53 protein-coding genes, 2 pseudogenes and 1 riboswitch (1 of these 56 running past the window's edge) are annotated in these 55,603 nt (G+C 72.0%); of the genes and pseudogenes, 22 read left to right on the top strand and 33 right to left on the bottom strand.

What is annotated here, in order from left to right; genetic code table 11:
- From RM445_RS10670 to RM445_RS32360, 3 genes and pseudogenes are all read right to left on the bottom strand, one after another.
- Positions 1 to 539: the 5' portion of a GAF and ANTAR domain-containing protein gene (locus RM445_RS10670; RefSeq protein WP_311556013.1), read on the bottom strand. The gene continues 211 nt to the left of window position 1, outside the view; the window shows 539 of its 750 coding nt (coding positions 1-539); it begins with the start codon at positions 537 to 539; its stop codon lies off the left edge, out of view.
- A gap of 59 nt (positions 540 to 598) precedes the next feature.
- The gene (locus RM445_RS10665; RefSeq protein ID WP_311556012.1) at positions 599 to 826 is read right to left on the bottom strand and encodes an ANTAR domain-containing protein; all 228 of its coding nucleotides are present in this window, start codon (positions 824 to 826) and stop codon (positions 599 to 601) included.
- Between the two features lie 217 nt (positions 827 to 1,043).
- Positions 1,044 to 1,388 (bottom strand): annotated as a pseudogene (locus RM445_RS32360) (GAF domain-containing protein); the annotation flags it as partial.
- 764 nt (positions 1,389 to 2,152) lie between these two features.
- Here RM445_RS32360 and RM445_RS10660 point away from each other — a divergent pair.
- The 4 genes from RM445_RS10660 (at position 2,153) to RM445_RS10645 (ending at position 7,196) form a co-directional block, all read left to right on the top strand.
- Positions 2,153 to 3,118: a zinc-binding dehydrogenase gene (locus RM445_RS10660; RefSeq protein WP_311556011.1), complete on the top strand. Its 966-nt coding sequence runs from the start codon at positions 2,153 to 2,155 to the stop codon at positions 3,116 to 3,118.
- A gap of 246 nt (positions 3,119 to 3,364) precedes the next feature.
- A complete protein-coding gene (locus tag RM445_RS10655) occupies positions 3,365 to 4,513 on the top strand; it encodes a zinc-binding dehydrogenase (RefSeq protein ID WP_311556010.1) in 1,149 nt (382 codons plus the stop codon).
- The gene (locus RM445_RS10650) at positions 4,510 to 6,435 is read left to right on the top strand and encodes an acyl CoA:acetate/3-ketoacid CoA transferase (protein WP_311556009.1); all 1,926 of its coding nucleotides are present in this window, start codon (positions 4,510 to 4,512) and stop codon (positions 6,433 to 6,435) included. The genes RM445_RS10655 and RM445_RS10650 overlap by 4 nt, the downstream gene beginning before the upstream one ends.
- On the top strand, positions 6,432 to 7,196 hold the full coding sequence (locus tag RM445_RS10645; RefSeq protein ID WP_311556008.1) for an HpcH/HpaI aldolase family protein: 765 nt from the start codon (positions 6,432 to 6,434) through the stop codon (positions 7,194 to 7,196). The genes RM445_RS10650 and RM445_RS10645 overlap by 4 nt, the downstream gene beginning before the upstream one ends.
- Positions 7,197 to 7,282: 86 nt before the next feature.
- Here the strand turns inward: RM445_RS10645 and RM445_RS10640 are convergent, their stop codons facing one another.
- From RM445_RS10640 to RM445_RS10615, 6 genes are all read right to left on the bottom strand, one after another.
- Positions 7,283 to 7,768, bottom strand: a complete 486-nt coding sequence (locus RM445_RS10640) for an acyl-CoA thioesterase (RefSeq protein ID WP_311556007.1) — start codon at positions 7,766 to 7,768, stop codon at positions 7,283 to 7,285.
- A gap of 181 nt (positions 7,769 to 7,949) precedes the next feature.
- Positions 7,950 to 9,212 carry a cytochrome P450 family protein gene (locus RM445_RS10635; RefSeq protein WP_311556006.1) on the bottom strand — a complete coding sequence of 421 codons (1,263 nt, stop codon included), beginning with the start codon at positions 9,210 to 9,212 and terminating at the stop codon, positions 7,950 to 7,952.
- Complete coding sequence (locus RM445_RS10630; RefSeq protein ID WP_311556005.1) at positions 9,169 to 9,579, bottom strand: hypothetical protein; 411 nt, start codon at positions 9,577 to 9,579, stop codon at positions 9,169 to 9,171. Before RM445_RS10630 ends, RM445_RS10635 begins: the two co-directional genes overlap by 44 nt.
- An 11-nt stretch (positions 9,580 to 9,590) precedes the next feature.
- Positions 9,591 to 10,832 (bottom strand): NAD(P)-binding domain-containing protein, encoded by a 1,242-nt coding sequence (locus tag RM445_RS10625; protein ID WP_311556004.1) that lies wholly within the window; start codon positions 10,830 to 10,832, stop codon positions 9,591 to 9,593.
- An 8-nt stretch (positions 10,833 to 10,840) separates the two neighbouring features.
- Positions 10,841 to 11,395: an OsmC family protein gene (locus tag RM445_RS10620; protein WP_311556003.1), complete on the bottom strand. Its 555-nt coding sequence runs from the start codon at positions 11,393 to 11,395 to the stop codon at positions 10,841 to 10,843.
- 27 nt (positions 11,396 to 11,422) lie between these two features.
- Entirely contained in the window at positions 11,423 to 11,545 is a 123-nt protein-coding gene (locus tag RM445_RS10615) for a hypothetical protein (protein WP_311556002.1), read from the bottom strand.
- A 384-nt stretch (positions 11,546 to 11,929) separates the two neighbouring features.
- On the opposite strand from RM445_RS10615, the gene RM445_RS10610 reads away from it, so the two are divergent.
- The 3 genes from RM445_RS10610 to dgoD are packed head-to-tail and all read left to right on the top strand — an operon-like array spanning position 11,930 to position 14,697.
- A complete protein-coding gene (locus RM445_RS10610; RefSeq protein ID WP_311556001.1) occupies positions 11,930 to 12,556 on the top strand; it encodes a bifunctional 4-hydroxy-2-oxoglutarate aldolase/2-dehydro-3-deoxy-phosphogluconate aldolase in 627 nt (208 codons plus the stop codon).
- Positions 12,553 to 13,512 carry a sugar kinase gene (locus RM445_RS10605; RefSeq protein WP_311556000.1) on the top strand — a complete coding sequence of 320 codons (960 nt, stop codon included), beginning with the start codon at positions 12,553 to 12,555 and terminating at the stop codon, positions 13,510 to 13,512. Before RM445_RS10610 ends, RM445_RS10605 begins: the two co-directional genes overlap by 4 nt.
- Positions 13,513 to 13,548: 36 nt before the next feature.
- Positions 13,549 to 14,697: a galactonate dehydratase gene (dgoD, locus tag RM445_RS10600; protein WP_311555999.1), complete on the top strand. Its 1,149-nt coding sequence runs from the start codon at positions 13,549 to 13,551 to the stop codon at positions 14,695 to 14,697.
- A gap of 47 nt (positions 14,698 to 14,744) precedes the next feature.
- Here dgoD and RM445_RS10595 read toward each other — a convergent pair whose 3' ends face one another.
- Positions 14,745 to 15,263: a TraR/DksA family transcriptional regulator gene (locus RM445_RS10595; RefSeq protein ID WP_311555998.1), complete on the bottom strand. Its 519-nt coding sequence runs from the start codon at positions 15,261 to 15,263 to the stop codon at positions 14,745 to 14,747.
- 285 nt (positions 15,264 to 15,548) lie between these two features.
- On the opposite strand from RM445_RS10595, the gene RM445_RS10590 reads away from it, so the two are divergent.
- A complete protein-coding gene (locus RM445_RS10590) occupies positions 15,549 to 16,673 on the top strand; it encodes a PucR family transcriptional regulator (protein WP_311555997.1) in 1,125 nt (374 codons plus the stop codon).
- A gap of 21 nt (positions 16,674 to 16,694) precedes the next feature.
- Here RM445_RS10590 and uxuA read toward each other — a convergent pair whose 3' ends face one another.
- Genes uxuA through RM445_RS10575 form a run of 3 tightly spaced genes read right to left on the bottom strand, consistent with a single transcriptional unit; the run spans position 16,695 to position 18,926 of the window.
- Positions 16,695 to 17,816 carry a mannonate dehydratase gene (gene uxuA, locus RM445_RS10585; protein ID WP_311555996.1) on the bottom strand — a complete coding sequence of 374 codons (1,122 nt, stop codon included), beginning with the start codon at positions 17,814 to 17,816 and terminating at the stop codon, positions 16,695 to 16,697.
- Between the two features lie 19 nt (positions 17,817 to 17,835).
- Positions 17,836 to 18,726 carry a CbtA family protein gene (locus RM445_RS10580; RefSeq protein WP_311555995.1) on the bottom strand — a complete coding sequence of 297 codons (891 nt, stop codon included), beginning with the start codon at positions 18,724 to 18,726 and terminating at the stop codon, positions 17,836 to 17,838.
- Positions 18,717 to 18,926 carry a CbtB domain-containing protein gene (locus RM445_RS10575; RefSeq protein WP_311555994.1) on the bottom strand — a complete coding sequence of 70 codons (210 nt, stop codon included), beginning with the start codon at positions 18,924 to 18,926 and terminating at the stop codon, positions 18,717 to 18,719. Before RM445_RS10575 ends, RM445_RS10580 begins: the two co-directional genes overlap by 10 nt.
- A 147-nt stretch (positions 18,927 to 19,073) precedes the next feature.
- Positions 19,074 to 19,294: riboswitch (cobalamin riboswitch) on the bottom strand.
- A gap of 97 nt (positions 19,295 to 19,391) precedes the next feature.
- Between RM445_RS10575 and RM445_RS10570 the strand changes: the two genes are divergently transcribed.
- The gene (locus RM445_RS10570) at positions 19,392 to 20,378 is read left to right on the top strand and encodes a hypothetical protein (protein WP_311555993.1); all 987 of its coding nucleotides are present in this window, start codon (positions 19,392 to 19,394) and stop codon (positions 20,376 to 20,378) included.
- Here the strand turns inward: RM445_RS10570 and RM445_RS10565 are convergent.
- Together RM445_RS10565 and RM445_RS10560 are read right to left on the bottom strand one after the other, a co-directional pair.
- Complete coding sequence (locus tag RM445_RS10565) at positions 20,337 to 20,948, bottom strand: histidine phosphatase family protein (RefSeq protein WP_311555992.1); 612 nt, start codon at positions 20,946 to 20,948, stop codon at positions 20,337 to 20,339. The two genes, RM445_RS10570 and RM445_RS10565, sit on opposite strands and share 42 nt — an antisense overlap.
- Positions 20,949 to 20,977: 29 nt before the next feature.
- Positions 20,978 to 22,204, bottom strand: coding sequence for a cytochrome P450 (locus RM445_RS10560; RefSeq protein WP_311555991.1), 1,227 nt, complete (start codon positions 22,202 to 22,204; stop codon positions 20,978 to 20,980).
- Between the two features lie 156 nt (positions 22,205 to 22,360).
- Here RM445_RS10560 and RM445_RS10555 point away from each other — a divergent pair, with 156 nt between their 5' ends.
- Positions 22,361 to 22,939, top strand: a complete 579-nt coding sequence (locus RM445_RS10555; protein ID WP_311555990.1) for a copper resistance CopC family protein — start codon at positions 22,361 to 22,363, stop codon at positions 22,937 to 22,939.
- Between the two features lie 11 nt (positions 22,940 to 22,950).
- Here RM445_RS10555 and RM445_RS10550 read toward each other — a convergent pair whose 3' ends face one another.
- The 4 genes from RM445_RS10550 to RM445_RS10535 all read right to left on the bottom strand — a co-directional run bounded on the left by RM445_RS10550 (position 22,951) and on the right by RM445_RS10535 (position 27,095).
- Entirely contained in the window at positions 22,951 to 23,412 is a 462-nt protein-coding gene (locus tag RM445_RS10550; protein ID WP_311555989.1) for a hypothetical protein, read from the bottom strand.
- A 79-nt stretch (positions 23,413 to 23,491) separates the two neighbouring features.
- Complete coding sequence (locus RM445_RS10545) at positions 23,492 to 24,253, bottom strand: hypothetical protein (RefSeq protein ID WP_311555988.1); 762 nt, start codon at positions 24,251 to 24,253, stop codon at positions 23,492 to 23,494.
- Positions 24,253 to 26,355, bottom strand: a complete 2,103-nt coding sequence (locus RM445_RS10540; RefSeq protein WP_311555987.1) for a hypothetical protein — start codon at positions 26,353 to 26,355, stop codon at positions 24,253 to 24,255. The genes RM445_RS10545 and RM445_RS10540 overlap by 1 nt, the downstream gene beginning before the upstream one ends.
- A 158-nt stretch (positions 26,356 to 26,513) precedes the next feature.
- Entirely contained in the window at positions 26,514 to 27,095 is a 582-nt protein-coding gene (locus RM445_RS10535; protein ID WP_311555986.1) for a helix-turn-helix domain-containing protein, read from the bottom strand.
- An 80-nt stretch (positions 27,096 to 27,175) separates the two neighbouring features.
- On the opposite strand from RM445_RS10535, the gene RM445_RS10530 reads away from it, so the two are divergent.
- The 3 genes from RM445_RS10530 to RM445_RS10520 all read left to right on the top strand — a co-directional run bounded on the left by RM445_RS10530 (position 27,176) and on the right by RM445_RS10520 (position 29,886).
- Positions 27,176 to 28,189 carry an NAD(P)/FAD-dependent oxidoreductase gene (locus tag RM445_RS10530; RefSeq protein WP_311555985.1) on the top strand — a complete coding sequence of 338 codons (1,014 nt, stop codon included), beginning with the start codon at positions 27,176 to 27,178 and terminating at the stop codon, positions 28,187 to 28,189.
- Positions 28,190 to 28,251: 62 nt separating this feature from the next.
- Positions 28,252 to 28,599, top strand: a complete 348-nt coding sequence (locus tag RM445_RS10525; protein WP_311555984.1) for a hypothetical protein — start codon at positions 28,252 to 28,254, stop codon at positions 28,597 to 28,599.
- Between the two features lie 141 nt (positions 28,600 to 28,740).
- On the top strand, positions 28,741 to 29,886 hold the full coding sequence (locus tag RM445_RS10520) for a glycerol dehydrogenase (RefSeq protein WP_311555983.1): 1,146 nt from the start codon (positions 28,741 to 28,743) through the stop codon (positions 29,884 to 29,886).
- A 49-nt stretch (positions 29,887 to 29,935) separates the two neighbouring features.
- On the opposite strand, the gene RM445_RS10515 is transcribed toward RM445_RS10520, so the two are convergent.
- The 5 genes from RM445_RS10515 to RM445_RS10495 all read right to left on the bottom strand — a co-directional run bounded on the left by RM445_RS10515 (position 29,936) and on the right by RM445_RS10495 (position 36,094).
- Positions 29,936 to 31,402, bottom strand: a complete 1,467-nt coding sequence (locus tag RM445_RS10515; protein WP_311555982.1) for a benzaldehyde dehydrogenase — start codon at positions 31,400 to 31,402, stop codon at positions 29,936 to 29,938.
- On the bottom strand, positions 31,399 to 32,235 hold the full coding sequence (locus RM445_RS10510; protein ID WP_311555981.1) for an IclR family transcriptional regulator: 837 nt from the start codon (positions 32,233 to 32,235) through the stop codon (positions 31,399 to 31,401). The genes RM445_RS10515 and RM445_RS10510 overlap by 4 nt, the downstream gene beginning before the upstream one ends.
- The gene (gene mdlC / locus RM445_RS10505) at positions 32,232 to 33,833 is read right to left on the bottom strand and encodes a benzoylformate decarboxylase (RefSeq protein ID WP_311555980.1); all 1,602 of its coding nucleotides are present in this window, start codon (positions 33,831 to 33,833) and stop codon (positions 32,232 to 32,234) included. Before mdlC ends, RM445_RS10510 begins: the two co-directional genes overlap by 4 nt.
- A 2-nt stretch (positions 33,834 to 33,835) precedes the next feature.
- A complete protein-coding gene (locus RM445_RS10500; RefSeq protein WP_311555979.1) occupies positions 33,836 to 35,146 on the bottom strand; it encodes an MFS transporter in 1,311 nt (436 codons plus the stop codon).
- Positions 35,147 to 35,257: 111 nt separating this feature from the next.
- Positions 35,258 to 36,094, bottom strand: a complete 837-nt coding sequence (locus RM445_RS10495) for a metallophosphoesterase family protein (RefSeq protein ID WP_311555978.1) — start codon at positions 36,092 to 36,094, stop codon at positions 35,258 to 35,260.
- Positions 36,095 to 36,142: 48 nt separating this feature from the next.
- Between RM445_RS10495 and RM445_RS10490 the strand changes: the two genes are divergently transcribed.
- Positions 36,143 to 37,462: a cytochrome P450 gene (locus RM445_RS10490; RefSeq protein WP_311555977.1), complete on the top strand. Its 1,320-nt coding sequence runs from the start codon at positions 36,143 to 36,145 to the stop codon at positions 37,460 to 37,462.
- A 49-nt stretch (positions 37,463 to 37,511) separates the two neighbouring features.
- Here the strand turns inward: RM445_RS10490 and RM445_RS10485 are convergent, their stop codons facing one another.
- From RM445_RS10485 to RM445_RS10470, 4 genes are all read right to left on the bottom strand, one after another.
- Positions 37,512 to 37,916, bottom strand: coding sequence for a DUF3037 domain-containing protein (locus RM445_RS10485; protein ID WP_311555976.1), 405 nt, complete (start codon positions 37,914 to 37,916; stop codon positions 37,512 to 37,514).
- Positions 37,913 to 38,779, bottom strand: a complete 867-nt coding sequence (locus RM445_RS10480) for a HipA family kinase (protein ID WP_311555975.1) — start codon at positions 38,777 to 38,779, stop codon at positions 37,913 to 37,915. The genes RM445_RS10485 and RM445_RS10480 overlap by 4 nt, the downstream gene beginning before the upstream one ends.
- Before the next feature lie 37 nt (positions 38,780 to 38,816).
- Complete coding sequence (locus tag RM445_RS10475) at positions 38,817 to 39,383, bottom strand: DoxX family protein (RefSeq protein ID WP_311555974.1); 567 nt, start codon at positions 39,381 to 39,383, stop codon at positions 38,817 to 38,819.
- 91 nt (positions 39,384 to 39,474) lie between these two features.
- On the bottom strand, positions 39,475 to 40,107 hold the full coding sequence (locus tag RM445_RS10470; RefSeq protein WP_311555973.1) for a DoxX family protein: 633 nt from the start codon (positions 40,105 to 40,107) through the stop codon (positions 39,475 to 39,477).
- Positions 40,108 to 40,304: 197 nt separating this feature from the next.
- Here RM445_RS10470 and RM445_RS10465 point away from each other — a divergent pair, with 197 nt between their 5' ends.
- Together RM445_RS10465 and pgi are read left to right on the top strand one after the other, a co-directional pair.
- Entirely contained in the window at positions 40,305 to 41,096 is a 792-nt protein-coding gene (locus RM445_RS10465) for an ROK family protein (RefSeq protein WP_311555972.1), read from the top strand.
- Positions 41,097 to 41,142: 46 nt separating this feature from the next.
- The gene (pgi, locus tag RM445_RS10460) at positions 41,143 to 42,819 is read left to right on the top strand and encodes a glucose-6-phosphate isomerase (protein ID WP_311555971.1); all 1,677 of its coding nucleotides are present in this window, start codon (positions 41,143 to 41,145) and stop codon (positions 42,817 to 42,819) included.
- On the opposite strand, the gene RM445_RS10455 is transcribed toward pgi, so the two are convergent.
- Together RM445_RS10455 and RM445_RS10450 are read right to left on the bottom strand one after the other, a co-directional pair.
- The gene (locus RM445_RS10455) at positions 42,816 to 43,589 is read right to left on the bottom strand and encodes an MBL fold metallo-hydrolase (protein ID WP_311555970.1); all 774 of its coding nucleotides are present in this window, start codon (positions 43,587 to 43,589) and stop codon (positions 42,816 to 42,818) included. The genes pgi and RM445_RS10455 overlap by 4 nt on opposite strands.
- The gene (locus RM445_RS10450) at positions 43,586 to 44,389 is read right to left on the bottom strand and encodes an alpha/beta hydrolase (protein ID WP_311555969.1); all 804 of its coding nucleotides are present in this window, start codon (positions 44,387 to 44,389) and stop codon (positions 43,586 to 43,588) included. Before RM445_RS10450 ends, RM445_RS10455 begins: the two co-directional genes overlap by 4 nt.
- Positions 44,390 to 44,588: 199 nt before the next feature.
- Between RM445_RS10450 and RM445_RS10445 the strand changes: the two genes are divergently transcribed.
- The 5 genes from RM445_RS10445 to RM445_RS10425 all read left to right on the top strand — a co-directional run bounded on the left by RM445_RS10445 (position 44,589) and on the right by RM445_RS10425 (position 50,446).
- On the top strand, positions 44,589 to 45,659 hold the full coding sequence (locus RM445_RS10445; protein WP_311555968.1) for an ABC transporter substrate-binding protein: 1,071 nt from the start codon (positions 44,589 to 44,591) through the stop codon (positions 45,657 to 45,659).
- Positions 45,660 to 45,679: 20 nt separating this feature from the next.
- The gene (locus RM445_RS10440) at positions 45,680 to 46,504 is read left to right on the top strand and encodes an ABC transporter ATP-binding protein (protein ID WP_311555967.1); all 825 of its coding nucleotides are present in this window, start codon (positions 45,680 to 45,682) and stop codon (positions 46,502 to 46,504) included.
- The gene (locus RM445_RS10435; protein WP_311555966.1) at positions 46,504 to 47,322 is read left to right on the top strand and encodes an ABC transporter permease; all 819 of its coding nucleotides are present in this window, start codon (positions 46,504 to 46,506) and stop codon (positions 47,320 to 47,322) included. The genes RM445_RS10440 and RM445_RS10435 overlap by 1 nt, the downstream gene beginning before the upstream one ends.
- Positions 47,319 to 48,152 carry an ABC transporter permease gene (locus RM445_RS10430; protein WP_311555965.1) on the top strand — a complete coding sequence of 278 codons (834 nt, stop codon included), beginning with the start codon at positions 47,319 to 47,321 and terminating at the stop codon, positions 48,150 to 48,152. The genes RM445_RS10435 and RM445_RS10430 overlap by 4 nt, the downstream gene beginning before the upstream one ends.
- Before the next feature lie 434 nt (positions 48,153 to 48,586).
- On the top strand, positions 48,587 to 50,446 hold the full coding sequence (locus tag RM445_RS10425; protein WP_311555964.1) for a thioredoxin-like domain-containing protein: 1,860 nt from the start codon (positions 48,587 to 48,589) through the stop codon (positions 50,444 to 50,446).
- Positions 50,447 to 51,286: 840 nt separating this feature from the next.
- Here RM445_RS10425 and RM445_RS32735 read toward each other — a convergent pair.
- A pseudogene (locus RM445_RS32735) lies at positions 51,287 to 51,670 on the bottom strand (C40 family peptidase); the annotation flags it as partial.
- A 650-nt stretch (positions 51,671 to 52,320) separates the two neighbouring features.
- Between RM445_RS32735 and RM445_RS10415 the strand changes: the two are divergent.
- Complete coding sequence (locus tag RM445_RS10415) at positions 52,321 to 53,985, top strand: glycoside hydrolase family 16 protein (RefSeq protein ID WP_311555962.1); 1,665 nt, start codon at positions 52,321 to 52,323, stop codon at positions 53,983 to 53,985.
- Between the two features lie 110 nt (positions 53,986 to 54,095).
- Here RM445_RS10415 and RM445_RS10410 read toward each other — a convergent pair whose 3' ends face one another.
- Positions 54,096 to 54,497: a cytochrome c oxidase subunit 4 gene (locus tag RM445_RS10410; RefSeq protein ID WP_311555961.1), complete on the bottom strand. Its 402-nt coding sequence runs from the start codon at positions 54,495 to 54,497 to the stop codon at positions 54,096 to 54,098.
- Positions 54,498 to 54,515: 18 nt separating this feature from the next.
- The gene (gene ctaC, locus RM445_RS10405) at positions 54,516 to 55,466 is read right to left on the bottom strand and encodes an aa3-type cytochrome oxidase subunit II (protein ID WP_311555960.1); all 951 of its coding nucleotides are present in this window, start codon (positions 55,464 to 55,466) and stop codon (positions 54,516 to 54,518) included.
- Positions 55,467 to 55,603: the final 137 nt, after the last annotated feature.

Genomic DNA, 55,603 nt, shown 5'->3' with positions numbered 1-55,603 from the left:
GTGACTATTTCGCCGTGGCGGATGGCGCGTTCCTGCAGGATCCCGATGGTGGCGATGTCGGCCAGGGCCTGCCCGAGGCGCAGGTCGGCCTCGGGCAGCGGGCCGGGGCGGGTATGGAACAGGTTCAACCCGCCGATCGCCTGTCCGCGCAGCCGTAGCGGCAGTGCGTGCACCGAACGGTAGGAGCCCTTCCCGGCCAGCGCGGTGGTCAGCTTCGGCCAGCGGCCGGCGGCGGCATCGAGGTCGGTCACGGTCACCGGCTGCCCGGTGCGTATGCAGTCCACGCACGGGCCCTGGTCGGCCTGGATCTGCATCAGCTCGGTCCAGTCGGACTCCTCGCTGGAGGAGGCCACGGTGCGCAGTTGCCCGCGGGGGTCGAGGAGCATGATCGCGGCGGCGGCGGCGGAGAGCAGCGTCACGCTGTGCCCGACGAGCCGGTCGAGTGCGTCGATGACGTCGTAGTCGTCGACGAGGGTGTCGGCCAACTCGATGAACGCCCTCATCAACAGTGCTTCGCGGTCGTTCTGAACGTGGCTCACGCTCGACTCCCTTCCGGGGCGTCCAAGAGTATGCCCGGATGGCGGGTTCGCATCCTGGCTCAGTCCATGTCCTGGGTGAACACCAACCGGCGGGCGACGACGTCGCGGGCGACGTCGGCCAGCGGCCGGCGGGCGGCGAAGGCGTGCGCGCGCAGCCGGACGAACGCATCCTGAACGGGAACGTCGAGCTGAGCCAGGATCATCCCGGTGGCCTGGTGGACCTCGGCGCGGTCGTTCCACAACCCGTCCCACCACGGCCCGTCCCATCCCGGCTCCTGTAACCACAACCCGTCTGCGCCGGTGAACTGCGGGCCCCCCTGCTGGCACTCGCTGTCCTCGTCCCCATGCCACCGGTCGGTAAGCCGGCCGTCGCGGTGCCCGTCGGTTCCGGGGCGGCCCTCGGAGTGGCGTCACCGGTGTGGGCGGGCACCGCGAGCAGCATGAGGGTGGCGGTGTCGGCCGCGGCGAGGGCGTCGCGCAACTCGTGCCTGCGAAGGGGGCCGGTGTGGTGCGGTAGAGGTCGAGTACCCCGAGGTTGATCGTGCCCAGCTGTAGCGGCAGTGCGAACAGCGCGCGCACATCGGTCTGTTCGGCGACCGCGCCGGCGAACATCGGCCACCGGGCGGTCGAGACGTGGTCGTCGATGTCGGGGACCAGCACCGGTCGGCCGGACACTGCGGCCTCCATGCACGCGCCCTCGCCCAGGGTGAACTGCAGGTCGTCCAGCGTGGCCGCGGTCGGGTCGGTGGCCGACAGTGTCTCCCGTGACGTGGTGGCGGTCAGCAGTGAGATCGCGGCGCCGTGCACGTCGAGACACGCCACGTAGGCCCGGCAGATCTCGGCGGCCATGTGGCGGTCGTCGTCACCATGACCGGCGAGGCGGATCAGTGCCCGGGTCAGTGGGCCCAGCTCAGGAGCCACAGCGGCGCCTCCCAGCGCGCCGGCGTGTCCCCCGGGCCCAGGACGGATCGCTCGCCGGGTGCTTCATCAGGCTGGGTACTTCATGGGTTGGTGCACGATCCCGTCCGAGGCCGATGAACACCGTCGTGCGGGCAGCGTAGCCACCGGCCCAGCGATGGCGGTCCCGCTCATGCACCTGGTCAGGTCGTGGTAGCGCGGGCACGACGGCTCACGCCGCGGGGTTCGCGGCCGCCGGACGCCTCCGGCGACCGCGCCCGGTCGCCCGGGCGCGTTTCACCGCGTCCCGGTGGCGACGCCGCACCTCGGTCTCGTCGTACGGTGTCCGGCACCGGCACGGGGTGTCGCCGACGGTGACGTCCCCACAGCGGTCGCAGATCACCACAACCCCACACACTTTCTCCGAAGGCTGCTGAGGTCTCCCGGCCACACGCGGCGCCGGGACGTGGGATCGATCCGCAAGCGAAATCCGAATGGAAGTCCTGGACCTCATGTGGCACCGCCGCAACATCGACAGGGCCGCCAGGGTCTCGAGCGGATCCGGACAAGCATGCCACGGAGGCCAGACATCTGCACGACACCCGAGCAGAACCTCCCGGGTTGCACCACCGCTCCGGGTCAGCAGTCGATCACCCGCCGATGGCAGCAGCGTGCTCCGCACCATCGACGCCCGATATCGGGCTAGGTTTGCCGTCATGTTCGCCGTCTACGCATCCGAGCCCAACCCCACTGAGCCGCTGAAGTCGCTGACCGTCGGGGAGCGTCCCGAGCCGGAGGTCGCGGACGGGTGGGTCTCTGTCGACGTGGCTGCGGCGAGCCTGAACATGCACGATCTGTGGACGCTGCGCGGTGTCGGCATCAAGCCCGATCAGTTCCCCATGATCCTCGGTTGTGACGGCGCCGGCCGGCTCGCCGACGGCTCCGAGGTCGTGCTGTATCCGGTGATCGGCGACGCCGCTGTCGCCGGAGACGAGACCCTCGACCCGAAACGCTCGCTGCTCACCGAGAAATACCAGGGGACGTTCGCTGACACGGTGGTGGTGCCGGCACGTAACGCCGTGCCCAAGCCTGCCGGACTGTCGATGGCGCAGGCGGCCGTGATGGGTACGGCGTGGTTGACGGCCTACCGCATGCTGTTCGTGAAGTCCGGTCTCCGCCCCGGGCAGACCATGCTGGTCCAGGGCGCCTCCGGTGGCGTCGCGACGGCGTTGGTCCAGCTCGGGCGCGCGGCCGGCATGCAAGTGTGGGCGACCGGACGCACCGACGCCAAGCGGGCCGTGGCCGAGCGGCTGGGGGCGGACGCGACGTTCCCGTCGGGGGCGCGGCTCCCGGCTCGGGTGGACGCGGTCTTCGAGACCGTCGGCGAGGCGACCTGGGCCCACTCCATGAAGTCGCTGAAGCCGGGCGGCGCGATCGTCGTCTCCGGTTCGACCAGCGGCCCGAACCCCGGGGCGGACCTGCAGCGACTGTTCTTCCTCCAGCTGCGGGTGATCGGCGCGACGATGGGCACCCGCGGCGAGCTCGCGGACCTGCTTGCCTTCGTCGCGCAGGCCGGGATCACCCCGGAGATCGGCCTTGAACTGCCGATGGAACAGGCCGAGGAGGGGTTCAGCGCGATGCTGGGCGGCGACACCACCGGGAAGATCGTCTTCACGCGCTGACCGGCCCGGGTGCTCGGGTAGGCCAGGCGTTGCACCGGCCGTGACGGCAACCTACCCTCAGTACAGATTTCAGGCTCGGCTTTACGCCTCGGACCCCGGTGTATCGCCTCGACGGCTTCCTCCGGCGGTAGGACGATCTCCCAGTTGGTCCTCCTGCCTCGGCGAAGCTTCCTCGCCCGTCACCCGTAGCGATGCGGGGCGGGGCCGGAACCCGCATTTCCGTGCGGGTTCGTCGCGCGATCACTGGTGGCGCTGGGTACAGCGGTCGCCGAGGAGGACATCATTTCGCAGCCGACGATGCGTGCCGCTGTGCTCGACGAGCCGGGAACGGCACTGCGTGTGGAGACCATCGGTAAGCCCGAGCCGCGGGTCGGCGAGGTGCTGCTGCAGGTCACGGCGTGCGGGGTCTGCGCAACGGACCTGCATGTGATCAAGGGCGAGGTGGGTTTCCCCACGCCCTGCGTACTGGGGCACGAGGTGTCCGGCGTCGTCGAGGCCGTCGGCGCCGGCGTGGTCACGTGCGCGCCCGGCGACCCTGTGGTGGCCGCGTTCCTGATGCCGTGCGGGTTCTGCCGCTCGTGCGCCCGCGGGCGTGACGACCTGTGCGAGACGTTCTTCGGGCTCAACCGGGTGCGAGGCACGCTCTACGACGGCACGACCAGGCTGTACCGCACCGACGGCTCCCCGTTGGCCATGTACTCCATGGGCGGGCTCGCCGAGTACGCGGTGGTACCGGCGACGGCGGTCTTCCCGGTGCCGATCGACCTGAATCTGGAGGCGGCGGCGGTGCTCGGCTGTGCGGTGCTGACCGCCTACGGGGCGGTCGCGCACGGGGCTCCCGTCCGACCCGGTGATCGTGTGGCCGTCGTCGCCGTCGGAGGCATCGGGCAGAACATCGTGCAGATGGCCCGGGCCTTCGGCGCGGTGCAGATCATCGCCGTGGGACGCGGCCAGGCCAAGCTGGACGTCGCCAAGCGGATGGGCGCCACCGACACCGTGGACAGCAGGGCCACCGATCCGGTCGAACGGGTGCGCGAGCTCACCGGGGGTGACGGGGTCGACGTCGCGTTCGAGGCTCTTGGCCGCCCCGAGACCTTTCAGCAGTCGCTCGCGATGGTGCGCGAGGGCGGGACCATGGTCGCGGTGGGCATCGCCGACGGCGCCGCCACCGCTGCGGTCGGAATCACCCACGTCGTACGCCGCTCGATCCGCCTGGTCGGGTCCTACGGCGGCCGCACCCGCACCGACATGCCGGCGCTGATCAGACTCATCGAGGCCGGCGCCGTCACCGTCGACGCCCAGATCAGCACCCGTGTGCCACTGGACGACGCCGGGCGGGTCTATGAAGCCCTCGACCGCGGCGAGGTCGTCGGCCGCGCCCTGGTCGTGCCGTGAGCCGGAACAAGGTCATCACTGCCGAGGCGGCGGCCGGGCTGGTGCTCGCCGGCGACACGATCGCCACCACCGGCTTCGTCGGGACCGGCTTCGCCGAGGAACTCGCCCTCGCCCTGGAACGGCGTTTCCTGGACACCGGGGAACCCCGCGACCTCACGTTGGTCTTCGCCGCGGGCCAGGGCGACGGCGGCAAGCGCGGCGTGAACCACTTTGCCCACGAGGGCATGGTCAAGCGGGTCATCGGCGGGCACTGGGCCCTGGTACCGGCGCTGGGAGCACTCGCGCTGGGCAACCGGATCGAGGCCTACTGCTTCCCACAGGGCGTGATCTCGGTCCTCTATCGGGAGATCGCCGCCGGGCGGCCCGGCCTGATCACCACCGTCGGCATCGACACGTTCATCGACCCCCGCCTCGAGGGCGGCCGCATGAACGCGATGACCACCGAGAACCTCGTCGAGGTGCTCACGGTCAGGGGCCGCGAGCACCTCCTCTTCCCGTCCTTCCCGATCAACGTCGCGTTCCTTCGGGGAACGACCGCGGACCCCGAGGGCAACGTCACCATGGAGCGCGAGGCCCTCACCATCGAGGTGCTGTCCATCGCCCAGGCCGTGAAGAACTCCGGCGGCATCGTGCTGGTCCAGGTCGAACGGGTCACCACCGCGCACATGCTCAACCCGCGCGAGGTGCGCATCCCCGGCATCCTCGTCGACGGCGTCGTGGTCGCCCGGCCCGAAAACCATCCGCAGACCTTCGCCGAGGTCTACAACCCGGCCTACACCGGCGAGATCCGGACCCCGCTCGACCGGCTGCCCGTGCTCCCCACCGGCCCGCGTAAGGCCATCGCCCGTCGGGGCACTCTCGCGCTCAAGCCCAACGCGATCGTCAACCTCGGCATCGGCATGCCCGAGGGCATGGCATCGGTCGCCCACGAGGAGCACGTGCTCGATCTCATCACTCTCACCGTGGAGGCCGGCGGGATCGGCGGTCTCCCCGCAGGCGGTCTGAGCTTCGGCGCGGTCACCAACCCCCAAGCCATCATCGACCAGCCGTACATGTTCGACTTCTACGACGGCGGCGGGCTGGACCAGGCCTTCCTCGGCATGGCCGAGGTGGACGCCGAGGGCAACGTCAACGTCAGCCGTTTCACACCCAAGCTGGCAGGCCCCGGCGGGTTCATCAACATCAGCCAGAGCGCCAAGGCGCTGTGGTTCATGTCCACCTTCACGGCCGGGGCGAAGGTCGCGATCGGCGACGGGCGCCTGAAGGTCGTGGCCGACGGCGCGATACGGCGCTTCGTCGATCGCCTGCAGCAACGCACCTTCAGCGGGGCCTACGCCCGCAGCCGGGGCCAGCAGGTGCACTTCATCACCGAGCGGGCGGTGTTCCGGCTCACCGACGACGGGCTGCTGCTCACCGAGATCGCCCCGGGCGTCGACCTGGACCGCGACGTGCTCGCCCACATGGAGTTCACCCCTGCCATCGCCAAGGACTTGCGGGAGATGGATTCCCGAATCTTCTACGACGAGCCGATGGGGCTGTCCCGCGACGCCTTGGTGGACCTCGACGACCGCTTCGTCCACCACCCTGAGGACAACGCGCTGTACGTGAACCTCGAAGGCCTGCACCTCGACTCCGCCGAGCAAGCGAGCGAGTTGGCGGCCTACCTGGACCGGCGGCTGACGGCCCTCGGCCACCGGGTCCACGCCGTCGTCAACTACGACAACCTCGAACTCGGCCCGACAGCGGAAGACGCCTTCTTCACCATGATCCGCGACAGCACCGAGAAGCACTTCCTCAGCGCGACGCACTACTCCACGAATGCCTTCTTCCGTCACCAGCTCGGCGGCCGCTTCACCGAGGCGCAGCTCGGCCAGACCATCTACCCCACATTCGCAGCGGCCCGGGAAGGAACCCGTGAATGACCGACCTGTCCAGCCGCCTGGCCTCCGGTGACACCCTGTACGGCACGTTCCTCGGCCTCGGCTCCGCGCTGGCCGCCGAGGCCTGCGCCCTCGCCGGGTTCGACTGGCTCCTCACCGACCTGGAGCACGGCGGCGGCGACGAGAGCGAGCTGCTGCCCCAGCAGCTCGCCGCCGACGCGCATGCTGTCCCGATGCTCGTCCGGGTCGAGTCCACTCACCGCATCCGCGCAGGACACGCCCTCGACCTCGGCGCAGCCGGGGTCATGTTCCCCGGGATCGAATCGGTGGACCAGGCCACCCAGGCCATGCGGCACCTCCGGTATCCCCCGGACGGAGACCGCGGCGTCGCCACCTACAACCGCGCCTACGGATTCGGCCTGCACCCCGAACGGCTTGCGACGGCGAACGATCGCGTGCTGGGCGTCGTCCAGATCGAGAGCAAACAGGCTGTGGAGCGGGTCGAGGAGATCACGAAGGTGCCCGGGATCCATGTCCTGTTCATCGGCCCGCGCGACCTCTCCCACGATCTCGGCGTGCCCGGCAATACGAGCGCACCGATATTTCAGGACGCATTGAAGCGCATTCTGGCCGCTGCCGAGGACGCCGGCCTCGCCGCCGGCATCCTCGCTCCCGACGCCGAGACCGCCCGCCGATACGCAGACCAAGGCCTGCGCTTCATCGGCATCGGCTCCGACGCCACCCTGCTCGCCCTCGCCGGCAGACACGCCGTCGAGTGCGTCCGCCGCGCCGCACGTACCTGACTCACCACTCGTGCGTCGATACCGCAGGCCTGCTCCACCCGCAGCCGAGGTCAGGGGCCTTCAGGCTTCCTGGCACCTCGCCGGGATCACCGCTCATCCACCGCGCTGCGATGAAGGCGGGTCAGCGCGACGCGCACCTCGTCGGGCACGCGCAAGGGCCGCCGGGCCGTCCGGTGAACGTAGACGTGGACGAACCGGCCGGTCGCGGCCGGCAACGCCGGCTCCCCGAAGAGAGCAAGCCGATAGACGACGCTTGAGGTACCGAGCCGTTCGAGCGCGAGCCCCGCAGTGACGGTGCCCGGGAACTCGAGCTCGGCGTGATAACGGCACGACGTCTCGACCACCAGCCCGATGGCGTCCAGCCTGCGGATGTCGACGCCACTGGCCTCTATGAGCCAGCCGTTCACTGCGGTGTCGAAGATGCTGTAGTGCACGACGTTGTTCACGTGGCCGTAGACGTCGACGTCTGCCCATCGGATGGGAACGTCGCGCAACACCGGGAAGTCGCTGCGGCGCAGGTTGCGGTGGTCCCAGACGTCCCGCGTGGCGGTGTCAGGGGGTGGGTCCGGCATGTCATCGAGCCTGCAATCCTCGGCGCCACGCCGTCGCCCCCAGCGACAGCAACGGACGGTCTGCCGCTTCCGTCGAGTGATCGGCCGCTGGCATCGCGGCCGTCACGTTCGCCGACCCGGACCTCGCCGCCAGCCGCCGATCTGGTCGAGCTGCCCACCGCCGCTGAAGGCTTCCCCAGGCTCAGTGGCGACGCCTCGTGGGACCGAGCACGACGGGAAGCTCCGACAACCCCCGCAGGACCAGTCCGTCCCCGTGCCCCCAGCGCAGCCGCTCGGGTTCGACGGCCAGTCGCATGGCGGGAAACCGGCTGTGCAGCGCGGACAGTGCGATCCGCGCCTCCATTCTGGCCAACGGCGCCCCCAGGCAGTGGTGGATGCCGTGGCCGAGGGCAAGGTGCCCGCGGTCGGTGCGGTGGATGTCGAACGACTCGGCGTCGCGATACCGCTCAGGATCCCGGTTGGCGGCCGCCAGCGAGACGATGACTTGCGCGAAAGCAGGGACGACGATCCCGCCGACCGGGATCTCCTCGGTCGCGTAGCGGAAGGTCGAATGCGGGACCGGCGCGTCCCACCGCATGCATTCCTCGACCACGCGAGGCACCAGGCCCGGGTCGGCCACGAGTGCGTCGCGCTGCTCGGGATGCCGCAGCAGGGCCACGGTCCCGTTGCCGATCAGGCTGGTGGTGGTGTCGTGCCCGGCCACGACCAGCTGGAAGATCGTGGAGAGCATCTCCTGCTCGGTCAGCGCGCCGTCGCGGTCGGCGGCGACGACGAGGTCGGTCACCAGGTCCACACCGGGCGCGGCGCGTTTGCGGTCCAGCAACGCGGTGAGGTAGCCGACGATGCCATCGGAGGCCGCCACCGCAGCGGCCGGGGGCTGCGGCCCGGCGAACGGGGCGAGCAGGTCGGCGAACCAGCGGCCGAGGTCGGCCCGGTCCTCCTCGGGGATCCCGAGCAACTCGCAGATCACGGTGAACGGCAGCGGGAACGCGAAACGGGCCACGAGGTCGACCCGTTCGTCCGCTCCGCAGTCCTGCAGATCGGCGAGCAGGTCGTCCACGATCGACCGGATCCGTGGCTCCAACGCCGCTACCCGTCCCTTCGTGAACGCGGGCATCGCCAGCCGCCGCAGGCGCGTGTGGTCAGGCGCGTCGACGGCCAGCATGTGCCGGGCCAGTGCGGGCCCGGGCAGACCCTCGGCGACGACCTCACCGCTGTGAGCCAGCGCGGCGTGCATGTCCTTGGACAGCCGCGGGTCGTTCAGCGCGGCCCTCGCCTCGTCGTGGCCGACCACCAGCCAGGCCGGGTGCCCGTCGGCGAGGCGCACCTCGTGCACCGGTGCGGCCGCACGCACCTGGGCGAACAGCGGGAACGGATTGTTCCGGTCGTAGTTGTCGTGGTCACCCCACGAGTGGAGCGCCGGATGGCGCGGGCATGTCAACATTGGTCTCGATCTCCCGAAAGCCGGAGCACAGTAGGTCGATCACGGCCAGACGGCCGTCGACGAGATTGCAGATCGCGGTCTGGGTGCAGACCCAGCGCTGCGCCGCCCGGATCACGTCCAGCCGGTAATGGATCAGCAGTTTGTCGGCGACGGACTCGCCGGCCGACTCGACGACGTGGACGGCGTCGAAGTCTTCGAAGAGTGCACAGAGACAGGCGGCGACGTTCTCCCGCCCGTGGGCCTGTATCGGACCGCCGGGCAGCAGGGCGCGCAGCCGCGCCGTCTCGGTCAGCGCCGCCGAAAGTCGCTGCGGGTCGCGCCGGGCGACGTCCGCGGCGATCTGGGCGGCGACGGGGTGGTGTTCCACGGCGGGTCCTCTCAGCTCGCCCGCCGGCAGGCGAGCGTGTCCAGGTGGGTGATGAGGTGCGCGACCAGCTCGCGGGCGTCCGCCGCCGCCCCGTCGATCAGCGTCGACTTGCGGCGCCGCAGGAAGGGCAGGCCGATCAGGTAGAGGCCGGGGGATGCGGTGACGCCACCGTCGTGCACGGGCCGGCCCTTCCGGTCCAGCACGCCCGCATCGACGAACGACAGGTCCGGGCGGTAGCCGGTGGCCCAGACGATCGTCTCGATCCCGCCCTCGCCGGCGCGCATGGACAGGTCAGCCGACGCCGGGAGTTCGGTCGGGGCGAACCGCTGCGGTGCCTCGACGTCGATCCCGGGCCGGTCGGCCCACGCGTCGAGCGTGTTCAGGAGCCGACCGAGCTTGAGGTCGGCCAGGGCGCAGACGTTGGGCAGTGAGCCGGAGAACTGCGCCACGCCGTCGCGGACGCCGGCAAACCGCCCGACCAGCCGCACCCCGCGCCGCCGCAACGTGGTGAGGTCGACCGTCGCCCGCTGCGGCGAGCCGACCAGCTGCATCGACGGCAGATTGCGCGCCCGCACCAGGTCGGGCTGCGCGTCGTAGCGCTCGTCGAGCACGCCGGCGGCGTCGAGCCACCAGAGGATGTCGCGCCCCCGGTAGGTCCGCGGCATCCGCACGTGCTCGCCGACGGCGAGGGTCACCGGCCGCCCCGAACACCGCAGCTCGTCGGCGATCTGGACGCCACTCGCCGAGGCGCCCACGACCAGCACCCCACCGGGCGGCAGCGTGTCGGGGTTGCGGTAATCCGCGGCGGAAACCGTGGCGATCGCCGCGGGCACCGGCACCGCCGGCACGGCCGGCACCGCGGCTGCACCGGTCGCGACCACCACCGTGGCCGCAGTCCAGGTCCCCCGGTCGGTCCGCACCAGATAGCCGTCGCCGCCCGGGCGGATCGAGGTCACCGTGACGCCGGACCGGACGGGCGCGGCCGACGCCACGGCGTAGTCCTCGAGGAAGCGCACCACCTCGGGCGTACCGAGATAGCCGTCCGGGTCGGCCCCGGAGTAGGCGAAGCCCGGCAGCCGCGTCATCCAGTTGGGTGTCAGAAGGCGCAGGGAGTCCCACCGCTGGGTTCGCCACGACGCGGCCACCTCGCCGCGTTCGAGGACGACGTGGTCGACGGAACGTGCGGCGAGGCAGCGGCTGACGGCGAGCCCGCAGTGCCCGGCCCCGACGACGACGGCAGTGGTGTGGTGCATGGCAGGCCCTACGAGACGTCGACCGTGACGGCGGTCGGGTTGGTGAGGATGTCGTAGACGGCCGAGCGCTTCTGCGACTGCGCGACCAGGGCCTCGATCTCCTCCGACGTCGCGTCGGCCTCGATCCGGTAGTCGACGCGCACTCCGCTGAAGCCGTTGCGGATGTCCGGGTCGGCCCCGAGGATGCCGTGCAGGTCCATCTCCGCGGTGACCGACGCCTGGATCGCCCGCAGCTGGATCTGCCGCTGCTGCGCGACCGCGGCGATGCCTGCCGTCAGGCAGCCCCCCAGCGCGACCAGCACGTACTCCACAGGCGTGATCCCGTTGTCCTGCGCGGCGAACTGCAGCGGGTGGTCGATGTCGAAGGCGAACACCTTCCGGTGCGTCTGCTGCTCACCGAAGCCGAAGAAAGTCTGGACGTCCGCCCGACTGTGCGTGCCGTTGACCCACGACACCGTGGAACGCCACTGGAACTGGGCGATCTGCGGTGCGTCGGCGAACGCCTCACGGGCTCCGAGCAGAGCCTCGACGTTCACCCCGTTGTCGACTAGTGACGTGGTCATGATGCAGTCCCTTCTCGTGACAGCGGGTCAGGAGTTCGCGGTCTCGGGACCGAACTCGGCCGCCACGGACGTGGCTGCGATGTCGCGCAGCTGCTCGGGCGTCAGGTCCGATGCCCCGGGAAGGTTGCGCTCGATCAGGAAGGTAGCCATTACTCTGCTCCGTTCTCGTGGGGTCGATGCTTTCGACCTGGAGAACGCTAGGGGCGCTGATGGCCGCGCCGCGTCGGAAGATCTTCCTATGTCGGCCTCGCGGACTACCCATTCCTACGGCCGAAGAGGCAATGGCCCACGACCGGCAAGAGACCAACGAGCGTCATGGAGAAAGACCTCGTGGCCGGCCCGCTCGGCCTGGCTCGGCGCGGAGTACGGCTGGACGCAAGCACCCGGCCCCTGTGATGCACGCCACTCTTCCGTTTCGGGTCGGTAACCCGGGTCACACCGTGGGGTCGTGACGACGGCGTGGCAACAGACCCGGAGGGACGCCTTGCAGTGAGTGCAGCAGAGATTCCCACGCCCGCGCCCGCCCGAGTGCCGATGAGTCAAGCCCTGGTGACGACCCGGGTCGTCGCGATCCTGCGCGCGGAGAACGCCTCTCGAGCCGAGGAGGTGGTGGACGTGCTCCTGGAGAACGGCATCCGCAGCCTCGAGCTCACTCTGACGACGAAGGGCGCGCTGGAAGTCGTCGAGCGCCTGGCAGCGAAGGTGCCCGACGGCACCGACATCGGGGTTGGCACCGTCCTCACCGCGGACGAGGTGGACCGGGCGGTCGACGCCGGGGCACGCTTCGTGGTGTCGCCCTCCGTCGTGCCCGCGGTGATCGAGGCGGCCATCCGGCACGGCATCGCGAGCTATCCCGGCGCGTTCACCCCTACGGAGATCCACGCTGCGTGGAGCGCAGGCGCGAGTGCGGTCAAGCTGTTCCCCGGCGGGGCGCTCGGGCCGGGGTACCTCAAGGCCGTGCGTGCTCCGCTGCCGGACGTCCCGCTGATCCCGACCGGCGGTGTCGACGTCGAGGCGGCCGGGGCCTGGCTGGACGCGGGGGCGGTCGCGCTCGGCCTGGGAAGTCCACTGATCGGCGACGCGCTCGATCCCGGTGGCGATCTGGACGCGCTGGCCGAGCGGGCGCGGGCGGTGACCGCAGTGGTGGACGCGCGGAGATGAGCGACGCCGACGGCGGGCTGGTCACTCTCGGCGAGACGCTCGGGCTGCTCGTCGCCGACGACGTCGGCCCACTCTCGCTCGCCCGGGGGATGCGCCTGAGCATGGGCGGCGCCGAGTCGAACGTGGCGATCGGGGCGGCGCGCCTCGGTGTGCAGGCGACGTGGATCGGGCGGCTCGGCAACGACCCGATCGGTGACCTGATCGAGCGCCAGCTGCTGGCCGAGCGGGTCCGCTGCCTGGTGCAGCGCGACCCGTCGCCGACCGCGATCATGCTGCGCGAACGCCGTACGGGCACGTCCACGCGCGTGTCCTACTACCGGCACGGCAGTGCCGGCTCGCACCTGCGACCTGCGGACATTCCGGACGGTGTCGTGGAGAAGGCCGGCGTGCTGCACCTGTCGGGGATCACCCCCGCGCTCGGGGCGGAGCCGGCGGCGGCGGTCCGGGAGGCGGTGCGGCGGGCCCGGCAGGCAGGGGTCCTGGTCTCGGTCGACCTCAACTTCCGGTCGCGGTTGTGGGACGCGGGCACGGCCGCCCCGGTTTTCCGGGAGCTGGCGGCCGGTGCGGACATCCTTTTCGCGGGCGACGACGAGGCCCGTATCGCGCTCGAGAAGGACGATTCAGTGGGACCGGAGGCGCTCGCGGACGCGCTCGCCGCGCTCGGGCCGTCCGAGGTCGTGGTCAAGCTCGGGCGGCACGGTGCGACGGCCCGGATCGACGGGGAGCTGATCGAGGTTCCCGCCGTGCCGGTGCACGCCGTCGACACGGTGGGTGCGGGCGACGCCTTCGTCGCCGGCTACCTCGCGTCCCGCCTCCTCGGCCGCGGGGTCCGGGACCGGCTGTCCACCGCCGCCGTCACCGGTGCGTTCGCGGTCACCGTCCCCGGTGACTGGGAGGCGTTCCCCCGGCCGCACGAGCTGGCGTTGCTCACGGCGGAGGAGGACGTGCAGCGCTGACCCCGGGCCGCGGCCCGGACAGGAGGAGGACCCACGATGAAGATCACGTCGGTCACGACCTACACCGTGCCGCCGCGGTGGTTGTTCCTGCGCGTCGAGACGGACGACGGCCTCGTCGGCTGGGGCGAGCCCGTCGTCGAGGGCCGGGCGGCCACCGTCGCCGCGGCCGTGGACGAGCTCGCGGACTACCTGGTCGGGCAGGATCCCCGCAACGTCGAGGACATCTGGACCGTGCTGTACCGCGGCGGCTTCTACCGCGGTGGGCCGATCCACATGAGTGCGCTCGCCGGCATCGACCAGGCCCTCTGGGACATCAAGGGCAAGCACCTTGGCGTGCCCGTCCACGACCTGCTCGGCGGCGCGGTCCGCGACCGCATCAAGGTCTACTCCTGGATCGGCGGCGACCGGCCCGCCGAGACCGCGGCCGCCGCCCGCGGCGCGGTCGACCGCGGATTCACCGCGGTCAAGATGAACGGCACCGCCGAGATGCAGTTCATCGACTCCTGGGACAAGGTCGACCGCTGCGTGCAGAGCGTCGCCACCGTCCGCGACGCCGTCGGGCCGAAAATCGGTGTCGGCGTCGACTTCCACGGGCGGGTGCACAAGCCCATGGCGAAGGTCCTCATCAAGGAGCTCGAGCCCTACAAGCTGATGTTCATCGAGGAGCCGGTGCTCAGCGAGCACGTCGACGCCGTGCTCGACGTCCTGCGCGCGGCCTCGACCCCGATCGCGCTCGGGGAGCGGCTGTATTCGCGGTGGGACTTCAAGCACGTCGTCGCCAGTGGGGCGGTCGACATCATCCAGCCGGACCCCTCACACGCCGGCGGCATCACCGAGACCCGCAAGATCGCCACCATGGCCGAGGCCTACGACGTGGCGGTCGCCCTGCACTGCCCCCTCGGCCCCATCGCCCTCGCCACGTGCCTGCAGATCGATGCGGCGACCTACAACGCGTTCATCCAGGAACAGAGCCTCGGCATCCACTACAACACCAGCAACGACCTGCTGGACTACCTCGCCGACCCGTCCGTCTTCGCCTACGACGAAGGCATGGTCGCCATCCCGCGGGGTCCTGGTCTCGGGATCGAGGTCAACGAGGACTACGTGCGCGACCGCGCGAAGGAAGGACACCGCTGGCGCAACCCGATCTGGCGGCACGCCGACGGCTCCTTCGCGGAGTGGTAGCAGCTGCTCGACACCGGTTGATGTGGACCCGGGTGGGGACACAGTCGTCACCTCTGCCGGGCTGGGCCGACCGGGTCGTTCGACTGGCGGCGACGACGACCGGTCGTCGGCTTCCGGCGTAGCGCCTGGTGGCCGGCCCGTTCGTCGCGGTGCTGGCACGCCAGGCACAGGGTCGTCTTGGGAATCGCCTCGAGCAGAGTCAGTGGAATGGCGTTGCCACAGGAGCGACAGTCGCCGTAGCGACCGGTGTGCATCCGCACGAGAGCCAGCTCGATGTCGGTGAGGGCCCGTCGTGCACCGGCCGCCAACAGTTCATCGACTTCGCGGAGAGCGAGTACCGCCTCCTGAGCTCCGGAATCAGACGGGACCTGCTGCCGGCTGCACGCCTCGAGGCGAGCGAGCTGCTCGCTGCGAAAGAGATGCTGCTCCTCGAGGGTTGCCCGCAACGAGGGAAGTCGGGAGACGAGCGCATCGCCGGCTTGGGTCTGCACCTCATCCGGCTCCGGGCCGTGAGCGGCGGCCGAACGTGAACGAGCCATGGACAACTCCTCGAGGATGGCGAGCACCGGATCCGGCCGCGAGGCAGGCGGCGAACCATGTCCACTGTGCTGCCGGACCCGGCGCGACACATGGCGGTATCTCGGTCGACAACCACGACGTAGGTTGCCGATGACCGGCAATATCGGAGAATCGCCGCTCCACGGCACGTGGAGTCCCGCACGTGGACGAAGGGAACGACCGTGGCTGAGAGGAGCGCACCACAACGCGGGCGTGACCGGGACGAGGCGCGCCCGGACGACGGGGCATGGCTTGCAGACGTGGCGCGCGATGCGTGCCGAGACGTCGGCGACGTGCCGATCGAGCTTCTCGGCGACTACCTCCGGCTCCTCGCCGACGCCGCGACCTCGGGCCGCAAGCCCGACGCCGCCGAGCTCAACGCGGTCGATCTTCTCGGGCGCCGAGCGGCGGAGCTGGGGGTGTCGGCGGGCAGTGCCGTGCAGCTGTACCTCTCGGCGGCACGCCGGTTGTGGCAGCAGCTGCCGGCGGTCGTGCGGTCACGGGACAGCGAGGTCGTCCGGGCAGCGGCGGCTGCGGTGCTGCACGTGGTCGACGAAGCCGTCGCACGCCTGGCCGAGGGGTACAACGACGCGCGGCGGCAGATGGTCAGGTGGGAGGAGACGCTGCGGCGCGACTTCGTCGAAGACCTCCTGCGCGGCGATGCCGACGTCGGCAGACTGGTGGAGCGGGCCGAGCCGTTCGGCCTCGACATGGCGCGACCCCACCAGGTCGCGTTGGCCGCCCCCTCGGGTCGGTTGAACGAGACCGAGGCGGCGATCAGCTCCCTCGAACGCGCCGTCGTGCGCTGGGCCGGTGACCGCGACGTCCTCGTCGCCACGAAGGACGGCTGGATCGTGGTGCTCACCCCGGCCGACACCGACGTCCCGGGCCCACGCACGGGTGCGAAGACTCTGGGCGACCTCATGCTGGCCGAGTTGGCGCGGCTCCCGCGCGGCAGGCCCTGGCGGGTCACCGTCGGCCGCCCCTACCCGGGTTCGTACGGGATCGCCCGGTCGTACGAGGAGGCACGCGAGGGTCTCACCATGGCCGTGCGGCTGCGGCTGGACAGTTCACTGGTCCAGGCCGAGCAGTTGTTGATATACCGGGTGCTGCTGCGCGACCAGCCCGCCATCGCCGATCTCGTGCAGTCGGTCCTGGGCGAGTTGGTGCACGCCCGCGGTGGCGCCGAGCCGCTCCTCGAGACCCTCGACGCCTACTTCGTCACCGGCGGCGTCGCCACGACGGCGGCGCGGCGACTGCACCTGTCGGTGCGCGCCGTCACCTACCGGCTCGACCGGATCAAGACCCTCACCGGATACGACGCCGCCGACCCCGCCCAGCGCTTCACCGTCCACACCGCCGTGCTCGGCGCGAAACTGCTGGGCTGGCCGCACCGCGACCTCGCCGTCGACCGGTAACCGCTGCTTGCCGGGCGCAGGTCAGCCCTGGTACCGGACGGTGTCCCACACCCCGAGCAGGTACTGGATGCCCAACGCCCGGTCGTAGAGCCCGTAGCCCGGGCGCGGTCTGCGGGTGGTGTTCTCGTCCCACAGGTGCCGGCCGTGGTCGGGCCGGATGTAGCCGGTGTACCCGGCTTCCGCGTAGGCCTTCATGATGCCGACGGTGTCGACGTCGCCCTCCCGGGCCCGGTGCGCGACCTCGGTGAAGTCGCCGTTCGGGAAGTGCTTGATGTTGCGCACGTGCGAGAAGTGGATGCGGTCCATGAAGGTCGTGACGGCGTCGACGGCGTCCTGCTCGGGGTTGGCCGAGAACGAGCCCAGGCACAGCGTCAGACCGTTGTAGGGGCTGCTGTTGAGCGACAGGACGGTGGCCAGGTCCTGCTTCGTCGACACCACTCGGGGCCAACCGAAGAGGTCGAACGGGGGGTCGTCGGGGTGCACGCCCATCTTCACGTCGTACGCCTCGCACGTCGGGATCATCGCGTCGAGGAAGTACCTGTAGTTGGCGTACATGTGCTCGTGGGTCACGCCCTCGTACGCCGCGTTCACTTCACCGAAACCGGCGAGGCGTTCGGGCTCCCAGCCCGGCAACGTCAGCCCGCCGGAGTTGGCCTCCATGTCGGCGATCAGCTTCTCCGGCGACATCTGGTCGACGACGGCCTTCTCGTAGAACAGCGCCGTCGAACCGTCGGGGAGCGGGTGCCACAGATCCGTACGAAGCCAGTCGAAGACGGGCATGAAGTTGTAGCAGACCACCTTCACGCCGGCGCGGCCCAGCCGTTCGATCGTGGTGATGTAGTTGTCGATCGCCTCGTCCCGGCCGAGGCCGAGCACGGTCTTGCCGAGTTTGATCGACTCGTGCACGTTGACCGACTCGACCACCTCGGCGTCGAGGGTCTTGGTGACGCCCCGGGCGGCCGCCTCGGTGGAGATCGAGGTGATCCTGGCGATCTCCGCGTCGATCTCGTCGGTCTCCCACACCTGGCCGGCCTGCTTGTCGTGCAGGCTCCACACCACGGTCTCGACCCCGGGGATCTGCCGGATGTCGTCGAGGGAGATCGTGTCGTTCCCCTCGCCGTACCAGCGGAAGCCCATCTTCATGTCGTTCTCCTGGCATCGATCAGACCGCGGGGGTCCCCTGCCTGTCGTCGACGCCCGACCGGGCGAGCAGCCGCTCGGCCAGTGGTGCGAACGCCACTCCGATGACGCCCCAGAGCAGGGCCTGAGCCATCACCGAGTAGAGCCGGAAGTAGTACAGCAGGTCCGGGTCGAAGCCCGGGAACACGATGGCGCCCGACGGGTCGCGCAGCGGCTGTGGTGTCTCGGTGAGCGCCGGGCCCACCTCGCCCGCGTTCGCGGACAGCGAGCCCAGCGGTGGGAGCAGGACCATGACCAGGCCGATCACGACGACGAACGCGAGGCCGGCGAGCAGCGTCGCGTTCCAGGTCCCGAACCGCGGTGCCAGCCGCTGCCCCAGCCAGAGCGCGGCCGCGCCGAACACCAGGCAGGCCACGACCATGACCCCGTACAGCCCGGCCCGTTGCGCGATCGTCGCGTCGTTGCCGACCGCCGGCGGGTTCGCCGGGTACTTGAGGAACGGCACGAGGAAGAGCACCAGGAAGCCGCCGCCCGCGACCAGCAGCGACAGCTGCCGGGCCGATACCCGGCCCACCCGGCCGTACGCCAGGCAGTAGGCCACACCGAAGAAGCAGCCCACGGCGAGCCCGAAGAGGATGATGCCGACCCCGATGCCGACATTGCCCTGGACGGCCCGGCTGAAGAGCTCGGACCCCTCCGCGCCGACGGGCTCGCCCGCCGCCGCGGCCAGCGCCGCCTCGGCCTCGCCCCGGCCGCCCTCGTAGTCGATCGCCTGCTGGATCAGCGGCTCGGCGAAGATCCGCGCGAACACGAACGCGACCAGCCCGCCGAGCAGTCCGACGCCCGCGGCCCGCAGGACCAGGCCGCTGACCAGGGCACCGGCCCCAGCCGGTGCCGGCCCGCTCAGTGGCACGGGAATCCCAGGAAGTGCCGGGCGTCGTGGACGAACTCGTGGACGACCATGGTGTTGCCGAACACCGAGGTCGCGCCCTCGTCGATGCCGATGAAGTAGTAGATCAGCAAGCCGAGGACGAGCGAGCCGAACAGCCACGGGAGCGTGGTGGAGACGGGGATCGCCACGGGGCGCGTGCCCGCTGCGTAGGCACCAGTCATCTGGGCTTCCTGCCTTTCCGGCTCTGTCGAGCCGTCCGCGTCGAAGGACCTGCGTACGACGCGAGGGCTGAGGCAGGAGGCCGGGGGCGCACCGCGCCACCGTCCGCTCCGGCCCACCCACGAGGCACACGGATCCGCGCACACCGGCAGGTGCGCGCACCGGCGGCAGGTCTTCGGACTCGTGGGCACCCACCGGAGGATCCCGGTGGACCTACTGACCGTCGCTTCCCGGGCTCCCACCCAGTGCTTCGTTGACGGCTGTCGTTCCCACTCACCGCTGCGGGACAGTCCCGGATTCTCACCGGGTTCCCTCTTGCCCCGGATCCTGTGCGAAACACCGGACCCGGACCGTCGGCAGCAGCACTCTAACCCCGCCTGCGACCTGCGCACATCCCACTATGTGATGTGTCTTGTGATATCCACTTCGCCTTGACGCCGGTCTCCGGCACCGTCGACGCTGTGCGGATGTCCCGGGCTCCCGCCGTCGCCGGCCGCCGCTTCGGGGCCGGTGTCCTCCTCCGGATCGCCGTGGGTGCGCTGCTCGCGGTCGTCCTGCTGCCGCTCGGCGCCACGTCCGCAGCGGCCCACGGTGGCACCGAGTCCCCCGTCGTCGTCAGCAGCATGCCGCGGGTCCTGTCCCTCGAGCCCGCCGTCCCGGGCCTGGACGTCGTGGTGATCGACGGCGGGGCGCGCCTCCGGCTCGACAACGACACGGCACAGCCGGTGACCGTGCCGGGTACGGAGGCCGGCCGACCTCGTGTCGTACCGCCCGGCGGGTCGGCCGCCTGGACCGACGCCCGGCTCGGCGACCCCGCGGCGCCCCCTGCCGGCGTCGGGGCGTGGGCGGTGCCGCTCGCCGTCGGCGATCTCCCGGTGACGGTGCGCGGCGACCGGGTGTGGCCGCCCGCTCCGCATCCCTTCCCGTGGTGGGCGCTCACCGTCGCCGCGCTGCTCGGCACGTACACCGTCGGCGGGCTGGCGGTGGAACGTGGCCGTCCCGGTGGGGCGAGGACGGCACTGGCCGGAGTCGTCCTCGTCGTGACGGCGGCCTACGTCGTCCACGTGATCGGCTCGTCGCTCGTGGTCGCCGAACCTCCCGGCCTGGTGGCGCTGCTCGGCGCCGCAGGGATCGGCATGGCGACCTGGCTGCTCGGTCCCCTGGCCGCCGCGCTGACGCTGCGCGGACACCTGCTCGGGGCCGCGCTCTACGGCTCGGTCGGCGTCCTCACGGCGCTGCTCACGCTGTCCGACACCCTCACGTTCCACCGCGCCGTTCTCGCCTTCGGCGGGCCGTTCGACCTGGACCGGATCGCCACGGTGATCACGTTCGGCGGCGGTCTGGGACTGTTCCTCGTCGCGATCACGGCGTTCCGCCGGGTCGAACCGGCAGTCGAACCGGCACCCGATAGGTCACTCGCCACTCCCACGACCGCGTCGGCTCCCGCGGCCTGACGCGGCCGCGCTGCGGACGGTCCACCGGCTCGGTCCGCCGCGCAGGTCCGTCCACGTCATCGGCGCGACGTCGAGCCGCCAGAACGCCGACGGCGGCGCCCCGAGCACGGCGACGACGACCGCGCGGACGACCGCAGGCGCGCACACGGCGAGCGTGTGCCCGGTCGGCAACCCGGCCAGCCAGTGCCCTGTCCTTTCGATCAGTGCGGCGAGCGGTTCGCCGCCGTGCGGTGCCGCCGCCGGGTCGGCCAGCCATCCCGCGACCTCCGCCGGCTCCTCGGCGGCGACGTCGTCGAGCGTCCGGCCGGCCCAACGGCCCATGTCCCATCCCGCGAGGCCCGGATCGGGATCGGGCGTGCACCGCAGGCAGGCGCTCGTCTCGAGGCACGCCCGCTCCGGTGCGCACCGCACCCGGTCGGCCCGCGGCAGGTCTGCGGCCCCTGCCTCGGCCCACGCCCGCCCGCGGGCGTCGAGCGGCTCGTCGGCGGGGAACGCGGCCGAGGCCGTCACCGAGGTCGGGGCGTGTGCGAGCAGCGTGACCCGGCCGCCGGGCTCCGGACGGGCGTCCATACGGCGGACCGTAGCGCTCCGCGGCGGCGTCACCACGTCACGGGGAGGGCCCGGATCCCGTGCACGAGGGAGTATTCACGGAACGCGATCCGGTCGGGCGCAACCGCCGGCGCCAGGCCGGGGAACGCGCCGAGCAGGGCCGGGAGCGCGATCCGGAGCTCGAGCCGGCCGAGCTCCGCGCCGAGACAGCGGTGCAGGCCGTGTCCGAAGGCGAGGTGCGGGACGGGAACGCGGTCCGGGTCGATGTCGTCGGGATGTGCGCCGAACACGCCGTCACGGTCGGCCCCCGACAGCGAGCACAGCACGATGTCCCCGACCTCGATCGCGACGCCTCCCACCGACGTCGGCGACGTGGCGAACCTCGGGAACGCGACCTGGACGACGGAGAGGTGTCGGAGCAGTTCGTCGACGAGCCGCCCGACCGGGATCCGACCGGTGCGTAAACCGTCCGCCAGTGACGGCTGCTCGAGGAGCGCGAGCGTTCCGAGCGCGAGCATGGACGCGGTGGTCTCGTGGCCTCCGCTCAGCAGACCGTCGGCGAGCTCGGCCAGCTCACGGTCCGACAGGTCGTCGCCGTGGCGGGCGATCAGGTTCGCGAGCAGGCCCGGCCGGGGATCGACCCGGTGCCGGGCGACCAGCTCCCCGAGGAGGTCCAGCGAGGCGTTGACCGCGGTGAGCGAGTCCTCCATCGATCCGAACGTGTCGAAGCGCGCGATGCTGCACTTCTCCAGCTCGTCGCGGTCCTCCTCCGGGACGCCGAGCAGCTCACCGATCACCTGCGACGGCACGGGCACCGCGAAGTCGGCCACGAGATCGGCCGGCGGCCCCTGCGCGGCGAGGGCGTCGATCCGGGAACGGACGACCGTCTCGATCCGCGGGACGAGGGCCTGCAGGCGCCGTCCGGTGAACTCGGGGGTCAGCAGGCGCCGCAGCCGGGTGTGGTCGGGCGGATCGGTGAAGCCCAGGCCGCCGGGGTTCTGCGCGGCGAGGGTCTCCAGCCCGGTCCCGGCGAGATGGCGCAGGTCGTTGCTGAACGAGCTGCTGTCGCCCAGTACCCGGCGGACCTCGTCGTAGCCGGTGACCAGCCACACCGGGGGTACGCCGTCGTCGGCGTCGAGCCGGGCGACCGGGCGTGTGCGCCGCACCTCGCCCAGGTCCGCGTCGGGGTCGAACCGGTTCCGCAGCAGCGGCAGGAGGAGCGGGACCGGATCGACGCTGCCGGACGCGGGGGACGCGGCAGCGGGGCACGAGGTCATGCTCCTGATACGTGTACCGACGCCGTCGGGGTTCCCGACTCCACCCGCCATTTCTCATGACCCCGCACACAGCCACCGGAAACCGGCGCGGAACAATTCCGCGGGCCCGGCCGACAGGCCGGTCGAGCTGCAGACATCGACAGGAGAGGGGCTTTCGTGACGATTCTGCGCGGCGCTCTGTCCGTGCTCTTGGCCGTTTTCGCCGTTTTCCTCACGGCCGGGCCGGCCATGGCACGCACCACCTTGAAGGGCAGCGATCCCGTGGAGGGCGCGTCGCTGTCGTCGGCGCCGGAGAAGGTGACGCTGACGTTCGAGGGAGCGGTGTCGCTCCCCGCCGACCCGATCAACGTCACCGGCCCGGACGGGTCGTCGTGGATCGTCGGTACGACGACCGTCACCGGTGCCTCCGTCACCGCACCGGTCCAGGCCGTGGGCCCGTCGGGCCCGTGCACCCTGAACTACACGGTGATCGCGGACGACGGGGACGAGGTCAAGGGCTCCGTGCGCTTCACTCTCGCCGCCGCGGCCACCGCGACGACCAGCGAAGCCGCTCCTGACACGGTCTCCGCCGCGACCGCCATCGCGACCGCGGCCGCCGAGCCGGCTCCCGCGGCCGCCGGCGGCGCGAGCAGCGGGACGTCCGGGTGGGTCTGGGTGGCGATCGTCGTGATCGTCGTCGGCGTTCTCGCCGGCCTCGGGGTGATCCGGACGCGCCGCGGCGCGGGCCGCGAGTGACCGCTGCGAGGTCAGGTGGCGCGGGCGGGTGATCGGAAGAAGGCGTTGACGCGCGGGTGGAACATGGCCGCCATCGCGACGATCACCGCGAGCAGGTGGGCCGCGCGGAGCCCGACGATCAGCAGGGTGGCCCCGTCGGCCGCCGCCAGGAACGTGCCCGGCGAGCCGCCGACGGCCCACCACGCCACCGGCTCGGCGATCAGCGACAGCGTGCCGATCCCGCCGACCACCACGGCCACCGCGATCCGGACAGCGGGGCGTCCGGAGGCGAGCGCGAGCACCGCCGCGGCGACGACGGCGTAGACCCCCGACCGGGCCGCGAGCTCGCCGGCCGTCGGCGGATCGGGAAGAACGAGACGCACGGCGGTCTCGGCGACACCGAAGGCGACGGCCGCGAGCCACGCAGTGATCGACCAGCGCAGCGGGTCGGGAAGCGGGGCGAGCCGGCGGGCCGGGCGGAGGCGATCGGTCATGGATCGAGCGTGGCGCCCGCCGGGGCGGCGCGGATCAGGTGGATCCCGGAGGCGGGTCCGGGATGCGGGGAGGCCGACCTCAGGGGCGCTGGGCCGGCGGGCTCGTCACCCGGAACCGGCGCAGCGGTGGGGCCGCCGAGCCGAACAGGTCGTCGTCGTCCGGCTCCACGTCCGCCCCGTCGGCCGGTTCGATCAGCCCCTCGACCACCACCCGCAGCCGGTCGGCCTGCTCCCCCACCGCCAGCAGGCCGCGTGCCGTGCGGCCGGGAGCCAGCGAGGCCGGGGCGAGAACGGCCGGAAAGATCCCGTCGGGCGGGGCCACGAGCGAGAACCGCGACGGCGGGGCGGACCGGCCGTCGCGCCACTGCCCGTCGACCTGCACCCGCACCCGCAGCGACGCCGGCTCGACCTGGAAGGTCACCGGCTCGGTACCGACACTCGCGAAGGCCACCCGCACATCTCCACCGTCGAGCACCTCGGCGGCCAGCTGCACCACGGCCACCGGATCCTGCCGGGCGCGGTCGACGAGGTCGGAGAGCAGCTCGGCCGCGGTGCCGTGCGGGCCGCCGAGCGGGTGCGTGGCACTGCGGCCGTCGACGTACGCCGTGACCACGGGCTCGGTCCGGCCGCGCGTCCGGGGGTCGGCGTCGATCAGGTCGCGGGCGAGGGCCTCGGTGACGCGCAGCTCCGGCGGGTCGAGCGTGGCGCGGAACGTCCCGGCGCGGTCGGCCCACGCCGGGTGGGCGGCCACGAGCACCTCGTAGCTCACGGTCCCGTCGGTGTCGACGACCAGCCGTTCGTGGCCGGGTTCCGCGAGCTCGAAGGTCAAGAGTGCGGCCACTACGTCGTCTCCGTCTTGAAGGCGTCTTCTTCGGGCTTCTTGAACTGGGTGTTGAACTGATCGAGGATCTTGGCCAGGTAGTCGATCCGCAGACCGCCCTCGTTGCCTGCGCCCATCATCGACATCACCGTGAACGACGTGTGCTGGGTGGTGGGGGCGGCCGTCTCGCCGGTCATCTTGGCCCCGGGCACCGCCGTGCCCGGGGCGGCCTGCAGGGCCCGCATCTTGGCGCTGACCTTCGCGACGGCCGCGGCCACCCGCGGGTCCGGCGCGGCGACCGGCGCGGCGCTGGTGCCCGTCGGTGTCGCGGTGCGGTGGGAGTCGATCTCGGTCTGGACGGCCGCGGTGATCGCGTCGATCTGGCCCTGCATCATCGTGGCGAAGGTCGAGTTCAGGAACGTGTTGATCGCTTCGCCGCCGAGCGACAACGAGAGCGACTCGGCGACGCCGCCCAGGAACTTCGCGAGCTGCGTCTCGTCGGCGGCGGACGTCGCATCGAGGGCCCAGGTGCGGTAGTCGTCGCCCGCCTTGCCCTTGATCGCGGCAGCCTGTGCGCCGAGTGTGTCCGCCCCGGCGGTCCAGGTCGCGGTCAGCGCCTGCAGCTCGGAGACGAAGCTCCCCGACGGGCGCAGCGACGGCGGTGCCTTGCCACCCTTGCCTGCGGGAGCGTCCATCGTGGCTCCCGCGACCTTCTCCGCCGCCTGGTTCAACGCGCCGCCCGATGCCGCCTTGTTCACCGTCTGCGAGGTGCCGATCTCCACGTTCATCGTCGACGCCTGGCCCGAGGCGTTCGTGATCGGGATGGCCACGCGCTGCGCGCTGAAGATCGCCTTCCGCAGCGCGCTGAGCACCAGTGTCTCGATGCTCTTCGCGCCGATCTGCTGCTTGACGATGGTGCGGGCGATCCTGCCGGTGTCGACGCCCGCGCCCTGGTGACGCAGCAGCGCGTCGACACGTCCCACGAGCGCGGGGTGGCCCCCGGCGGTGAGCTGCGGCCCGACCTCCGCCTTGACGGCGTCGATCACGCCCGCGTCCGACCACAGACCGGCGATCGCCGCGCGCACCTCCTGCTCGAGGTGCGCGCGCTTCGCGCCGATCGCCTTGGTGGCCCGGGCCGCGCCGGCGCGGGCGTGCTGCGCCAAGGAGGGCGCCATGGCCCGCAGGACCATGTACTTCGTCGCCGCGTCGTCGAGCCTCTGGTCCTCCCCCGCGGCGAGCGTCGGCGACGCCTGGTGCATGAGCTTGTGCATCTGGGTGTTGCTCTGCGAGTACTCGTCGGGGATGCCCAGCAGGTGGCCGTACTCGTGGGCGGCGGTCTTCACCGCCTCGTTCGGGTCGCCGGTGTCGTAGTCGCCCATGTTCATGAACCAGTTGCCCGAGTCGATCCGCTTTCCGGGCCGGGACGAGTCGGCCGCCTCGGTCTGCGGGTGCACGTGGACGATGGGCATCGTGCCGTCGTCGGTCGGGCTGTACTCCGGCGTGGCCTTGAACTTCACCGGCAGCCGCACGTCCACGGCAGCCGGCGGCGCGGCGGTGCCCGGCTCGGGTGGGGCGGTCGTCCCGGAAGCCGGGACAGGGGTGGGCGCCGCGGCGCCTGGCGCCGGTGTGGTGCCCGTGCCGGTCGCGGGCGGCGGCGGGTGGGCCTTGGTGACGAACACGTACTTGCTGCCCCACGCCGCCTCCACGCCGGCGCACATGTTCGCGATGTAGGTGCGGCGCGCGGTGTCGGCGGCCGGGATCTGCCGGTCGTCGGGCGTGACGAAGCGGATCTTGACGACGAGGTCGACCTGGGTGGCGCCACGGGTGAGGTCGTAGTGCACGTCCTGGCTGTACACGTGCGGGGTCAGGGCACGGGTGGAGCGGTTGCGCGCGTCGTAGGGCTGCAAGAGGTTCTCGTCGAACGCCCCGTCGACGTGCACCCGCTGCACGACCGGCGCCGCCGGTCGTCGCCCGCGTTCGAGCGACACCGCGACGGCGCGGTTCCCTGCCGCGCGCTGCAGCCCGATCACCGCGTCGTGCGCAGACGTGGGAGGAACGGCGGCCGGACGCGGCGCCGGATGCTCCCGCGCGTGCTCGCGCCGACGGGCGTGCTCCTGCCCCACGCGATCAGCCTAAGGACGCCGCCGCGGAACGCACTGCCCCAACGTGCAGACGATCGTGCAGCGCCGTTCCCGCCCTCTTCGCAGACGTGGCGCACTCGTCGCAGAGGCGACCGCGTCGGCGAGGAGGCCGGGCTCTCTGCGAGGACGCCGGGAGCGCCTCAGCCCTTCGGCCGAGCGCGCAGATGCGCGCGCTCGCCCTGCTTGCCGAACAGGCTGAGGAACTCGACCGCCGCTCCCCCGACCGGGCCGAACCAGTGGGGTGTCCGGGTGTCGAACTCCGCCGCCTCGCCGGAGGTGAGGACCAGGTCGTGGTCGCCGAGCACCAGCCGCAGCCGCCCGTTGAGAACGTAGATCCACTCGTATCCCTCGTGGGTCCGCGGATCGGGCTCCTCGGGCCGGCCGCCGGGCGACATGATGATCTTGAAGGCTTGGATCCCTCCCGCGCGACGGGTCAGCGGGAGCATCGTCATGCCGTTGCGGGTCACCGGGCGGAGGTGGACGCGGGGATCGCCGGTCGGTGGGGCGCCGACGAGCTCGTCGAGGGTGACGCCGTAGACCCGGGCCAGCGGGAGGAGCAGCTCCAGCGTGGGGCGGCGGCTGCCGGACTCCAGACGCGACAGCGTGCTCTTGGAGATGCCGGTCTGGGACGACAGTTCGTCGAGCGTGATGTCGCGTTGCTTGCGCAGCGCGCGCAGCCGTGGGCCGGCTGCGGTGATGGCGTCGTCCAGGTCGTCGTCCACTCCTGCATGTTGCCACATCAGCAACGAAAGTTGCCGATGTCTGCCGAATCGGCGCATGGTCTGTCGTGGAGGTGGTCGTGATGGACGAGTGGATGGACGACGCAGAGGTCGTGGTGGTCGGTGGCGGCGCAGCGGGGTTGAGCGGGGCGCTGATGCTGGCCCGGTCGCGGCGGGCTGTGATGGTGATCGACGCAGGAGCTCCGCGCAATGCGCCGGCCGAGGGAGTGCACGGCCTGCTGGCCCGCGACGGCACGTCTCCGGGCGAGTTGCTGGCACAGGGCCGGGCGGAGGTCCGGCGGTACGGCGGCGTCGTCGTGGACGGGGAGGTCACTGGAGCCACGCGGGACGGCGACGGGTTCATCGTGGCCCTGGCCGACGGTCGATCGGTCCGGGCGCGGCGGCTGCTGGTGACCACCGGCCTGGTCGACGAGCTGCCCGACGTGGCCGGCCTGCGCGAGCGGTGGGGCCGCGACGTGCTGCACTGCCCGTACTGCCACGGCTGGGAGGTCCGCGACCAGGCCGTGGGCGTGCTCGCGAGCGGGCCGATGTCGGTGCACCAGGCGTTGCTGTTCCGGCAGTTGACCGCCGACGTCACCTTCTTCTCCCACACGCTTCCCCCGACCGCGGAACAGGCCGAGCAGCTCGCGGCCCGCGGGATCAGGGTTGTCCACGGGGAGGTGACCGCGGTCGAGGTCGCCGACGACCGGCTGACGGGTGTCCGGCTGCGCGACGGCCGAGTGGTCCGCCGCGACGCCGTCGTGGTCGCGACGCGGATGGTCGCCCGGGCGGATCTCCTGGCAGGTCTCGGGCTGCGGGCCGTCGAGCACCCGAGCGGGGTCGGTGAGTACGTCCCCGCCGACCCGACGGGCCGGACGGACGTGCCCGGGGTGTGGGTCGCCGGCAACGTCACGGACCTGACCGCGCAGGTGGGCGCCGCGGCGGCGGCCGCCGCGATGGCGGGAGCGCAGATCAACGCCGACCTGGTCATGGACGAGACGCAGGCGGCGGTCGCCGCGTACCGCGAGCCCTTCTCGGCGGAGTCCGAGGCACGGCTGTGCGCGGCGGTGGCGGGCGACCGGCGCCACGGTTTCTGACGCGGTTCCGAGCCCGCCCGGTGCGGGTAGCGTCGGTCGCGGGCGCGCGAAGGGAGACCGCCATGTCGGGGATCGTGCTGCGGGTGGCGCAGGTCGTCGGAGTGCTCGTGCTGGCAGGCATCGCGATCAGCATCGTGGTCGGGTTCGTGCAGAGCCTGCTCGGTCTCGCGCTGATCGTCTCGATCCCGCTCGGCGCCTGGTGGCTCTACCGCCAGGTCAAGGCCCGCGACGCGCGCCCCGCCGTCGCCGGTCGTCCGGCGGGCCGTCGGGCCGAGCTCGAGAGTCGCGCCGTGATCGACGCGGCGGGACGGTGCGGGTGGTGCGGGTCGGCGAGCCTGCACAAGGACGATTTCGGCTTCCCGGTCACCCCGCTCGCGTACCACCGGGCCGAGATCGACGCGATGCTCTGACGCCGCACGACCCGTGTCAAAGTGAGACAACCGGCACCGGTGGCGGTGTGCCGTGCCTAGGGTCGTTGTCCACAGTGTGCTGTCGCCGGTCGACACAGGTCCGGTGCGGCACGGACATCGTCGTCAGGTCTGGAGTCCGCCGTGGCCGCACCCGTCCGCACCGTGATCAGCCCGAGCCGCTACGTCCAGGGCAAGGGGGCAATCCACCAGCTCGGCGACTACCTCAAGACGATCGGGTCGACGCCGCTGCTCGTCGCCGACGACCTGGTCTGGGGTCTGGTGGGGCACGACGTCGAGGCGTCGCTGAAGAACGCCGGCCTGCCGGTGCAGCGCGAGACGTTCCGCGGCGTGCCGAGCGCGAAGGAGGTCGACCGGCTCGTCGGCGCGATCAAGAGCTCGGGGGCGGACGTCGCGGTCGCGATCGGTGGCGGGAGCACGATCGACGCGGTCAAGGCGGCGGGCTTCCTGGCCGACATCCGCTGGGCCAACTGCCCGACGGTCGCCTCCACCGATGCGCCGTGCAGCGCGCTGTCGGTGATCTACACCGAGGACGGGGAGTTCGAGGAGTACCGCTTCTTCCCCCGGAACCCGGACCTCGTGCTCGTCGACTCGCAAGTCGTCGCCAACGCGCCGGTCGACCTGCTCGTCGCGGGCGTCGGTGACGCGCTGGCCACCTGGTTGGAGGCCCGGGCGACGGCCCAGTCGAACTCCAACACGATGGCGGGCGGGCTGCCGACGCTGACGGGGACGGCGCTGGCGAAGCTCAGCTGGGACGTCCTGTGGGACAACGCGCTGCAGGCCGTCGACGCGGTGCGCGACCACCAGGTCACGCCCGCGCTCGACAAGGTGATCGAGGCGAACACGCTGCTCTCCGGGCTCGGCTTCGAGTCGGGCGGGCTCGCCGCCGCGCACGCGATCCACAACGGGCTCACCGCCGTCGGCGCCACGCACGGGCTCGCGCACGGGCAGAAGGTGAACATCGGCTCGGTGACCCAGCTGGTCCTGGAGGGTGCCCCGGCGAGCGAGATCCGCGACTTCGTCGAGTTCACCACGCGGGTCGGGCTGCCGAACACGCTGACGGAGGTCGGCCTGAGCGCGGACGACCTCGACTCGCTCAAGACGGTCGCCGACGCCGCGACGGTCGAGGGCGAGACCATCCACGCGATGCCCTTCGAGGTGCGCAGCGCGGACGTGGTGAGCGCGCTGGCGTCCATCGAGCGGTTCTCGACGCGCGTGCGACAGGAGGCGCGTCTCCCGGAGCCGGTGCGCTACGTCGCGCACCACTGAGCAGGCGGGCCCGCCCCCACCCGGCGCGGGGCGGGGCGGGCCCGATCGCTCAGAACGGGTAGGCGGGCAGGTCGCCGCGCACCGTCACCCACTGGGTCTCGGTGAACGCCTCGAGGTTGGCCGCCGCACCGCCGTGTCGCGAGCCGGTGCCCGACTCACCGACCCCGCCGAACGGGATCAGCGCCTCGTCGTTGACGGTCTGGTCGTTGATGTGCACCAGCCCGGACGGGATGCGCTCGGCCAGCTCCAGCCCCTTCATCACGTCGCGGGTGAGGATGCCCAGCGACAGCCCGTACTCCGTGCCCCCGGCCAGCGACACGGCCTCGTCGAGGCTCGAGAAGGCGACGACGGGGGCGACCGGCCCGAAGATCTCCTGCGCGTAGGCGGGCGCGGTCAGAGGGACGTCGGAGAGCACCGTCGGACGGTAGAACAACCCCTCGTAGGTGCCGCCCGCGCGGAGCGTCGCGCCCGCGTCCACCGAGGTGGTGACGACGTCATGGACCCGGTCGCGCTGGGCGGCGTCGATGATCGGGCCCATGCCGACGTCGCCGCCGGACGGGTCGCCGACGGGGATCCGGTCGGCGTGCTCGGCGAGCACCGTCGCGTAATCCGCCGCGATCGAGTCGGCAACGAGGTGGCGGCTGGTGGCCATGCAGATCTGCCCGGAGTGGTTGAACGACCCGAACGCCCCGACCGACACCGCCTTCTCCAGGTCGACGTCGTCGAGCACGATCAGCGCGGAGTTGCCGCCCAGCTCCAGGTGCACCCGCTTGAGCCGCTTCGCCGCCTGCTCGGCGATGATCTTCCCGGCGCGCGTGGACCCGGTGAACGCGATGACCCGGATCACGGGGTCGTCCACCACCGCCGCACCGACGTCCGCGCCACCGGGCAGCACGTGGAACAGCCCGGGCGGCAGCCCGGCCTCCTCGAAGATCCGGGCGAACACCACACCGCCGCACACCGCGGTGCGGGGATCGGGCTTGAGCACCACCGCGTTGCCCAGCGCGAGCGCCGGGGCGATGGCCCGAATGGCCAGGATGATCGGGGCGTTGAACGGCGCGATCACCCCGACCACGCCGACCGGCAGCCGCCGCGCCATCGACAGCCGCGGCTGGTTCGACCGCAGGATCTCGCCGTAGGGGTGGCTCGCCAGCCCGGCGGCCTCCCAGCACTCCTCCGCGGCCACGGCACGGGTCTGGAAGCCGGCGAACGGCCGGATCGCCCCGGACTCCCGGACCAGCCACTCGTGGATCTCGTCCTCGTGCTCCACGAACAGCTGACCGGCGCGCCGCAGCACGGCCGCGCGCCGGTCGTAGGGCAGGGCCGCCCAGTCGCGCTGGGCCTGAGCGGCGGTCTCGGCCGCCTTGTGGACGTCCGACTCCGAGGCGGCGCCGACGCGGGCGAGGGTGGTGCCGGTGGCGGGCTCGACGGCGTCGTACTCGCCGCCGGAACCGGCCACCCACCCGCCCGTGGTGAAGATCTTGCCCTCCCAGCGGGCGCGGTCCAGGAACGTCATGGGGTACTTCCCTTCTGCAGTCTGGTGGAGCGGTGGGCTCGCGGCCGCAGCCCCCGGGAGATACCGGCGGCCGCGACGCGCACCGCCGGGACGAGCGAGGCGAGGTCGCGCCGGTCGGCGGGCACGACCACGGAGATGGCGGCGACGACGTCGCCGTTCGGGCCGCGGACCGGGGCGGCGACCGACGACGCGCCGTCCGTCGTCTCCTCCCGCGAGATGCAGTACCCGGACTCGCGGATCGCGACGAGTGCGGCGTCGAGCAGGTCGCGATCGACGATCGTGTTGCGAGCCAGCCGTGGCAGCGGGCCGGCGAGGACCTGCCGGACGACGTCGTCGGGTGCGTGGGCGAGCAGGATCTTGCCTGGCCCCGTGGCGTACAACGGCAGCCGGCGCGCCACGCGGGACCGGACGTGCACCTCGGGACGGGCCATGAGGCGTTCCAGGTAGAGCGCCTTGTCGCCGTCGCGGACGACGAGGTGCGCGACTTCGTGGGTGACCTCGAGCAGGTCGTGCAGGAACGCCAGCGCCACGTCACGCAAGGTACGGGCCTCGGGCGCCAGGGAGCCGAGCTGCCAGAGCCGCAGCCCGATCCGGTAGCGGCCCCGGCCGACGCGCTCCAGGGCGCCCCACGCCACGAGTTCGGCGACCATGCGGTGCGCGGTGGCCGACGGGAGTCCCGCCTCGCGGGCGATCGCGCCGAGCGTCCGCTCGGCCCGTTCCGTCGAGAAGGTGTCGAGTACGGCGAGCGCCCGCCCGAGGACGGAGCGGCCGGGATCGGTCGAGCCGGCCACTCCGTCGTGCACGGGGCCCTTCTCCACGGCTGGAACGGTCACGGCGCGAACGTGGTGTCCGGAACCACCGCGACCTCGAGCACCAGCGGCTCGGTGCGTTCGCCCAGCGTCGGCACCACCTCGTCGAGCACCGCGAGCAGTTCGTCGTGGGTGCCGACGCGGGTGGCCGGACACCCCAGGCCTTCGGCCAACGTCGAGATGCTGACCTCCTCGAACGCGGGCCACGGCGCCTTACCCGCCCCGTGCTGCTCGGCGAGCCGGTCCATGACGGCATAGCGGCCGTTGGCCAGCACGACGAACAGCACGCCGCACCCGTAGTGCGCCGCGCTCCACAGGGCCTGGATCCCGTAGAGCGACGAGCCGTCGCCGACCACCGCGACCACGGGGCGGCGTGGCTCGGCCATCCGGACGCCGATCGCGGCCGGCAGGGCGAAGCCCAGCCCACCCATCGCGGCGCTGAGGAAGCCGAGCGGAGCGCGGGCCGGGAGCAGCCGGTGCAGGTCGGGGCGGCTCGACGGCGTCTCCTCCACGACGACGGTGTCCGCCGCGACCCGCTCGGCGAGCGCCGCCATGACGTGCGACGCCCGCAACGGCTCGCCGTCGGTGGGCGGCCGCGGCGGCGCCGGCCGGGTGGGCGCAGGTGTCGTCGCGGAGCGGGCGGTCACCCGCTCGGCGAGGGCGACACACACCGCCGCAGGTCCGGCGACCACCGCGAACTGCACCGGACTGTGATGGGCGTCCTCGACGTCGTCGGTGACCAGCGCGACGGTGGTGCCGGGGTTGACGAACGGGCCCTGCTCGTAGGGGTACTGGCGGAACACCGGCGCGCCGACCGCCAGCACGACGTCGTGGCCGCCCAGCGCCTCGCGGAGCCGGGCCCGGCCGGCGGGCAGGTGGCCGGCGAACAGCGGGTGGTCCTGCGGGAAGCCGGCGCGGGCGGCGAACGATTCCTGCCACACCGGGGCGTCGAGGCGCTCGGCCAGGGCGACCAGCGCGGCCCAGGTCTCGGGGTCGTCGGCGTCGGCCCCGACCACCAGCGCGGGCGAACTCGCTCCTCCCACCAGGTCGGCGAGCTCGGCGAGAGTTGCCGGATCTGCCGCCGTCCCGCGGTGCAGGCGGGCCGGGGCGGCGATCGGGGCGTCGTCGGCGGGCTCGGCCCAGTCGTCGCTCGGCACGATCACCAGAGCGGGTCCGCGGCCGTCGACCGCCTCGTGCCAGGCGCGGGCGATCGCGCTCGGCACGTCCTGCGCGCGGGCGGGCTGGTTCACCCACACCGGGTAGTCGCCCGCCAACCCCGCGAGGTCGCCCGCCAGGAACGGCCGGTAGACGAGGTGGCGCCGGTCCTGCTGGCCGACGACCACCACGAGCGGGACGCGGTTCGTCCGCGCCGTCGCGAGGGCGCCGACGGCGTTGCCGAGGCCCGCGGTGGTGTGCAGGTTGACCAACGCCGGCCGGCCCGTCGCCGTCGCGTGACCGGTGGCGATGCCGACGACCGAGCCCTCGTGCAGTGCGAGCACGAACCGTAGGTCGTCGGGCAGGCCGGTGAGGAACGCGATCTCCGTGGAGCCGGGGTTGGCGAAGATCGTGGTCATCCCGAAGCGGCGGAAGACGTCGAACGTGGCGTCCCGGACAGTGCGCATGGTCAGTTCCGCGTCCCACCCACGTGCCGCTCGCCGGCGTGATCGGCCTCGTCCTCGTCGACCGGGAGCGGCTCGTTCGGCGCCGGGTCGCGGTTGACCAGCATGATTGACAGCGCGCCGAGCGCGGCGACGACGGCGAAGATGTAGAAGCCCCACGGGTAGGCCAGCCCGACGGTGAGGAGCCATCCGCCGATCAGCGGGCCGGAGATGGCGCCGAGCCGGCCGAACCCGCTGGCCGCGCCGACGGCGGTGGCCCGCACGACGGCCGGGTACAGGTGGCTGATGTAGGCGTAGACCAGTACTTGTGCGCTGAACACGAACATGCCGGCGAGCAGCACGGACACGTACACGCCGATACCGGGCAGCTTGATGCTCAGCAGTGCGAGGAACAGCGCCGCCCCGGCGAACCAGGCGATGGTGGAGCGGCGGTTACCGATCCGGTCGGCCACCTTGCCTGCGATCAACAGACCGAGAACCGCACCGACGTTGAGCACCAGCAGCAGCGCCAGCGCAGCACCCAGTTCATAGCCGGCCGAGCGCATGATCTGCGGCAGCCACGTGTTCAACCCGTAGACCAGAAGCAGACCCATGAACGAGGTGATCCAGAACGCGATGGTCGACCGGGCGAGACCGTGCTGGAAGAGGATGCCGACGGGGTTCTTGCTCCGCTTGGCCGCACCGCCCGCCGGGGAGTCGAGGCCGGCGCGAGCGCGGAGGAAGGCGTCCGACTCCGGCAGGTACTTGAGCAGCAGCGGGACCAGGACCAGCGCAGGGAGCGCGCCGATGACGAACATCGACTCCCAGCCGTATCGCGGGATCAGCAGGATCCCCAGTAGCGCGGTGGCGACCGCGCCGACGTGGTAGCCGGTCATCAGCGAGGTGGTCGCTGTGCCTCCGCGGCCGGTCCGGGCGAACTCGTTGACCATCGCGATCGCGGTGGGCAGTACCCCGCCGAGCCCGAGCCCGGCCAGGAACCGCAGCAGACCGAAGATGAAGGGGTTGGGCGCAAAGGCGCAGGCGAGCGTGAGCACCGAAAAGATGATCACGGTCCAGACGACGGTCCGGCGCCGGCCGATGATGTCGCTGATCGCTCCGACTGCCATTGCGCCGAGCATGACCCCGACCAGGCCGACCACCGACACCAGCGACGCGGTGTTCGGTGTCAGGCCCCAGCCGGGCTCCTGGAGCAGGGAGGGCAGAACCACCCCCAACACCACCAGGTCGAAGCCCTCGAGCGCCACTGCCGTCCAGCAGAGTGGAGCCACCCAGCCCGAGTAGCGCGCCCGGGGGTCCTCCGTCTTCCGTATCGTCATTCATCTCCCCTTCGAGACGTGAGCGCCGTCACCGTGTGCTGAGGCGTAGCCAGACCGGCATCAGCGGAAACCGCCGGTTCTCCACTGGTTGAGAGGAACGTCGAAGTTCGGTCACGGGGCAGGGAGGACCGTGCGTAGGAGCGGGTCGGGGACACCCCGGGTACGCCACTCGCGCGGGTAACCCAGTGACACCTCGACGAAGCGCACGCCGTCCTCCCACGTCTCGCGCGGGATGTGCAGGTGGCCGTAGACCACCGCGGCGGCCCGGTAGCGGACGTGCCAGTCGGCCGTCGCCGTCGTGCCGCACCACAGCGCGAACTCCGGATACCGCAGCACCCGCGTGGGCAGCCGGGTCAGCGGCCAGTGGTTGACCAGCACGGTGGGCAGGGCGGGATCGCAGGCGTCGAGCCGCGACCGGGAGTACGCGATCCGGGCGGCGCACCAGGCGGCGCGGTCGGGGTACGGGTCGGGCGCGAGCAGGTGCTCGTCGGTGCACACCACCCCGGCCCGGTACGCCGCGGCCAGGCCCTCGTCCGCGGTCGAGGTGCCGTCGGGGAGGAACGAGTAGTCGTAGAGCAGGAAGAGCGGCGCGACCACCGCCGGGCCGCCGTCGCCGGTCCAGACCGGGTACGGGTCCTCCGGCGTGAGCACGTCGATCTCCCGGCACGCCTGCACGAGGTGGCGGTAGCGCTCCTCCCCCCGCAGCGGCACGCCCTCCTTCGCGCGGGTCCACAGCTCGTGGTTGCCCGGCACCCACACGACGGAGGCGAACCGGTCGCGCAGCAGCGCGAGCGTGCCGACGACGTCGTCGATCCGCTCCGCCACATCCCCGGCGACGATCAACCAGTCGCCGTCGGACCCCGGCCGCAGGTCCTCGACCATGGCGCGGTTCTCGGGGTAGCGGACGTGCAGATCGGAGACGGCGAGGAGGCGGGGAGCGGGCACCACACCGTTCCTACCGGCCGTCGGGTGCCCGCGCTGGGTAGCGTGGGTGAGGTGGGTGGGTTCGACGCACGGCAGCTTCTCCGGTGGGGCCTCCGGCACGGGCTGATGCGGGGGCTTCTCCTCCGCCGGGCCCGGACGGGCGATGTCGGCGCACGGATGATCTTCGACGAGACGCTGCGGGACGACCCCTACCCGTCGTACGAGGAGCTGCGGGCGCGGGGACGGATCGTGGTGACCGGGCTCGCGCGGATGACCGTGGACCACGACGTGTGCACGGCCGTGCTGCGCAGCCCGCATTTCGGCACGGCCGTCCGCTCTCCGAACGAGCTGGCCCGGCCCGTGAAGCTCGCGATGCGGCTGGCGGAGGGAGGCCCGCTCGACCCGGCCGACCCGCCGTCCATGCTCGCCGTCGACCCTCCGGACCACACGCGCTACCGCAAGCTCGTCACCCGCGCGTTCAGCGCACGCCGGATCGCGGCGCTGGGCGGGCGGGTGGCGGAGATCGCCGACGAGCTGCTCGACGACATGGCGGCGAAGGCCCCGACCGGCACCGTCGACCTCGTCGCGGACTACGCCAGCCTCCTGCCGGCCACGGTCATCGCCGAGATGCTGGGTGCACCGGTGGAGATGCGGCGGCAGTTCCTGCAATGGGGCGCCGGCGTCGCGCTGTCACTGGATCCGGGCCTGACCTACCGCGACTACCGGCGGGCCGAGCGGGACCTGGCGGCGCTGCAGGGCTGGATGGTCGGCCACCTGGAGCGGGTCCGCCGCTCCCCCGCCGACGACATCCTCTCCGCCCTCGTCTCGGTGCACGACGACGAGCGGCTGACCGACGAGGAGCTGCTGAGCATCGCCTCGCTCCTACTCGCGGCCGGGTTCGAGACCACGGTGAACCTGCTGGGCAACGGCGTCGCGCTGCTCCTGGAGCACCCGTCGCAGCTCGCGGCGCTGCGTACGGGCGCGGCGTCCTGGGCGGGAGCGACCGAGGAGGTGCTGCGGTTCGACTCGCCGGTGCAGCGCACGGCCCGGCTGGCGAAGTGCGACACCGAGGCGGCAGGCGAACCGGTGGCGGCGGGGCAGCTCGTGGTGCTGGCCCTGGGCGGGGCGAACCGCGATCCCGCGGTGTTCGCCGACCCGCAACGGTTCGACGTCACCCGCACCGACGCCGACCGCCACATCGCCTTCTCCCAGGGACTGCACTACTGCCTCGGGGCGGGGCTCGCGCGGATGGAGGGCGAGATCGGGCTACGGGCACTGTTCGAGCGGTTCCCGGACCTCGCGCTCGCCGGTCCCCCGCACCGGCGCCCGACCCGCCTGCTGCGCGGGTTCGACGCGATGCCGGTGACGCTCGGAACCCCGGCCCACGTCTGACGCGAGCCTTGCTGGTGCACGCGAGTCTTGCGATCGTGCGCGCGGCGCGTCAGCTCGGCAGCGGGAGCACCAGCTCGGTGAACAGGCGGGCGAGCTCGGCCTCCGGGTCGGTGGTGAGGCCCGTGTGCACCGGGCCGGGCTGCACCATCGTGCTGCGTGGGGCGGTCAGGCGGCGGAAGCGGCGGCCCCGGTCCTCCTCCCCCGCCGGCCCTGCGCGGCGCGCCTCCTCGGGGTCCTGCCCGCACACCTTCTCCAGCGCCCGCAGGACACACGCGATGCCGTCGGCGTCGGCCCGCGGGTCCAGGGCGTGCAGGCGGGCCTCGTCGAGGTGGACGCGGGCGCCGAGGTAGTCGAGGCCGCGGCAGTAGAGCAGCACCCCGGCGTTGATCGCCTCGCCACGCTCGATCCGCGGCACCACGCGGATCGCGGCGTACTCGAACGGATGGCGGGTCACGTGGGCCGCCTCCAGATCTGCCGCGCCGGCCGCGGCGAGCCGGTGGTCGCGCCGGTTCGGGCAGGGTGCTGCGCGACCGCCTCTCGCAGCGGCGGCAGCCACGCGTCGCGGGCGTCGCGGCGGGCGAGCAGGCGCCTGACGTACGCGTCGCGCACCTGGGCGACGTCGGCGAAGCCCGGCACGTCCAGCCAGCGGTCGGGCACGCGTGCCACCGCCGCTCTTACCAGTTCGGGTGTCACGAGGGGAGCCAGCTCGGCGTCGGCCGCGTCGAGATCAGGAGACGCCGTCAGCAGGACGTGCGCCGACGCGTCGTACGGCCTGGCCGCCCCCACTGCCAGGACCTCGGGCGGCTCGGGGCCCGACCAGCCGTGGTGGAAGGTCAGGGTGGCGCCGTGGTCGATCAGGTACGGCGCGCCGTGCCAGCGCAGCATGTTGACGTTGCGCCAGGTGCGGTCGACGTTGCCGACCAGCGCGTCGAACCACAGCACCCGCCCGGCGAACCCCGGGTCGACCGGGAATGCGCCGGGGTCGAGGTCGAGGGCACCGGGCAGGAAGTCCATGCCCAGGTTCAGCCCGGGGCTGCGGCGCAGCAGGTCCTGGACCTCCTGGTCCGGCTCGGCCGTGCCGAGCGCCGGGTCGAGCTCGACCGTCACCAGTTCCGGCACCGGCAGCCCCAGCCCGCGCGCCAGCTCCCCGCTGACCACCTCGGCAACGAGCACCGGCACACCCTGGCCCGCGCCGGAGTACTTGACGACGTAGGTGCCGAGGTCGTCGGCCTCCATCAGCCCCGGCAGCGACCCGCCCTCACGCAGCGGCGTGACGTACCGGACGGCCGTGACGTGGCGCAACGCGGAGGCGGACATCGCCCACATGATCGCACCGCGCCCCGCGGCGGCCGGGTCAGGACTCGGCGCCGGGCGACGGGTCGGCGAACGGCGACTCGCCGAACGACGTGGCGCGTCCCGAATGATCCGGCGATAGCGCGTGCTTAGCGGGGGGCCGGAAGGTCGCCGTCACCGCCGACGACATGTCGTCGGCGGCCAGGTGCTCCTGCCGGGAACGGACGAGATGATCGAGCCCGTATCGGCCCGACCCCGCCGCGGCCAGCGCCAGGAGCACCGCCGAGATCGCCCCGACCAGCTCCCAGCCGTTCGAGGCGACGAAGATCCCGTTCGCGATGTGGACGAAGACGGCGGCACCGACCATCACCACCAGGTAGCAGGCCGCGACGACCGGGAGCAGCGCGCCGACGAGCACGAGGACGCCGCCGACGATCTCGACGACGGTGACGAAGGCGGCCGAGAAGATCGCCACCGGGATGCTCATCGACTCGAAGCCCGCTGTCGTGCGGCCGAGACCGTTGATCATCAGCTTTTGGTAGCCGTGGGCGAACATGATCGTTCCGAGCAGGAGCCGGGTGAGCAGAAGCGCGACGTCGCGCGTCGGCCCGGGCAGGGGACGGTTCACGGGATGATCCTCCGGTCGGGGCGCCGGAAACCTACCCCATCCGCGTGACCCAGTTCACTCCGCTGGTCGACTCACCCGCCACTCTCCGCGATCAGTGTCGGCGAGCGGGTGTCGGACGGCGCTGCATCGGCGACGGCCCCGTCCGCTCCGGCTCGTCGAACGCCGAGGGCGCGGGGCGCCACTGGTTCGACTCGGGCGCGAGCCGGATCAGAGGCGTCACCGGCAGCCCCGGCGGAGGGATGAAGTCCTGCTCGTAGGTCGCCGGCGCCGAGGGTGGCGCGGGGGCCTCGACCGCCGCGGGCCGCCGGCGCCGCTCCCGCAGCAGGTGCACGAGGCTGAACCGGCCCGGACCCGCCGCCGCCAGTGCGAGCAGCGCACCAGCGATGGATCCGACGAGCTCCCATCCGCCGTCGCTCACGAACACGCCGTGCCGTCCGTGCACGAACACCGCCGCCCCGACCATCACGAAGCCCATGCAGCCGGCGACGACGGTGGTCAGGAGCCCGAGGATCAGCAGCACCCCGCCGACGACCTCGACGACGGTCACGAACGAGGCCGACACGATGGCCACCGGGATGCTCATCGACTCGAAGCCGGCGGTGGTGCGCCCGATGCCGTTGACGACGAGTTTCTGGTAACCGTGGGCGAGCATGACCACGCCGAGCAGCACGCGCGTGATCAGGAGCGCGACGTCGCCCGCGGGAGCGGGCAGGGAGCGTTTCACCGGGGACCTCCTCGACGGGGCCGTCATCCGTGTGCCCCTCGATCGGGCAACGACCGCTCACCGCTTCCGGTGACGGCTCGGCCACGAGACGTGCCCGCCCCTCGATGCCCGGCGTTCGCGGATGACACGGTCGGTGCCCACGACTAGCGTCGCGCCGCGACGGCTCGCGACAGGAGCCTCAACGGTGAGGGAGGGTCATGGGCGACAGCGGTCCGCGCACGCTGGCGATCGACGTCGGAGGGACCGGCCTGAAGGCCGTGGTGCTCGACCCCGAGGGCGAGATGATCTCTGAGCGGGTGCGTGTCGAGACCCCGTACCCGTGTCCGCCGTCGGTGCTGCTCGACGCGCTGGACAAGCTCGCGAAGACCCAGCCCGAGTACGACCGCGTCTCCGTGGGGTTCCCGGGCGCGATCCGGCGCGGCCGGGTGCGCGAGGTACCGGCGTTCTCGCGACGTGGGCAGGGCGAGCCGCCGGACCCCGATCTCGTCAGGAAGTGGTCCGGCTTCGAGCTCGAAGACTCCCTGCAGGAGCGCTTCGGCCGCCCCACCCGCGTCGCGAACGACGCCGACGTGCAGGGCTGCGCGGTGGCGACCGGCGCCGGCATGGAGCTGGTGATCACCCTCGGCACCGGGGTGGGCTGCGCGGTGTTCTTCGACGGCGCGCTGCTGCCGCACATGGAGCTCTCCCACGGCCGCTTCGCCGAAGGCCTGTCGATCGAGGTCGCGTGCGGCGACCACCACCGGGAGAAGATCGGCAACAAGGCGTGGCGCAAGCTCGTGATGAGCGCGCTCGACACCTTCGAGGCCATGGTGCTGCCCGACCACATCTTCATCGGCGGGGGCAACGCCAAGCGGCTCGACCCGGACACGCTGGGCCCGAACCGGACGGTCGTCCCGAACATCTCCGGGTTGCTCGGCGGCATCAAGCTCTGGGAACGCGCCTTCGGGGCCGCGGCGCTCGGCGACGTCCCCAGCACCTCGAAGTCGTAGGCCGTCCCCGCACCCCCTCCCACGCCACTCGCGGAAGGATCACCCCGTGGCCGACACCGAGCAGAGCACCGACATCAGCGCGACCCCCGAATGGGCCGAGGTCGCCCAGCACCACGCCGCCGTGGCTCCACGCCACCTGCGCGAGCTGTTCGCCGACGACCCCGGGCGCGTCGAGGCGCTGACCACGACCGGCGCAGACCTGGTCATGGACTACTCCAAGAACCGCATCACCCGCGACACCGTCCCGCTGCTGGCCGCGCTCGCCCGACGGGCGGGCCTGCCGGAGCGCATCGAGGAGATGTTCACCGGCGTCCACATCAACACCAGTGAGAACCGGGCGGTGCTGCACACCGCACTGCGCCTGCCCGACGACGCATCACTGACCGTCGACAGCCAGAACGTCGTCACAGACGTGCACGCGGTGCTCGCCGAGATGACGCAGTTCGCCGACGCCGTGCGCTCGGGCGAGTGGACCGGGCACACGGGCGAACGGATCCGCGCCGTGGTCAACATCGGCATCGGCGGCTCGGACCTCGGGCCGGTGATGGCCTACGAGGCGCTGCGCGCGTACAGCGACCGCACGCTGACCTTCCGGTTCGTCTCGAACATCGACCCGACGGACGTCACCGAGGCCGTCCTCGACCTCGACCCCGAGACGACGCTGTTCATCGTCTCGTCGAAGACCTTCACCACCCAGGAGACGCTGACCAACGCCCGGGCGGCCCGCGACTGGCTGGTCGAGGGCCTCAGCGGCGACGAGTCGGCCGTCGCGAAGCACTTCGTCGCGGTCTCGACGAACGCCACGGAGGTGCGCAAGTTCGGCATCGACGAGGCCAACATGTTCGGCTTCTGGGACTGGGTGGGCGGGCGCTACTCGCTCGACTCGGCGATCGGGCTCTCGCTCATGGTCGCCGTCGGCCCGGACCAGTTCGGGCAGTTCCTCGCCGGGATGCACGCGATGGACACCCACTTCCGCAGCGCGCCGCTCGAGGAGAACCTGCCGGCCATCGCCGGCCTGCTCAACGTCTGGTACTCGAACTTCTTCGGTGTCGAGACCCACGCCGTGCTGCCCTACAGCCAGTACCTGCACCGCCTGCCGGCCTACCTGCAGCAGCTGACGATGGAGAGCAACGGCAAGTCGGTCCGGGCCGACGGCACCCCCGTCACCACGACCACCGGCGAGATCTTCTGGGGCGAGCCGGGGACGAACGGCCAGCACGCCTTCTACCAGCTCCTGCACCAGGGCACCCGGCTCGTGCCGGCCGACTTCATCGGCTTCGCCCAGCCGAACCACGAACTGCCGGTCGACGGTGACCCGGCCGCGGGTGGAACCGACATGCACGACCTGTTCATGGCCAACCTGTTCGCGCAGTCGGCCGCGCTGGCGTTCGGCAAGACCGCGGAGGAGATCGCGGCGGAGGGCACGCCCGCGGAGATCGTGCCGCACAAGGTGATGCCCGGGAACCGGCCCAGCACCACCATCCTCGCCCCGAAGCTGACCCCGTCGACACTCGGCCAGCTGATCGCCTTCTACGAGCACATGACCTTCGTCGAGGGCGTGATCTGGGGGATCGACTCGTTCGACCAGTGGGGCGTCGAGCTGGGCAAGGTGATGGCCAGGCAGTTCGGACCGGCGCTGACCGAGCGGGAGCCCGACATGTCGGCGCTGGACGCGTCGACGGCGGCGCTGGTCGGGCTGTACCGGGAGTGGCGGGGACGTTAGAGGTCGGCCGGCTCCCCGAGCGGGAGCCACCGCACCGAGGTCCGGACGTCCGGAGCTCCGGCGAGGGCCGCGTCGACGTCGGCGCGGCCCTGCCGGAAGTGTGCCCAGCCCTCGTAGTGCACCGGCACCGCGACGCGCGGCCGCACGAGCCGCAGGATCTCGACGGCCTGCGTGGCGGTCATGCTGTAGCGGAGCGGGCCGGTGACGGGGAACTGCACGCCGCCGAGGTGGAGCACCGCGACGTCGACGGGGATCCGCCGTGCGACCTCGCGGAGACCCGCGAACAGCACGGTGTCCCCGGAGATCCACAGCGCTCCCGCTGCGCCCTCCCACGTCAGGGCGAAGCCGACGACGTCGCCGGCGACCGGCCTACTCAACGGCGGACCGTGCCGGCACGGCGTGGCGGTGGCCGTGATCGCGGGCCTGCCCGGGGCCTCGAGCCGGGTCGTGACCCACGGGTCGAGCCCGAGGGCGTCGACCGCGAGCCGCCGCGCTCCCGACCTGGTGGTCACCACCGTCCCCGCCTGAGGGAGCAGCGCACGTCCCCGGTCGTCGAGGTTGTCGGCGTGGTGGTCGTGGGTGAGCAGCACGGCGTCGAGCGGACCGAGATCGTCGGGCGCGACGGCCGGGCCGGTGAGCTTGGTCGACGACGTCCCCCAGCCGAACGCGTAGCGTCGGCCGGGCGGGTCGAAGGTCGGGTCGGTGAGCAGCCGCCACCCCGCGACCTCGATCAAGAGGGTGGGACCGCCGACGTGCGTGCAGCGGATCACCGACGGGCGTTGCGCAGCGCCCAGGCCAACACGTAGTCGGCGATCTCCTCCCAACCCGGCGCGGCGGGCAGCAGGTGGGGCATGTCGCTGAACTCGACCACGCGGGTCAGGGTCTTGTCGGAGCGGTAGTGCGCGGCGTTGGACCACTGCACCTTCGGCGGCATGATGTTGTCCTGGCTGCCCGCCACGAACAGCAGCGGGGCGCGGTCGCCGTTGCTGTAGTCGACCCAGGTGCCCTGGTGGCCGGGCGTGAGGTTGGCCAGCGCGCTCTCGAAGAGGATCGAGCCCGAGACGGGCACCGCGTAGCGCTCGAAGAGGGCCCGCGCCTCGTCCTCCGGCAGCGTGTTGGTGAACGCGTAGTTCCACTGTTCGAAGTCGTAGGTGACGGCGCGGTGCCGGTTCGCCGGGTTGCGCAGCGCCGGGAAGGTGGCCTTGACCTGGGACAGCGGGACGACCGGCACGCCCTCGGTCGGGGCCGAGTTCAGCGCGACGCCCGCCGCCCCGTAGCCGTGGTCGAGCAGGATCTGGGTGAACGCACCGCCTGCCGAGTGGCCGATGAGGATCGGCGGGGTATCCAGCGCACCGACGACGGACTCCAGATGCGCGACGATCCCCGGGATCGTGATCTTCTCGACCGGCGACGGGTCGGCGTGGAGCGACTCCACCTCCACCTCGAAGCCCGGGTACGCCGGCGCCAACACGCGGAAACCACGCTGCTCGTAGTGCGACACCCAGTTCTCCCAGCTCCGGGGCGTCACCCAGAAACCGTGGATCAGGACGATCGTGTCGGGGGCGCTCATCGAAACTCCTCGGCGACGGAAAGGCGCTGGTAGGAGGAGCCTGGCGGACCGGCGACCAGGAGGACAAGGACAAATCGGAACGTATCCCCACGGCGATCATCGCCGTGCGCAGCGTGACGGGACACGATCGCAACATCGCCTTGATCTTCGGTTAACACGGGTCAACCTGGGGGAAACTCGACGCTTCTAGCTTGCGCAGATGCTCTCCACCTCTCTTGATCGTCGCCGTTTCCTCCGCATGTCCGGATTGGCACTCGGCGGCGCCGCAGCCCTGGCGGCGTGCGGCGGTGCCCCGGCCGGCTCGAGCAGCGGTGGCGGGGCGAGCGGCGCGGCGACGCCCAACGGCACGGTCGCCGTGCAGCTGTCGTGGATCAAGAACGTCGAGTTCGCCGGCGAGTACATGGCCGACACCAAGGGCTATTACGGGGCAGAGGGCTTCGAGAAGGTCGACCTGCTGGCAGGCGGGTCGGCGAGCACGGGCGTCGAGACCAACCTCGTCAGCGGCGCGTGCTGGGCCGGTCTGTCGGCCCCGGTGCTCACCGCGCCGGCCGTCGTCCAGGGCGCCCCGCTCAAGATCGTGGGTGCGACGTTCCAGAAGAACCCCTTCTGCGTCGTCTCGCTCGCCGAGAAGGGGATCACCGAGCCCGGTCAGCTGGTCGGCAAGAAGATCGGCGTGCAGGACACCAACGACAACGTCTGGACGGCGTTCCTCAAGGCCAACAGCCTCGACCCGGCGTCGATCACCCGCGTTCCGGTGCAGTTCGACCCGACACCGGTCACGACCGGCGAGGTCGACGGGTTCGTGGCGTACCTGACGAACGAGCCCAACGCGCTGAAGGTCCGCGGTTTCGAGACGGCCACGCTCAGCTTCGCCGACAACGGCTTCCCGCTCACGGCGGAGACGGTCACCGTGCTGCAGGAGACGCTGGACAACGAGCGCGACAAGGTCAAGGCGTTCCTGCGCGCCGAGATCAAGGGGTGGAAGGACGCGCTCGCCGACCCCGCCGAGGCGGCCCGGTTGGCCGTGGAGGTGTACGGCAAGGACCTCAACCTCGACCGCGCCGAGCAGGAGCTGGAGATGCAGAGCCAGATCCTGCTGGTCAACCCGCCCGATGCGAAGCCGGACGGGTTGTTCAACGTGTCGGACGCGCTGGTCGAGGAGAACATGAGGTCGCTGGCGCTCGCGGGGATCGACCTCACTGCGGACCAGCTCTTCGACCTGTCCCTGGTCAAGGAGATCTACGCCGAGGACCCGTCGCTGAAGGTCTGAGTCGAACGGATCCGGGGAACATGACCGAGACAGCCACCGAAACCGGCGCCACCGGCGGCCGGCACGCCGGCGTGACCGGTATCGACATCAGCAGGCTGACCAAGCGGTTCCGCACCGGACGGCGCACGGTCACCGCGCTGGACGACGTCACGCTGCACACGGCGGCGGGCAGCTTCTGCTCGCTGCTCGGCCCCTCGGGCTGCGGCAAGTCGACCGTCCTGCGGATCCTCGCGGGGCTCGACGACGCGACCGAGGGCACCGCTCTGGTCAACGGCCGTAGCCCGGCGGAACTGCGCCGCGGCGGCGACCTCGGGATCGCGTTCCAGGACGCGGCGCTGCTCCCCTGGCGCTCGGTGACCGCGAACATCCGGCTGCCGCTGGAGGTCGCGGGCATCCGGGTGGACCCCGCGAAGATCGACGAGCTGGTCGCGCTGGTCGGCCTGCAGGGCTTCGAGAAGGCCAAGCCGGCCCAGCTGTCGGGCGGCATGCGCCAGCGCGTGTCGATCGCCCGCGCACTGGTCGTCGACCCGGAGGTGCTGCTGCTCGACGAGCCGTTCGGCGCCCTGGACGACATGACCCGCCAGCGGCTGAACCTGGAGCTGCAGCGGATCTGGACCGAGCGGGCATCGACGACGCTGATGGTCACCCACGGGATCGGCGAGGCGGTGTTCCTCTCCGACGTCGTCGCCGTGATGACGCCGCGGCCCGGACGGATCCTGGAGGTCGTCGAGATCGACCTGCCACGCCCGCGGACGCCGGAGATGCTGCGCACCCCGGGGTTCCACGCGCTGCACGACCGGCTGTCGGACCTGCTGTTCGGCCGCGACCCGGCAGAGGTCGACTGATGGCTGTGGTCGACGCCACTCCCCCGATCGACACGGGCCGGCCGACGCGCGCGGGGCGCCCGCGCGGGGTGGGCGGGGTACTCGGCGTCGCGGTGCTCCTCGCGGTGTGGTGGCTGCTCGCCGTGACGGTGTTCGCCGTCAGCGGGGCGGTGCCGACGCCGGCCGCGGTGGTCGCGCGGATGGTCGGCGATGGGCGGGGCTTCTACGCCCCTCATGTGTCCGCGACGCTGGCCGAGGCGGCCCAGGGGTTCCTGTGGGGCAACGCGCTCGCGCTGGCGGTCGCCCTGCTCGTGCTGCTGGTGCCGCCGCTCGAGGGGCTGGCCATGCAGATCGCGGTGATCTCCTACTGCATCCCGCTGATCGCGATCGGGCCGATCGTCAAGATCGTATTCGGTGGGCGGACGCCGATGGTGTTCCTGGCGGCGATCTCGGTGTTCTTCACGACGGTGGTCGGGGCCCTGCTCGGGCTGCGGGCAGCGGACCGGGCCAGCCTGGACCTGATCTCCGCGTACGGCGGCGGTCGATGGAAGCAGTTGACGAAGGTGCAGCTCATCGCGGCGATCCCGGGCGTGCTCGCTGCGCTGAAGATCGCCGCGCCCGCCGCCCTGCTCGGCGCGATCATCGGGGAGTACCTCGGTGGCGTCGACACGGGTCTCGGTGTGGCGATGACGATCGCGCAGCAGCAGTACCAGGTGGCGCGGGTCTGGGGGCTCGCGCTCATGTCCGGACTGCTGGCCGGCATCGGGTACGCGGCCGTTGCGCTCCTGGCCCGCGTCGCCGCACCGTGGTCCGCGGGCACGGCGGAGGCCGACCGGTGACCGCACCGGAAGCCGTGTCGGACGGGTCGGCCGTCGGTGCGTTCGCCCGCAGCGCCGGGCGGGTGCTGCTGCCGCTCGCCGTCTCCGCCGTCGTCGTGCTGCTGCTGTGGGTGGCGTTCCTGCAGGTGTTCGGGATCCGGAGGCTGATCGGCAAGACCCCGCTGGACGTGTGGAACTGGCTGGTCACCGACCCGAAGGCGGCGGCGAACCGCGACGTCGTGTTCGCGAACCTCGCGGTGACGTTCCGCGACGCCGGGGTCGGCTTCGTCGCCGGTATGACGGCGGCGATCGTCGTCGCCGTGCTGTTCGTGCTGTTCCGCAGCATCGAGCAGACGTTCCTGCCGGTCGCGATGCTGCTGCGGTCGGTGCCGCTCGTGGCCATGGCCCCGGTGATCGTGCTGATCTTCGGGCGCGACCTCGTGGGCGTCGCCGTGATCGGCGGTATCGTCGTGTTCTTCCCGGCGCTGGTCAACATCGTGTTCGGGCTCCGTTCCGCGCCACGCCAGTCGCGCGACCTCGTGCTGGCCTACGGCGGGAGTCCGTGGAGCGTGATGCGCAAGGTCGCGCTGCCGAGCGCGCTGCCGGCGCTGTTCGCGTCGGCGCGGATCTCGGTGCCGGGCGCGCTGATCGGCGCGCTGCTGGCGGAGTGGCTGGCCACGGGGCAGGGCATCGGCTCGGGCATGCTCACCGCGATCGCCGGGTTCCGCTACGCGGAGATGTGGGCGTCGGTGGTGCTGGTGACCGGGTCGTCGATCCTGCTCTACGCCTTGGTCGGCCTGCTGGAGTCGATCGTGCTGGCCCGGTTCGGCATGGCGCCCGGGCGGCGCTGACCGCTCCCTGACGAGGTGAGGCCGGCCCCACCAGGGGGCACCAGGTGGGACCGGCCTCGTGTCGCCGACGTCGGGCGGTCGGCGACAGCCTGCGCTCGCGCATCGTCGCGCGAGATGTCGGGGGTGCGGGCAATACGCGTCGTCGTGCCACGTTGACGCGCTCGCGGGCGTTTCCCCGCTTCCTGCGAGTCCGTCAGGCCAGGTCAGCCCGCCGGACGAGGCTGGAATGGGCGGAAAAAGCACCTCGCAAACGGTCGCTGCCGTTCCCTTTCGATATTCCTCCGGCCGGGTGCGGAAATGGTGACGCGCTGCATTTCTCCCGCCGATTCCTGCCCACACATACCCGTCCGGGCAACACCCGACCGGAACGGATGTGACCGAGGAACACCACAGCCGGCTGCGGCGTTGGGCGGGCCGTGCGGGAACGGTCACGAGTGCGGGCGCCTGTGCTGCGGGGACGGCGCTGGTTGGGCACCAACGGGCGGGACGTCGGCCCGGAGCAGCTGCGCGGGCGGATCGTGCTGCTGGACTTCTGGACGGCGGGCTGCGTGAACTGCCTGCGGGTGCTCGACGAGCTGGCGGTGCTGGAGGAACGGCACGGCGACGCACTGGTGGTGCTGGGCGTGCACTCCCCCAAGTTCCCGCACGAGGCGCGGCCCGAGGCCGTCGACGCGGCCGTGCGCCGTCACGACGTGCGCCATCCCGTGCTCGACGACGCCGACATGGTCACCTGGGACGCCTACGCGGCGCGCGCGTGGCCGACGCTGGTGCTCGTCGATCCGCGTGGGTACGTCGTCGCGCAGGCGACGGGCGAGGGCCACGGCGAGGAGCTCTCGGCGGTGGTAGACGAGCTGGTGGCGGAGTACGGCGACGCGCTGCGGCGCGGGCCGCTGTTCGCCGCCGCCCCGGGCAAGCCGGCCGAGTGTCTGGAAGGCCACCTTCAGGACACCACACGCCCTGAAGGTGGCCTTCCTGACAACGCCGTCGCTGTTGAGGGGTCTGGTGCGCTGCGGTTCCCGGGCAAGGCGGTCCGGCTGGCCGACGGGGGGCTGCTCGTGGCCGACACCGGTCACCACCGGCTCGTCGAGCTCGATCCCGACCTCGACACCGTGCGCCGGACGATCGGCGGCGGGCGCGGCCTGCGCGACGGTGCCGATCCCCTGTTCGTCGAGCCGCTCGGGCTCGCGCTGCTGCCGGCCGCGGTCGCCGAGGCCGTCGGCTACGACGTCGTCGTCGCCGACTCCGGCAACCACGTGCTGCGCGGGGTGCGCCTGGCCGACGGCATGGTGTCGACCGTGGCCGGGACCGGAGCGCAGCTGCGCACCCGTCTCGCTCCCGGGGCGCCCACGCCGGCGCGGGCCACCCCGCTGTCGACTCCCTGGGACGTCGCCTGGTGGCACGGGTCCGTCGTGGTAGCGATGGCCGGCTGCCACCAGCTGTGGACCTTCGATCCGGCGGCGGACACGGTCGCGGTGCTGGTCGGGACCGCGGACGAGGGACTGCGCGACGGGGGTCCGGGCGAGGCGTTCTTCGCCCAGCCGTCCGGGCTGGCGCCCTCCGGGGACGCGCTGTGGGTGGCGGACGCGGAGTCGTCCGCGCTACGCACCGTGGACCGCATCGGCCTGACCGGCGGACCGAGGGTGACCACGGCAGCCGGGCAGGGACTGTTCGACTTCGGCCTGCACGACGGCCCCGCCTTCGGCGATCCGCCGGCCCTGCTGCAGCATCCGCTGGGGGTCGCGGTCCTGCCCGACGGGTCCGTCGCGGTGGCCGACGCCTACAACGGCGCGGTCCGGCGCTACGACCCGGCGACGCGGTCGGTGAGCACCCTCGCCGACGGGCTGGCGGAGCCGTCGGACGTGCTGGTCGACGCGCCCGACTTGGTCGTCGTCGAGTCGGCCGCACACCGACTCGTGCGGGTGCCGCTACCGGCCCGCACCCGGACCCCCGCCGGTCCGGTGCGGATCTCGGCCGAGGTCGCTCCTGGGCCGGTGGCCCTCCGGGTCCGGTTCACCCCGGCGGACGGACAACACGTCGACCACCGATTCGGCGACCCCACCTCGCTGACCGTCGACAGCGACGGGCTGCTGTCGGCCGGCTCGGGGACGACCCCCGGCCTGGAGCGCGAACTGCGGCTCACCGGACCCGGGCCGCTGCGCGTGGAGGCCGTCGCCGCGGCATGCGACGGGGACGGCGTCTTCGCCGCCTGCCACCGCTACCGGCAGGAGTGGGTGGTCGATGTCCAAGTGGCGCCGGCAGGAGCCGACGAGATCGTCCTCGACCTCATCGGCTGAGCGGGCGGCGAGAACCGGGCCTCAGCCGTCGCCGCCGTCGCCCGAGGAGTCGCTGCTGTCGTCCGAGGCTTCCTTGTCGTCGGCGTCGCTCGACTTCTCGGTCGTCTCCTCGGTCGTCTCCTCGGCCTTCTCCTCGGTGGTCTTCTCGGACGTCTTGGTCGCCTTCTCGGCGGACGTCTCGTCGTCCTCGGTGGTCTTCACCGCCTTCGCCGTGGTGGTGTCGTCCGTCGCGGGCGACGGTGCAGTGGTCACCTTGGCCGTCGTCTTGGTCGCCGCGGGCGTCGTGGTCGTCTTCGGCGGCGTCGAGGCCTTCGTCTTCGTCTTCGTCGTCGTCATGACGGGAGCCGGTGTCGTCGACGTGACCGGAGCGGAGGTCGTGGCCGTGGTCGCCGGTGCAGTGACCGTTGTCGACGTCACCGGAGCGGCCGGGGCTGCCGGGGCCGCCGGGGCCGCCGGAGCGGCCGGAGCGGACGTCGAGGTCGTCGTCCCGGCGACCGGCGCACCGCTCACGGGCGGAGTGGAGGTGGGCGTGCCGGCGACGCCCGTCTCCACCGGAGCCGGGGCGGCGGGCGCCGTCGTGACCGGCGCGGACGCCGAGGTGGTGGCACCGGCGACCGGCGTCGGCTGTGCGACCACGGTCTTGACCGCGACGGCGTCGCTCTCCTGGATCGCCCGCGCCGCCGAGACCTGCTCGGGTGGGAGGGACGTGTCACCCGGCTGGGGCAGCGTGACCATCGGAGCCGTCGGCGCCGTGAAGATCTGCGGGACGGACGGTGCGATGGGCGGCAGCTGGGCCGGGTCGACGTAGGGCAGGATCCCGCTGGTCAGTGACCCCGGCGCGGCGGCCGGGCGGGTCGCGCCGAGGTAATCGTCGCCGCGGTAGCGGTAGAACGCGACCTGGACGGGCTTGCCGAACGTCGGAGCGTTGACCATGCGGCCGGCGCCGAGGTACATGCCGACGTGGTGCACGCGTGCCGTCGTGCCGTAGAACACGAGGTCGCCGGGTTGCAGCGGCACTCCGTCGGGGACGTGCGGGCCGGCGTTGTACTGGGTGTGCGCGGTGCGGGGCAGGGGCACGCCCGCGCTCGCGTAGCTGAAGGTCGTGAGGCCCGAGCAGTCGAACCCGGCATCGCCGTTCGTGGGCCCGTTGCCGCCCCACACGTAGGGCAGGCCGATCTGGGCGAGCGCCGTGCGGATCGCGGCGGAGGCGCGGGTGTCGGGCGCGTCGGTCGTGAACTCGGCCTTGCGCAGCTGCGCGGCAGGCACCGAGGCGGTCGGGGTACCCGCAGTGGCGGTCTCCGTGACGGTCGCCGTCGGAGCCGACGCGATCGTCGGCAGGATCGGCATCACCGCCGCCGGGCTCAACGGCCGCGCAGTGGGCAGCAGGTCGAGCGGGTCGAGCACCGCGGCGGGACCGGTGTCGGCGGTGTCGGCGACCGCCACCGGTTGCGCGACGGCAACCGGAGTCGCACCCATCGCCGTGCCGAAGCCGGCGACGACCAGGACCGCGGCCAGCGCCCATCCGGTGACCGCGGTGCGACCGATGCGGACGCTCCTGGCCCGGGCCTCACCGCGGGCGTCGGCGCCCCGGTGCTGATCGTTGTCGGACATCTGGCCGGTTCCCCCACTGCACTCGGCGACCTGCGGCTAGAGCCTCGCGGCCCGACGCCGCAGTCGGAAGCCGCCAACGGGGGTGCCCGATCCCCCTCATCCGCGGGGTCCGGCGTAACACCGTCGCGGAAGTAGTCGAGCCCCGGCATTGAGGGGTTACGTCCCCCCACAATTCGGCTCCCGCAAGGCGCTCCGGACGTCGACCATCGGCTCGGTCGAGTGTGTGGACGCGCCGGGTGCGGCGCACGAGGAGGAGCCAGAGGATGGTCGGCGGCCTGGAGGCGCTGCGGCGGGTGGCAGCGGTGGGGCTGCTCGCGCTGGGGAGCGTCGTGCCGCACAACGGCCCGTTCCTCACCGCGCCGCCGGACGTGACCCCGGTGGCCGACACGAGCCTCGCCTGCTTGCTGACGGTCGGCACCGCAACCACGGACCCCGCCCTCGCCACCTCCGCCGCGCGGGCGATCGCCGTCGGCTACGCCGCGACGGACTGCATGCCCGACGAGCAGTTGCTGGCGGCGGCGGAGGCGCGGGCGGCGATCCCGATGGACACGGGCACCCCGACCGAGAGCGCGACCGGCGGGGTCCTCGCCGGGACGTCGTCCGGCTCGACGTCGGTCGCCACGACGAGTAGCTCGGCCACGGTCACCCCGACACCGAGCCCGTCGGCGACGACGACCGCGACCGCGACCGCGGCGGATGCGACGGTCGCCGCCTCGAGCACGGACACGGCCACCGCGACGGGCACGGTCGGGGCGGACGACAGCTCGTCGAGCGGCGACGACGACTCGAGCAGCGGCAGCTCGAGCAGCGGCAGCTCGAGCAGCGGCAGCTCGAGCAGCGGCAGCTCTGGCGGTGATTTCGACTCCGACGACACCGTCGATCCGAGCACGTCCGTCGATCCGAACCCCATTGATCCGAACCCCGTCGACCCGGCACCCGTCGACCCGGCACCCGTCGACCCGAACCCCATCGACCCGACCACCGCGGCCGGCGCGCTCGCCTGGGGCGCTGCCGCGGGTGTCGAGGACTTCGACGGCACTCTGTCGAACTGGGGCGTCTACGACGGCGCCGGCCACGCGGGCAAGGGCCGCCGCTCGCCGGCCGCGGTGAACGCGTCAGGCGGGATCCTCACGATCACCGGCGACCCGGACGGCACCACCGGCGGGATGGCCTGGAAGCTCGGCAGGGCGAAGTACGGGCGCTGGGAGGCGCGGGTGAAGGCGCCTGCGGCCGACCCGAGCTACCACGCCGTGATGCTGCTGTGGCCCGACGCGGAGAACTGGCCGGTCGGCGGCGAGGTCGACTTCATGGAGATCAGCGACCCGGCCCGGCAGAAGACCGACTTCTTCCTGCACTACGGCCAGGACAGCCGCCAGCTGCGCGGCGAGAAGGTGATCGACGCGACCCAGTGGCACAACTGGGCCGTCGAGTGGTCACCTACGAAGATCACCGCCTACGTCGACGGCACCGAGTGGTTCTCGACCACGCAGGTCGACGCGTTTCCGCCGGGCTCCATGCACCTGACGCTGCAGCTCGACTGGTTCCCGAAGGGCGGTGCTGCGGCCACGCCGTCGCAGATGCTCGTCGACTGGGTCCGCTACTACCCGATCGAGGGCACGGGACCGTCGGACCTCATCCAGAACAGCTCGGACGTCGCCGCGAACGCCGGCGTCGCGCTCAGCTCGATCGCCGGGACGGGCACGGGCGAGACGCTCACCGGCGACACCGTGCAGTCCGGCCCGACCGATGCGGCCACCGGGAACGACAGCAGTGACCCGACGCCCACCACGGTGGCGAATGCACGGACGACCGCCATTACGGCCCCGGCGGAACCGACCGCCGTGAGCTCGTCCGAGGCAGCCGCCGGCTCGGCCCTCCCGGTGACCGTGACCAACAGTTCGACCACGTCCCCGACCGACGAAGGCTGATCGCCGGCCGGGCCGTCACACACCCTGTAGGACCGGCGCACCTGCTGTGCGGGGTGTGATCCCGGCACACGCCATGCGACAGCCCGAACAAGCGTGCAGCTACGCGCTGCTCAGTGGTCCGACGGGCGGATGTGGTATTCGAACAGCAGCCCGCCGACGGCCATCACGATAAGGATCGCGGAGATCGCCACCGCCCAGAAGTACATGAACGCCAGCGAGATCCCCGTCAGCCCCACCGCGCCGGCCAGGATCACGGGCCAGTAGCTTCCCGGCGAGAAGAACCCGACGTCGCCCGCACCGTCGGAGATCTCGCCACCCGGGTTGTCTTCGGGGCGAGGCGCCTCAAGGCGGCGGGCGACGAACCGGAAGTACGTGCCGACGATCAGCGACAGTCCGCCGGTCAGGAACAGCGCGGCGCTACCGGCGGGCTCTCGCGACCAGAGCAGGTAAATGGTGCCGATGGCGAAGAAGAAGATCGTCAGTATTTCGAAGATCCGGGACTCGACCCTCATCTGGACTTCCTCCCGGGCTCAGCTGCCGGTCGGCGGCTCGGACGCCGAACGCACGGTGCGGTTGGTCTTGAACGGGTAGGTGGTGACGGCCGTCGGGGCGCACCACTCCCCGCAGTTGAGCGCCTGCAACGCCTCGCCCGCCGTGTAGGGAGCGCTCGTCGCGGGGTTGACCTGCTGACGGAGCTGCAGATAGCGGTTGAACAGGTCCGGGTTCAGCGCCCGCACCTCGAAGTTCATCACCGCGTGGTAGGCGCCGCACAGCTCGGCGCAGCGGCCGACGAAGGCACCTTCGCGGTCGATCTGCTCGATGCGCCAGATGTACTCCTGGTCGTTCTTCTCCGGCATCGGGAAGACGTCGCGCTTGAACAGGAAGTCCGGCACCCAGAAGCTGTGGATCACGTCGTTGCTGCGCTGGGTGAACTCGATGCTCTGGTTCGTCGGCAGCACCAGCAGCGGGATCGTGTCGGCCGTGCCGATCGTGGTGACCGGAGCGCCCGTCGGAGTGTTCGTGTCGGGGTAGGTGAACTGCCAGTTCCACTGGAACGCGGTGATGTTGACCTTGAGGTCCGGCGCAGGGTCCTGCGCCATGACGTTGTTCTGCACCTGCACCGTGAAGGCGAAGAGCACCGCCACGATGATCGTCGGAACAATCGTGAAGACGATCTCGACGGGCAGGTTGTACTGCGTCTGGCGCGGCGGGACGTCGGAGTCGCCCGCGCGCTTGCGGTGGAAGATCATCGCCCAGAACATCGCGCCCCAGGTGATCGCCCCGACCACTAGCGCCGCGATGGCCGACCACGTCCAGAACTCGCGCATGGCGGTGGCCTGGGGAGTGACCCCCAGCGGCCAGCCGAACCGCAGGGCCTCGTCGACCGAGCATCCGGTGGTGAGCGGGATCGTCACCGCGGCGAGGGCCGCGAGTTTCGCCGCCGGCCCGAACCGGTGCCTCCCGCGCTGTGCTCGGCCCACTGCTCGTGCTCCCTCGACTCGTTCCACAGCCTCGTCCCGCCCAGCGCCCCGTCGCGCGGGGCGAGCCGTCGTCGCAGGTCGCGGTGCACCTTCTACGGCCTGTCGGGAGAGTAGCCGAGCACACCCCATATTCGCCT

It is taken from the genome of Pseudonocardia charpentierae (genome assembly GCF_031845345.1).
In the GTDB taxonomy this organism is placed as follows: Bacteria; Actinomycetota; Actinomycetes; order Mycobacteriales; family Pseudonocardiaceae; genus Pseudonocardia; species Pseudonocardia charpentierae.
This window is presented reverse-complemented; position numbering and strand designations above follow the sequence as displayed.

Excerpts from the sequence above, each read along its gene's own strand:
- RM445_RS10660 (WP_311556011.1), top strand. The coding sequence starts at position 2,153 with ATGTTCGCCGTCTACGCATCCGAGCCCAACCCCACTGAGCCGCTGAAG.
- RM445_RS10645 (WP_311556008.1), top strand. The coding sequence starts at position 6,432 with ATGACCGACCTGTCCAGCCGCCTGGCCTCCGGTGACACCCTGTACGGC.
- RM445_RS10640 (WP_311556007.1), bottom strand. The coding sequence starts at position 7,768 with ATGCCGGACCCACCCCCTGACACCGCCACGCGGGACGTCTGGGACCAC.
- RM445_RS10635 (WP_311556006.1), bottom strand. The coding sequence starts at position 9,212 with ATGTTGACATGCCCGCGCCATCCGGCGCTCCACTCGTGGGGTGACCAC.
- RM445_RS10625 (WP_311556004.1), bottom strand. The coding sequence starts at position 10,832 with ATGCACCACACCACTGCCGTCGTCGTCGGGGCCGGGCACTGCGGGCTC.
- RM445_RS10620 (WP_311556003.1), bottom strand. The coding sequence starts at position 11,395 with ATGACCACGTCACTAGTCGACAACGGGGTGAACGTCGAGGCTCTGCTC.
- RM445_RS10615 (WP_311556002.1), bottom strand. The coding sequence starts at position 11,545 with ATGGCTACCTTCCTGATCGAGCGCAACCTTCCCGGGGCATCGGACCTG.
- RM445_RS10610 (WP_311556001.1), top strand. The coding sequence starts at position 11,930 with ATGAGTCAAGCCCTGGTGACGACCCGGGTCGTCGCGATCCTGCGCGCG.
- RM445_RS10605 (WP_311556000.1), top strand. The coding sequence starts at position 12,553 with ATGAGCGACGCCGACGGCGGGCTGGTCACTCTCGGCGAGACGCTCGGG.
- dgoD (WP_311555999.1), top strand. The coding sequence starts at position 13,549 with ATGAAGATCACGTCGGTCACGACCTACACCGTGCCGCCGCGGTGGTTG.
- uxuA (WP_311555996.1), bottom strand. The coding sequence starts at position 17,816 with ATGAAGATGGGCTTCCGCTGGTACGGCGAGGGGAACGACACGATCTCC.
- RM445_RS10575 (WP_311555994.1), bottom strand. The coding sequence starts at position 18,926 with ATGACTGGTGCCTACGCAGCGGGCACGCGCCCCGTGGCGATCCCCGTC.
- RM445_RS10570 (WP_311555993.1), top strand. The coding sequence starts at position 19,392 with ATGTCCCGGGCTCCCGCCGTCGCCGGCCGCCGCTTCGGGGCCGGTGTC.
- RM445_RS10565 (WP_311555992.1), bottom strand. The coding sequence starts at position 20,948 with ATGGACGCCCGTCCGGAGCCCGGCGGCCGGGTCACGCTGCTCGCACAC.
- RM445_RS10560 (WP_311555991.1), bottom strand. The coding sequence starts at position 22,204 with ATGACCTCGTGCCCCGCTGCCGCGTCCCCCGCGTCCGGCAGCGTCGAT.
- RM445_RS10550 (WP_311555989.1), bottom strand. The coding sequence starts at position 23,412 with ATGACCGATCGCCTCCGCCCGGCCCGCCGGCTCGCCCCGCTTCCCGAC.
- RM445_RS10530 (WP_311555985.1), top strand. The coding sequence starts at position 27,176 with ATGGACGAGTGGATGGACGACGCAGAGGTCGTGGTGGTCGGTGGCGGC.
- RM445_RS10525 (WP_311555984.1), top strand. The coding sequence starts at position 28,252 with ATGTCGGGGATCGTGCTGCGGGTGGCGCAGGTCGTCGGAGTGCTCGTG.
- RM445_RS10515 (WP_311555982.1), bottom strand. The coding sequence starts at position 31,402 with ATGACGTTCCTGGACCGCGCCCGCTGGGAGGGCAAGATCTTCACCACG.
- mdlC (WP_311555980.1), bottom strand. The coding sequence starts at position 33,833 with ATGCGCACTGTCCGGGACGCCACGTTCGACGTCTTCCGCCGCTTCGGG.
- RM445_RS10500 (WP_311555979.1), bottom strand. The coding sequence starts at position 35,146 with ATGACGATACGGAAGACGGAGGACCCCCGGGCGCGCTACTCGGGCTGG.
- RM445_RS10480 (WP_311555975.1), bottom strand. The coding sequence starts at position 38,779 with ATGTCCGCCTCCGCGTTGCGCCACGTCACGGCCGTCCGGTACGTCACG.
- RM445_RS10465 (WP_311555972.1), top strand. The coding sequence starts at position 40,305 with ATGGGCGACAGCGGTCCGCGCACGCTGGCGATCGACGTCGGAGGGACC.
- RM445_RS10450 (WP_311555969.1), bottom strand. The coding sequence starts at position 44,389 with ATGAGCGCCCCCGACACGATCGTCCTGATCCACGGTTTCTGGGTGACG.
- RM445_RS10445 (WP_311555968.1), top strand. The coding sequence starts at position 44,589 with ATGCTCTCCACCTCTCTTGATCGTCGCCGTTTCCTCCGCATGTCCGGA.
- RM445_RS10440 (WP_311555967.1), top strand. The coding sequence starts at position 45,680 with ATGACCGAGACAGCCACCGAAACCGGCGCCACCGGCGGCCGGCACGCC.
- RM445_RS10435 (WP_311555966.1), top strand. The coding sequence starts at position 46,504 with ATGGCTGTGGTCGACGCCACTCCCCCGATCGACACGGGCCGGCCGACG.
- RM445_RS10415 (WP_311555962.1), top strand. The coding sequence starts at position 52,321 with ATGGTCGGCGGCCTGGAGGCGCTGCGGCGGGTGGCAGCGGTGGGGCTG.
- RM445_RS10410 (WP_311555961.1), bottom strand. The coding sequence starts at position 54,497 with ATGAGGGTCGAGTCCCGGATCTTCGAAATACTGACGATCTTCTTCTTC.